The following is a 56,594-nucleotide window of genomic DNA, read 5'->3' as shown; positions in this document are numbered from 1 at the left end:
GCTCGCCGTTGGCGGTGGGCAGGTCGGCGCCGGGGCCGGGGCCGGCGTCGCGGATCACGACGGAGCCCGGTGCGACGGTCAGGGTGATGGTGGCGGGGGCCTCGCCGTCGCGGCCGTGCTGCACCGCGTTGTGGATCAGGTTGCGCAGGGCGATGCGGACCAGCGTGGGGTCGCCCAGCGCGACCGCGGGCCGGGTGTACGCCGTCGCGGTGTGCGGCGGCTGCACCGTGTCGGCCAGCACCTCCTCGGCGAGCTGGTCCAGCCGGAACCGCTGGCGCTCCAGGTGGCGCAGGCCGGCGACGAGCCGGGCCCGGGTCAGCAGCGCGGCGACCGCGTCGGTCAGCCGGTCGGTGGCCGCGATGACCCGGCGCAGCGCGTCCGGCTGCCCGGCGGGGGAGTCCAGCGCCGACTCCGACACCGCCCGGATCACCGTCAGCGGCGTACGCAGCTCGTGCGCCGCGTCGGCGACGAAGCGCTCCTGCTGGGTGAGCGCGTCCGCGATGGGCTGGGTGCCGCGGCGGGCCAGCAGGTAACCACCGACACAGGTCATCACCGTGAACGCGGTGCCGCCGACGATCAACGCGAGGGCCAGCCGCTGGTGAGCGGCCTGCCCCGGCCCCGGGTCGGCGACCGCGACGACGGTGCCCGCGATCGCCCCGGTTTCGGCGTGCCGGAACGGCACCGCGAGCAGGTGCACGACCTCCTGCCGCTCGTCCCGCACCGCCTCGCTCAGCTCGCCGCCCGCGGAGCGCACCTGCCGGGCGGGCCCGAGCAGCGTCGGCGGCGCGATGACTGCCAGCCGCGCCGGGTGCGCGAACACCAGGGTGACGTCGGTCCGGTCGGCCTCGTACACGTACACCGCCGTGGAGCCCTGCGCTATGGCGTTGTCGTAGAGCTTGTCCAGCAGCAGCGCACCCGAGTCGTAGTACAGCAGCGCCACCGCCGTCCCTGCGGTCCGGTGCAGGTCGGCCGCGACCGCCTCGGCCCGCTGCCGCTCATCGACGACGAGCGCCACCGCCCCCATCCCCGCCAACCCGATGATGTTCAGCGCGAGCAGCAGCGCCGTCAACCGCATCCGTAGCCCCGCCAGCCGCTCCGCCGTCTGCAGCTGCCGCGTCTCCCGCCTCATACCGCTGCCTTCATCAGCGGCCGGCCAGGTCGACGCGGTAGCCGGTGCCGCGGACGGTGGTGATGAGGGGTGGTTCGCCCAGTTTGCGGCGGAGTTGGCCTACGACGACGTCCACGACGTTCGAGGTGGGGTCGGCTTGTTCGTCCCAGCAGTGTTCGAAGAGGTCGGAACGGGTGACCACGGCGGGGCGGCGGACCAGGAGCATCTCCAGCACGGAGAACTCCTTGGGGGTGAGGGTGAGCAGGACGCCGTCGCGGCGGACCTCGCGGCGGGCGGTGTCGACCTCGACGTCGCCGGCTCTCATCACCGGGGGGAGCATGGTGCCGCGGCGGCGGCAGAGGGCGCGGACGCGGAGCACCAGTTCGGCGGCGATGAAGGGTTTGACGACGTAGTCGTCGGCGCCGGCTTCGAAGCCGGCGACGCGGTCGGTGACGTCGTCCAGGGCGGTCAGCATGAGGGCGGGCACGCCCAGGCCGGCCTCGCGGCGGCGGCGCAGCTGGCCGGCGGAGTCGCCTTCGGGCAGGATGCGGTCCAGGACCAGGCAGTCGTAGTCGTTGACGCTCATGTTCACGTCGGCCTGGCTCCAGTCGGCCGCCTGGTCGACGGCGAACCCGACCGCGCGCAGGGCCGTCACGACCACCCCGCGCACCTCAGGGTCATCCTCCACCACCAGCACCCGCACGGCGGCGAGGCTAGCAACCAGAGTGCTCGCCCGGCTAGCGCGGCCGCTGGGAGCGGGTGGCCGCGACCGGCGACGGTCACAGGGTGTCCCCGGCCACCCGCGCGCCCGGCCTGAGATCACGGGCCGGTAAAGTAGTCAGGTCTGTTCTTTGTCAAGTATCTGATCATGTACGGGAGCCTGGCTGTGGCTAGCACGAACGACCTCAAGAACGGCATGGTGCTCAACCTCGACAAGGAGCTCTGGGCCGTCGTCGAGTTCCAGCACGTGAAGCCCGGCAAGGGTCCGGCCTTCGTGCGGACGACCCTCAAGCACGTGCTCACGGGCAAGGTCGTCGACAAGACGTTCAACGCCGGCACCAAGGTCGAGACCGCGAACGTCGACAAGCGCACGATGCAGTACCTGTACGCCGACGGCGACGACTTCGTCTTCATGGACCTGGACACCTACGACCAGATCCACGTCAGCGGCGAGACCGTCGGCGACAACGTGAACTACCTGCTGCCCGAGGCTGAGGTCGTCGTGGCCACGCACGAGGGCGTGCCGCTGTACGTCGAACTGCCGACCTCGGTGATCGTCAAGGTCACCTACACCGAGCCGGGCCTGCAGGGCGACCGCTCCACCGGCGGCAACAAGCCGGCCACCATCGAGACCGGCGCGACCGTGCAGGTGCCGCTGTTCATCGTCACCGACGAGAAGATCAAGGTCGACACCCGCGACGGCCGTTACCTGGGCCGGGCCTGATGGGCTTCGTGCCCGTCGGGGGGACTGCTCGTGGCTGAGGGACCGAAGTCGCAGATGCCCGCGCGCCGCAAGGCACGCAAACGGGCACTCGACGTGCTTTACGAGGCGGATCTGCGCGACCTGCCGGTGCGCACCGTGCTGTCGGCATACCTGGAGCGGATGGAGTCGCCGCGCCCGGAACACCTGCCGTACGCGGTGTCGCTGGCCGAGGGCGTCAACGAGCACCTGGACGACATCGACGAGACGATCGCCACCTTCGCCGAGGGCTGGACGATCGAACGGATGCCGGTGGTCGACCGCAACCTCGCCCGCATCGCGGTGTACGAGCTGCTCTACGTGCCCGAGATCGACGACCCGGTGGCCATCACCGAGGCCGTCGAGCTGGCCAAGGAGCTCTCCACCGACGATTCGCCGCGCTTCCTCAACGGTCTGCTCGGCCGTATCGCGGACTACGCGCCGCGCCACTGAGCACCACACCATGCGAAAGCGGCCTTCCACCCCGCCGGGGGTGAAAGGCCGCTTTCGTCGTGCGGGAGAGTGTCAGCTCGCGAAGAACGCGCGCGGGTCGGCGACGAGCACGCCGTGGTCGGCCAGCCGCTCGATCAGCTCGGAGGGGGTGCAGTCGTAGAAGACGGCCAGCGCCTGCAGGTCGACGGCGCGGATCGAGAGCACCCGGCCGTTGTAGTCGCCACGCTGCTGCTGGATGGCGCGCGCGTAGCGGGCGACGGAGGCGAGGTCCTCCTTGGCGCCGTCGTAGAGGCGCTCCAGGTCGAGGACGATCTTGCTCGTCGCCTCCTGGCGCGGGGCGGGGCCGTCGGGCAGCAGCTCGCCCACGGGCACGCGGTAGAAGTCGGCCAGCTCGGCCAGTCGGGACACCGTGACAGCACGGTCACCACGCTCGTACGAGCCGACGACCACAGCCTTCCAACGCCCGTTCGACTTCTCCTCCACGCCCTGCAGGGACAGGCCCTGCTGCTGGCGGATGGAGCGCAGTCGCGCACCGAGGGACTTGGCGTAATCAGACGGCATTCCGACACTCCCAGCTATGTGCCGGGGCGGGTTCCCCGACGATCGCTACGCAGCGTGACGGTACGGCGCGGAAGACACGCGGTCAAGTGCTCGTTGACCACCAAGTTGAGACAACCTCATCCGACTAGCTTGATCAACTGAACTGATCCGCCAGTGTCAACGGTATGACCTGCGGATTGACTCACCCCCGCGCGTCGAGGTCGCCCGCCTCACTGCTAAGTTTACTGATCAGATGGTCGCCGGCCACGGTCGGCGATCATGACCCTGACATCCTTTAACGACCCGTCCGGTGAGGCGGGGAAGGAGGTCTGCCTTGGCGCGCCCAATGACAGACGAGTCGCACCAGCAGCAGCCGGCCGGGCCGGCTCCCACGAAGACCGTTCTCTCCGCCGCGGACGTCTCCCGCGTGCTGGACCGCATCGCGCACCAGATCCTGGAGAAGACCTCCGGGGCCTCCGACGTGGTGCTGATGGGCATCGCCACCCGCGGCGTCCCGATCGCCCGGCGCCTCGCCGAGCGCATCCACGCCTTCGAGGGCGTGCAGCTCCCGGTCGGCATCCTCGACATCACGCTCTACCGCGACGATCTGCGCAGCAGCTCCGTCCGCGCGGTCGGGCGCACCGAGGAGCCCGCGGGCGGCGTGGACGGCCGCAAGGTCATCCTGGTCGACGACGTGCTCTTCTCCGGCCGCACCATCCGCGCCGCCCTCGACGCCCTGTCCGACCTGGGCCGCCCCGCCGCCGTGCAGCTGGCCGTGCTGGTCGACCGGGGCCACCGGCAGCTGCCGATCCGGGCCGACTATGTCGGCAAGAACATCCCCACCGCCCTGTCCGAGCAGGTCAAAGTGAAGCTGGTGGAGATCGACGGGAACGACGAGGTGGTCCTGGCCACCGGCGCGAAGGGCGGCATCCGATGAAGCACCTGCTGTCGACGGCCGACCTGGACGCGGCCACGGCGACCGAGATCCTCGACATCGCCACCGAGATGGCCAGCGTCTCCGGCCGCGAGATCAAGAAGCTGCCCACCCTGCGCGGCCGCACCGTGGTGAACCTCTTCTACGAGGACTCCACCCGCACCCGGATCTCCTTCGAGGCCGCCGCCAAGCGCCTGTCCGCCGATGTGATCAACTTCTCGGCCAAGGGCTCCAGCGTGGAGAAGGGCGAGAGCCTCAAGGACACCGCCTGGACGCTGCAGGCCATGGGCGCCGACGCGGTCGTCATCCGGCACCCCGCCTCGGGCGCGCCGCACCGGCTGGCCAACTGGGTCACCGGCAGTGTGCTCAACGCCGGCGACGGCACCCACGAGCACCCGACCCAGGCGCTGCTGGACGCGTACACGATGCGCTCGCGGATGGGCCGCATCGACGGCCTGCACGTGGCGATCGTCGGTGACGTGCTGCACAGCCGGGTGGCCCGCTCCAACGTGCTGCTGCTCAACACCCTGGGTGCGAAGGTGACCCTGGTCGGGCCGCCGACGCTGGTGCCGACCGACCTCAACGCCTCGGTCCAGGTCGCCTACGACCTCGACGCGGTGCTGCCGCAGGCCGACGTGGTGATGATGCTGCGGGTGCAGCGCGAGCGTATGACCGACTCCTACTTCCCCTCAGCCCGGGAGTACTCCCGCCGCTACGGCCTCGACGGCGCCCGGCTGCGCCGGATGCCCGCGCATGCGATCGTCATGCACCCCGGTCCGATGAACCGCGGCATGGAGATCACCCCCGAGGTGGCCGACTCACCCCGCTCCACCATCGTCGAGCAGGTCACCAACGGCGTCTCCGTGCGGATGGCCTGCCTCTACCTCCTCCTCGGAGGAGCCCGATGACCGTCCGGAGGACGCCCGTGACCATCCTGATCCGCAACGCCCGCGTGCTGGGCGGCGAGCCGACCGACCTGCTGCTGCGCGACGGCGTGATCGCCGAGATCGGCCCGGACCTGGCCGCCGAGGGCGCCGAGGTCGTCGACGGCACCGGCCTGGTGGCCCTGCCCGGCCTGGTCGACCTGCACACCCACCTGCGCGAGCCGGGCCGCGAGGACGCCGAGACGGTGTACACCGGCTCGCGCGCCGCGGCGCTGGGCGGCTACACCGCCGTCTGCGCGATGGCGAACACCTCGCCGGTGGCCGACACCGCGGGCGTGGTCGAGCAGGTGTACCGGCTGGGTCAGGAGGCCGGACTGGTCGACGTGCAGCCGATCGGCGCGGTCACCGTCGGGCTGGCCGGCGAGCGGCTGGCCGAGCTCGGCGCGATGGCCGACTCCGCGGCGAAGGTGCGGGTCTTCTCCGACGACGGCTTCTGCGTGGCCGACCCGCGGCTGATGCGCCGGGCGCTGGAGTACGTCAAGGCGTTCGACGGGGTCATCGCCCAGCACGCCGAGGAGCCCCGGCTCACCCAGGGCGCGCAGATGCACGAGGGCGACGTCTCCGCCCGGCTGGGCCTGACGGGCTGGCCCGCGGTCGCCGAGGAGTCGATCATCGCGCGGGACGTGCTGCTGGCCGGGCACGTGGGCGCGCGCCTGCACGTCTGCCACGTGTCCACCGCGGGCAGCGTCGAGATCATCCGCATGGCCAAGGCCCGGGGCGTACGCGTCACCGCCGAGGTCACACCGCACCACCTGCTGCTCACCCACGAGAAGGCGGAGTCCTACGATCCCGTCTACAAGGTGAACCCGCCGCTGCGCACCGACGCCGACGTCGAGGCGCTGCGCGAGGGCCTGCGCGACGGCACGATCGACATCGTGGCCACCGACCACGCCCCGCACGCCGCGGAGGACAAGGAGTGCGAGTGGGCGTACGCCCGCCCCGGCATGCTCGGCCTGGAGACCGCGCTGCCGATCGTCCTCGACGTGCTGGGTGAGGACTGGCCCCTGATCGCCGAGCGCATGTCGTACGCCCCGGCCCGTATCGCGGGCCTGGACGGGCACGGCAACGCGATCGCCGCGGGCGCGCCCGCGAACCTGACCCTGGTCGACCCCACGGTGCGGTGGAGCGTCGACCCGACCGGGCTGGCCAGTCTCAGCCACAACACGCCGTACGCCGGGATGACCGTGCCCGGCCGGATCGTCGCCACCTTCCTGCGGGGTGTGCCGACGGTGCTCGACGGAAAGGTGCAGAAATGAGCGAGCTCAGCGAGCGAATCATGGAGCGCGGTCACAGCGCTCAGGCCGGAACTGCGCGAAGCGGAGTTGCGGCATGAGCGCAGAGGCGATTCTGGTCCTGGAGGACGGCCGCGTCTTCCGGGGCGAGTCCTACGGGGCCGTCGGCGAGACGTTCGGCGAGGCGGTCTTCACCACCGGCATGACCGGTTACCAGGAGACCCTCACCGACCCGTCGTACCACCGCCAGGTCGTGGTGCAGACCGCGCCGCACATCGGCAACACCGGCGTCAACGACGAGGACGACGAGTCCGACCGGATCTGGGTCGCCGGTTACGTGGTCCGCGACCCGGCCCGGACGCCGTCGAACTGGCGCTCGACCGAGGACCTCGGCACCCGGCTGGAGCGCTCCGGCGTGGTCGGCATCAGCGGTGTCGACACCCGGGCGCTGACCCGGCACCTGCGCGAGCGCGGCGCGATGCGCGTCGGCGTGTCCAGCGTCGAGCGCGATCCGCAGGCGCTGCTGGCCCGAGTGCTGGAGCAGCCGCAGATGACCGGGGCGGACCTGTCCGCCGAGGTCACCACGCCGGAGGCGTACACCGTCGACGCGATCGGCGAGCACCGCTTCACCGTCGCCGCGCTCGACCTCGGCATCAAGCGCAACGTGCCGCGGCGGCTGGCCGCCCGCGGCGTGACCACGCACGTGCTGCCCGCCACCTCCACGCTCGGCGACCTGCTGTCGGTCGGCGCGGACGCGGTGTTCTTCTCGCCCGGCCCCGGCGACCCGGCCACCGCCGACCACGCGGTGATGCTGGCGCAGGAGGTCATGAAGCGCAGCCTGCCGCTGTTCGGCATCTGCTTCGGCAGCCAGATCCTGGGCCGCGCGCTCGGCTTCGGCACGTACAAGCTGGGTTATGGACACCGCGGCATCAACCAGCCGGTGATGGACCGCAGCACCGGCAAGGTCGAGGTCACCTCGCACAACCACGGCTTCGCGGTCGACGCGCCGCTCGACGGCGTGGCCGACACCGGCTTCGGCCGGGTCGAGGTGTCCCACGTGTGCCTGAACGACAACGTGGTGGAGGGCCTGCGCGCGCTGGACGTGCCCGCCTTCACCGTGCAGTACCACCCGGAGGCGGCAGCGGGGCCGCACGACGCCGACTACCTGTTCGACCGGTTCGTGGAGCTCGTGGAACGCCCCGGCCAGGTCCGTAAGCAGCTCATCAACGGAGGCAAGTGAGATGCCGAAGCGGACTGATCTCAAGCACGTCATGGTCATCGGCTCCGGGCCGATCGTCATCGGCCAGGCCTGCGAGTTCGACTACTCGGGCACCCAGGCGTGCCAGGTGCTGCGCAGCGAGGGCCTGCGCGTCAGCCTGGTCAACTCGAACCCGGCGACCATCATGACCGACCCCGAGTTCGCCGACGCCACCTACATCGAGCCGATCACGCCCGAGTTCGTGGAGAAGGTCATCGCGGCCGAGCGCCCCGACGCGCTGCTGCCGACCCTGGGCGGCCAGACCGCGCTGAACACCGCGGTCGCCCTGCACGAGTCCGGGGTGCTGGAGAAGTACGGCGTCGAGCTGATCGGCGCCGACATCGAGGCGATCCGGCGCGGCGAGGACCGGCAGCTGTTCAAGGACATCGTCGCCAAGGCCGGCGCGCGGCTCGGGCTGACCGGTGACCTGGTGCCGCGCAGCCGGGTCTGCCACTCCATGGCCGAGGTCCGCGACACCGTCGCCGAGCTGGGCCTGCCGGTCGTCATCCGGCCGTCGTTCACCATGGGCGGCCTCGGCTCCGGCATGGCGCACACCCCGGAGCAGCTCGACCTGATCGCGGGCAGCGGCCTGGCCGCCTCCCCGGTCACCGAGGTGCTCATCGAGGAGAGCGTGCTCGGCTGGAAGGAGTACGAGCTGGAGCTGATGCGCGACAAGCACGACAACGTCGTGGTCATCTGCTCGATCGAGAACATCGACCCGATGGGCGTGCACACCGGCGACTCGGTCACCGTCGCCCCGGCGATGACCCTGACCGACCGCGAGTACCAGGACATGCGCGACCTCGGCATCGCCGTGCTGCGCGAGGTCGGCGTCGACACCGGCGGCTGCAACATCCAGTTCGCGATCAACCCGGAGAACGGGCGCATCGTCGTCATCGAGATGAACCCGCGGGTGTCGCGCTCCTCGGCGCTGGCGTCCAAGGCGACCGGCTTCCCGATCGCGAAGATCGCGGCGAAGCTGGCCATCGGGTACACCCTCGACGAGATCCCGAACGACATCACGCTCAAGACCCCGGCCGCGTTCGAGCCGACCCTCGACTACGTGGTGGTGAAGATCCCGCGCTTCGCGTTCGAGAAGTTCCCCGGGGCCGACCCGGAGCTGACCACCACGATGAAGTCGGTCGGCGAGGCGATGAGCCTGGGCCGCAACTTCCCCGAGGCGCTGAACAAGGCGATGCGCTCGATGGAGACCAAGGCCGGCGGCTTCTGGACCGCGCCGGACCGCTTCGGCTCCGTCGAGGAGGCGCTGGACGCGCTGCGCACCCCGCACGACGGCCGCCTGTACGCCGTCGAGGAGGCGCTGCGCCACGGCGCGACCGTCGCCCAGGTCACTGAAGCCTCGGGCGGCATCGACCCGTGGTTCGTGGACCAGATCCTCGGCCTGGTCGAGCTGCGCACCGAGATCCTCGACGCGCCCGTGGTCGACCTGGCGCTGCTGCGCAAGGCCAAGCGGGCCGGCCTGTCCGACCGCCAGCTCGCCGCGCTGCGCCCGGAGTTCGCCGGTGAGGACGGGGTGCGCACGCTGCGCCACCGCCTCGGCGTACGGCCGGTCTACAAGACCGTGGACACCTGCGCCGCCGAGTTCGCCGCCGCCACGCCGTACCACTACTCGTCCTACGACGAGGAGACCGAGGTCGCCCCGAGCGCCCGGCCCAAGGTGCTGATCCTGGGCAGCGGCCCGAACCGCATCGGCCAGGGCATCGAGTTCGACTACTCGTGCGTGCACGCGGTGATGGCGCTCAAAGGCCGCTACGAGACCGTCATGGTCAACTGCAACCCGGAGACGGTCTCCACCGACTACGACACCGCCGACCGCCTCTACTTCGAGCCGCTGACCTTCGAGGACGTGCTCGAAGTGGTGCACGCCGAGCACAGCTCCGGCGTGGCCGCGGGCGGCCCCGGTGTCATCGGCGTCATCGTGCAGCTCGGCGGGCAGACGCCGCTGGGTCTGGCGCAGCGGCTCAAGGACGCCGAGGTGCCGATCGTGGGCACCAGCCCCGAGTCGATCCACCTCGCCGAGGAGCGGGGCGCGTTCGGCCGGGTGCTGGCCGAGGCGGGGCTGCGCGCCCCGGCGCACGGCACCGCGACCAGCTTCGCCGACGCGAAGAAGATCGCCGACGAGGTCGGCTACCCGGTGCTGGTCCGGCCGTCGTACGTGCTCGGCGGGCGCGGCATGGAGATCGTCTACGACGATGCCACGCTGCGTGACTACATCGGCCGCGCCACCGACATCTCGCCGGAGCACCCGGTGCTGGTGGACCGGTTCCTCGACGACGCCATCGAGATCGACGTCGACGCGCTCTGCGACGCCGACGGCAACGTCTACATCGGCGGCGTGATGGAGCACATCGAGGAGGCCGGCATCCACTCCGGCGACTCGGCGTGCGCCCTGCCGCCGATCACCCTGGGCGGCCGCCACCTGGACGTGGTGCGCGAGTACACCGAGGCGATCGCCCGCGGCGTCGGCGTCAAGGGCCTGCTCAACGTGCAGTACGCCCTCAAGGACGACATGCTCTACGTGCTGGAGGCCAACCCGCGCGCCTCGCGTACCGTGCCGTTCGTCTCCAAGGCGACCGCGGTGCCGCTGGCCAAGGCGGCCGCCCGGATCATGCTCGGCGCGACGATCGCCGAGCTGCGGGCGGAGGGCATGCTGCTCGCCGAGGGAGACGGCGGCCTGCTGCCGGAGAACTCCCCGGTCGCCGTCAAGGAGGCGGTGCTGCCGTTCAAGCGCTTCCGCACCCCCGCCGGCAAGGGCGTCGACACCCTGCTGTCGCCGGAGATGAAGTCCACCGGCGAGGTCATGGGCATCGACATGGCGTTCGGCCACTCGTTCGCCAAGTCCCAGGCCGCGGCGTACGGCACCCTGCCGACCAGCGGCAAGATCTTCGTCTCGGTCGCCAACCGGGACAAGCGCGGCATGATCTTCCCGGTCAAGCGCCTGGCCGACCTGGGCTTCGAGATCGTCGCCACCGTCGGCACCGGCGAGGTGCTGCGCCGCCACGGCATCGTCTGCGAGGTCGTCGGCAAGCACAGCGACGACGCCGACCGCGACGCGGTCAGCCTCATCGCCTCCGGCGAGGTCAAGATGGTCATCAACACCCCGCAGGGTTCGGGTGCCAAGGCCCGCTCCGACGGCTACGAGATCCGCTCCGCCGCCGTGGCCGCCGACATCCCCTGCTGCACCACGGTCCCCGGCGCGGCGGCAGCGGTGATGGGCATCGAAGCCCTGATCCGCGGCGACATGACGGTCCGCCCTCTGCAACACCTGCATGCCGTCATCCGCCCGGAGCTGTCCGCGTGACCCTGTTCGAGAAGGCGGTCCGCCCCCGGTTGTTCCGGATCGGGGGCGGGGACGCCGAACACGCGCATGAGTGGACGCTGCGGAGGCTGGCCGGGATCTCCCGGCAGCCGGCGGTGCTGAGCCTGCTCCGGCGGCGTTATGCGGTGGAGCGGCCGGTGGACGTGTTCGGGGTGCGGTTTCCGAACGCGGTCGGGCTGGCGGCGGGGATGGACAAGAACGGGGTCGCGCTGAAGGCATGGCCCGCGCTCGGGTTCGGGTTCGTCGAGGTCGGCACCGTGACCTCGCTGGGTCAGCCGGGCAACGACCGGCCGCGGCTGTTCCGGTTGCCGGACAGCAGGGCGATCATCAACCGGATGGGGTTCAACAACGAGGGCGCCGCCGCGCTCGCGGGGCGGCTGGCCGCGCTGGGGCCGCTGGGTGTGCCGTTGGGGATCTCGCTGGGCAAGTCCAAGGTGACTCCGCTGGAGGAGGCCGTCGCGGACTACCGGGCATCGTATGACGCGCTGAAGTCCTATGGCGACTACTTCGCCGTCAACGTCTCCTCGCCGAACACGCCCGGTCTGCGCAGTCTCCAGGACCGCGACCAGCTCGACGCGATCCTGGCGGCGTTGACGGGGGAGCGGCCGATCCTGGTGAAGATCGCTCCTGATCTGACCGACCACGCCATCGCCGAGCTGCTCGAAGTGTGCCTGGCGCGGGGTGTGGCCGGTCTGATCGCGACGAACACCACGCTCAGCCGGGACGGGGTCGCCCCGGCCGACCAGGCCACGGCGGCGCAGGCGGGCGGGCTGTCCGGCGCTCCGCTGACCGAGCGGGCGCACAAGGTCGTGTCGTTCGTGCACGGTGAGACGAACGGCCGCCTGCCGATCATCGGCGTGGGCGGCCTGATGAGCGCCGACGACGCGGCCCGCATGTTCGACGCGGGCGCGAGCCTGGTGCAGCTCTACACCGGATTCATCTACCACGGCCCGGCGCTCGTACGCGCCGCCGCGCGACGGGCCCCGGAGGCCACCCGGTGACCGACGAGGTTGAGAAGGGCACCTTCCACAACGCGGAGCGTGGTGAAGGTGCCCTTCCTTTCACCCAGGACGAGCTGCTGGAGCTGGACCGGGCGCACGTGTGGCACCCGTACGGCCCCATGCCGGGCCGGCAGACGCCGTTCGTCGTGGCAGGCGCGCAGGGCACGAGGCTGACGCTGGCCGACGGGCGTGAGCTGATCGACGGCATGTCGAGCTGGTGGGCCGCGATCCACGGCTACCGGCACCCGGTGCTCGACGCCGCGGTCACCGACCAGCTCGGGCGGATGAGTCACGTCATGTTCGGCGGGCTCACCCACGAACCGGCGGTGCGGCTGGCCAGGAAGCTCGTCGACATCACCCCGTCGGGGTTGGAGCACGTGTTCCTGGCCGATTCGGGCTCGGTCAGCGTCGAGGTCGCGATCAAGATGTGCCTGCAGTACCAGGTGTCGCGGGGCCGCCCGGCCAAGCGGCGGCTGGCGACGTGGCGCGGCGGCTATCACGGTGACACGTGGCAGCCGATGAGCGTGTGCGATCCCGAGGGCGGCATGCACTCCCTCTGGGGCGGCGCGCTGCCCCGCCAGGTGTTCGTGGACGCGCCTCCGGCGCGGTACGACGAGTCCTATGTGACCGTGCTCAAGCAGGCGCTCGCCGCGCACGCGCACGAGCTGGCCGCGGTCATCGTCGAGCCGGTGGTGCAGGGTGCGGGCGGCATGCGCTTCCACGACCCGCGCTACCTGCGCGCACTGCGGGACCTGTGCGACGAGTTCGACGTGCTGCTGGTGTTCGACGAGATCGCCACCGGCTTCGGGCGCACCGGCGAGCTGTTCGCCGCCGACCACGCCGGGGTGACCCCCGATGTGATGTGCGTCGGCAAGGCGCTGACCGGCGGATATCTGACACTGGCCGCGGCGCTGTGCACCGCCGAGGTGGCCCGGGGCATCTCCGAGGGCGCGGTGCCGGTGCTCGCGCACGGGCCCACGTTCATGGGAAACCCGCTGGCCTGCGCGGTCGCCCACGCCAGCATCGAGCTGCTGCTGTCGGGTGACTGGCGGTCCGAGGTGCGCCGGATCGAGACGGGGCTGCGGGCCGGCCTGGCGCCGGTGCGCGAGCTGCCCGGTGTGGCCGACGTGCGGGTGCTGGGCGCGATCGGCGTGGTGCAGCTCGACCACGACGTGGACATGGCGGCCGCCACGGCCGCCGCGGTGGAGCAGGGCGTGTGGCTGCGCCCGTTCCGCGACCTGATCTACACGATGCCGCCGTTCGTCAGCTCCGATGAGGATGTGTCGGCGATCACCCAAGCGATGTACGCGGCCGCGGCGGCCTGTTCGTCATGACCGCCGCCCGCGCGGTCGCCGGGCGCGACCGTGCGGGTGCGACGGTCACATCCGAGAGTGAGTGAGGAGATTTCATGGAGCCGTTCGGTGCGCGCCTGGCGCGGGCGATGGATGAGCGCGGCCCGCTGTGCGTCGGGATCGACCCGCACAGCTCGCTGCTGAAGGCGTGGGGCCTGCCCGACGACGCCGACGGGGTGGCCGCGTTCTGCCGGATCACGGTCGACGCGCTGGCCGGTCGGGTCGCCGTCGTCAAGCCGCAGTCGGCCTTTTTCGAGCGATTCGGGTCCCGCGGAGTGGAGATTCTTGAGTCAACTATCCGACAGTTTAGGCAGGCCGGAACCCTTGTGCTCCTCGATGTGAAGCGGGGCGACATCGGCTCGACGGCCGCCGCATACGCCGACGCATATCTGAACCCATCGAAGCCCATGTATGTAGACGCGATCACCGCGAGCCCGTTTCTGGGTCTGCGATCGCTCGCGCCGATGTTCGACATGGCGGCTGAGCACGGCGGGGGCGTCTTCGTTCTGGCTCTCACGTCCAACCCGGAGGGTCCGGCCGTGCAGCACGCTCGGGGTATCGACGGCCGTACCGTCGCGCAGACGATCATCGACGAGATTTCCCAGCTCAACAAGGGTGTGGAGCCGCTCGGCAGCCTCGGACTCGTGGTCGGAGCGACCATCGGCGAAACCGGTCACGACCTCTCCCAGGTGAACGGCCCGTTCCTCGTTCCGGGCCTCGGTGCGCAGGGCGGAACGGCCGACGATCTTCGCCGGATCTTCGCCGGGAACCTCGGCGCCGTGCTGCCGTCGTCGTCGCGCGAAGTGCTCGGCGCGGGCCCCGACGTGCCCGCGCTGCGGGACGCGGCATCTCGGACTCTCGATGCCTGCCGGGACGCATTGGGACGTCCGGGCCGGTCGTGACCTTTCCGTGATCATGCGCGGTGACGTTGCCGAAAACGCCGTCGACCGCTAGGTTTCCCCGCGCTGGGCTGATCTGCTCGCGTGGCCCACCAGTCACGCGGGTTTTCACCAGCAACGGGTGCCGAAGGTCAACCACCGAGTGTGGTTGGGCCCGACGCACCACACGCCGGCGATCCCGTCGGCGTGACCAAGAGGACCTGAGGAGAACTGGTGCCGCTCCCGTCACTGACCCCAGAGCAGCGCGCTGCCGCGCTGGAGAAGGCCGCGGAGGTCCGCAAGGCTCGGGCTGAGCTCAAGGAGCAGCTCAAGCAGGGCAAGACCACCCTGGCCGCCGTGCTTGACCGCGCCGAGGGCGACGATGTCGTCGGCAAGCTCAAGGTTTCGGCCGTGCTGCAGGCGCTCCCCGGCATCGGCAAGATCCGGGCCACGCAGATCATGGAGAAGCTGAAGATCGCCGACTCCAGCCGCCTGCGCGGGCTGGGCGACCAGCAGCGTAAGGCGCTGCTGGCCGAGTTCGCGGCCTGAGCCGACGAACCTCGTCAGCGGAAAGACCCCGGAACAACGCGTGTCCCGGCGCGCCGCCGCTCCTAGCGGCGCGCCACGGTGTCGCCGCGTTCCGCGCCGCGGGCGGACGCCCCGTCCGCGGTGAACGGGCAGCGGTGTGCCGAGGCTCCACCGCCTGCCCGCCGCAACGACCTGCCACTTCGGTGTGAGTGACACTCACACCATCGGGTGAGCGGGGCGTTGCGCAGATCGTCGCCCGGCGGCGCTGTCGAAACGGCAGCGCCGCTGGTTCGTTTATGCGGGCAGGAAGGCCCCATCCGGGCCGGAACCCCCTGTTAAGACTTGGTGACGTACTGCTCAAACAGGGGCCCGGCTCCCACCTCCGCTCCGCGATTGGGTAGAACTTGAGAATGGAAGACGACGTACCGCTCGCCGCCAGAGCGGCCGCGCCCGCCCGCCTTACCGTGCTCTCCGGTCCCTCCGGTGTCGGCAAGGATGCCGTCATCGAGGTCATCCGCAAGCGTTCGCCCTGGGTATGGCTGTCCGTCTCGGTCACCACCCGCAAGAAGCGTGACTACGAGATCGACGGCAAGCACTACACGTTCGTCAACCGCACCGAGTTCGAGCGCCTGGCCGACACCGGCATGCTGCTGGAGTGGGCCGAGTTCGCCGGCAACCTCTACGGCACGCCACGCGCGGCGGTCGAGGGCCGGATCGCCGCCGGCATCCCCGCCCTGCTGAAGATCGACCTGCAGGGCGCCCGCCAGGTCCGGGAGACCTGGCCGGACGCCCAGCTCGTCTTCCTCGCCCCGCCCAGCCGGGAGGAGCTGCGCCGCCGGCTCATCGGCCGGGGCACCGAGAGCCCGGAGACCATCCGCCGCCGCCTGGCCCACGCCGACGAGGAACTGGCCGCGGAGTCCGAGTTCGACGTGACTGTCGTGAACGACTACCTCGAGCGCGCCGCGGACGAGTTGGTAGGATTGCTCGGTTCGCCGGCGCTCGCTGCCGCACGTCCGCGCGTTTAGCGCCCGGCACACTCTCTGAGACAAGGACTGGAACGTGGCTGGAACCGTCGCCCAACCCGAAGGCATCACCAACCCGCCCATCGACGAGCTGCTCGACAAGACCTCGTCGAAGTACTCGCTGGTGATCTTCGCGGCCAAGCGTGCCCGGCAGATCAACGCCTACTACAGCCAGCTCGGCGAGGGCCTGCTGGAGTACGTCGGCCCGCTGGTGGAGACCACTCCGCAGGAGAAGGCGCTGTCCATCTCCATGCGCGAGATCAACGCCGGGCTGCTCACCGCCGAACCGACCAACGAGGCCTGAGCCTCCCGACATGGCTCGCGTCGTCCTGGGTGTAGGCGGCGGCATCGCCGCCTACAAGGCCTGCGAGCTGCTGCGCCTGCTCACCGAGTCCGGCCACTCGGTGCGCGTCGTGCCCACCGCCGCAGCGCTGCGTTTCGTCGGCGCGCCGACCTGGGAGGCGCTGTCCGGCCAGCCGGCCGCCACCGAGGTCTGGTCGGACGTGCCGCAGGTGCCGCACGTCAAGCTCGGGCAGAGCGCCGACCTGGTGCTCGTCGTGCCCGCGACGGCCGACCTGCTGGCCAAGGCCGCCCACGGCATGGCCGACGACCTGCTCACCAACACGCTGCTCACCGCGCGCTGCCCGGTGGTGTTCGCTCCGGCCATGCACACCGAGATGTGGGAGCACCCGGCCACCGCCGACAACGTGGCCACCCTGCGCCGCCGCGGCGCGCTGGTCATCGAGCCCGCCGTCGGCCGGCTCACCGGCAAGGACACCGGCAAGGGCCGGCTGCCCGACCCGGAGCAGATCTTCGAGGTGGCGCTGCGGGTGCTGGCCCGCGGCGTCGAGCCGCGCGCCGACCTGGCCGGCCGCCACGTCGTGGTCACCGCCGGCGGGACCCGTGAGCCGCTGGACCCGGTGCGTTTCCTGGGCAACAGATCTTCCGGCAAGCAGGGGTACGCCTTCGCGCGCACCGCGATCGCCCGGGGCGCCCGGGTGACGCTCGTCGCCGCCAACGTGTCGCTGCCCACGCCCGCCGGAGCGGACCTGGTCCGCGTCGGCACCACCGCCGAGCTGCGCGACGCGGTGATCGGCGCGGCGAAGGAGGCCGACGCCGTGATCATGGCTGCCGCCCCGGCCGACTTCCGCCCGGCGGCGTACGCCGGCCAGAAGATCAAGAAGACCGACGACGGCGCGGCCCCGGTCATCGAGCTGGCTCTGAACCCGGACATCGCGGCCGAACTGGGTGCGAACAAGCGCCCTGGCCAGGTGCTGGTGGCCTTCGCCGCCGAGACCCACGACGCGCTGGAGCACGCCCGCGGCAAGCTGGTGCGCAAGCGCGCCGACCTGATCGTGGTCAACGAGGTCGGCCAGGGCTTGGTCTTCGGGGCCGACCACAACGAGGCGGTCGTGCTCGGCGCGGACGGCTCGCGCCGCGATCTGCCGTCGCGGAGCAAGGACGATCTCGCCGACGCGGTCTGGGATCAGGTCGTCGCCCTGCTGTGACCACCGTCCCGTCCTGCGGACTCTCGGCAGGGCTTGCGCCGTTGCGGCGTTGTAGGGAACTAGACTTTCGCCAGGACGCCGATGGCCTTACGGTCCATCCATCGTCATCAAGCGCTGTATTGGAGAAATCGAGTGGCACGTCGCCTGTTCACCTCGGAGTCGGTCACCGAGGGTCACCCGGACAAGATCGCTGACCAGATCAGCGACGGCATCCTGGACGCGCTGCTCGCCCGGGACCCGCGCAGCCGCGTCGCCGTGGAGACGCTGATCACCACCGGCCAGGTGCACGTCGCCGGCGAGGTGACCACCCAGGCGTACGCCGACATCCCGACCATCGTGCGCGACACGATCCTCGGCATCGGCTACGACTCCTCCAAGAAGGGCTTCGACGGCGCTTCCTGCGGCGTGAGCGTGTCGATCGGCTCGCAGTCGCCCGACATCGCGCAGGGCGTCGACAGCGCGCTGGAGCAGCGTTCCGGCGAGGGCGCCGACAGCCTCGACGCGCAGGGCGCGGGCGACCAGGGCATGATGTTCGGCTTCGCCTGCTCGGAGACCCCCGAGCTGATGCCGCTGCCGATCGCGCTCGCGCACCGGCTGGCCCGCCGCCTCACCGCGGCCCGCAAGGACGGCGCCATCCCGTACCTGCGCCCCGACGGCAAGACCCAGGTCACCATCGAGTACGACGGCTTCAAGCCGGTCCGGCTCAACACGGTCGTGGTCTCGTCGCAGCACGCGCCCGACATCTCGCTGGAGTCGCTGCTCACGCCGGACGTGCGCGAGCACGTCATCGCGCCCGAGCTCGACGGCCTGGGCCTGGACACCGAGGGCTACCGGCTGCTGGTCAACCCGACCGGCCGCTTCGAGATCGGCGGCCCGATGGGCGACGCCGGCCTGACCGGCCGCAAGATCATCGTCGACACGTACGGCGGCTACGCCCGCCACGGCGGTGGCGCGTTCTCCGGCAAGGACCCGTCGAAGGTCGACCGCTCGGCGGCGTACGCGATGCGCTGGGTCGCCAAGAACGTCGTCGCGGCCGGGCTGGCCGAGCGCTGCGAGGTCCAGGTGGCGTACGCCATCGGCAAGGCCAAGCCGGTGAGCCTGTTCGTGGAGACCTTCGGCACCGAGACGGTGTCGGTGGAGCGCATCGAGCGGGCGATCGGCGAGGTCTTCGACCTGCGTCCGGCCGCGATCATCCGGGACCTGGACCTGCTGCGCCCGATCTACCAGCAGACCGCCGCGTACGGCCACTTCGGCCGCGAGCTGCCGGACCTGACCTGGGAGCGCACCGACCGCGTCGCCGACCTCAAGTCCGCCGTCAGCTGACCCACCCGGCCCCACGCAAAGGAAGGGCACCTTCTTAACGCAATGCGTTGTGGAAGGTGCCCTTCCTAACTCTGGCGGGTGTGGCGGTTGGTGCCGCTGCCAGCCGGCCAGGACGACGTCCGCCGTCGGCGGGGCGAGCGCGGGTCCGGGCGTCGGACGGGTCTGCTAAGACTTTCTGGTGACTCCCCGCCCGAAACGTGATCGTGAGCCGGCCGAGCGCCTGCCCGTCGCGCGGGTGTGCGTGGATGTGCCCCTGCCGCATCTCGACCGCACGTTCGACTACCGCGTCCCCGCCGACCTCGACGTCACGGCGTGGCCCGGCACCCGGGTGAAGGTGCGCTTCAGCGGCCAGCTCGTCGACGGCTGGCTGCTCGACCGCGTCGAGGACACCTCCCACGAGGGCCGGCTGTCCTGGCTGGAGAAGGTCGTCTCGGCGGAGCCGGTGCTCGACCCGCAGGTGCTGCGCGCGGCGCGCGAGGTCGCCGACAGGTACGCGGGCAGCCTCGCCGACGTGCTGCGCCTGGCGGTGCCGCCCCGGCAGGCGAAGGTCGAGGCCGAACCGGTCCCGGACGCCCCGACGGGCCGGGTCCCGGAGCCGCCGCACGAGGGCTGGCAGCGCTATCCGGCCGGGGAGGCGTTCCTGCGGGCACTGGGCGCGGGGCGCGCACCACGGGCGGTGTGGTCGGCGCTGCCCGGCGAGCAGTGGCCGGACCGGATCGCCGAGGCCGTCGCCGCGACCCTGCACGCGGGCCGGGGCGCGGTGGTCGTGGTGGCCGACGCCCGCGACCTGGAACGCCTGGACACCGCGCTGACCGCCCTGCTGGGGCCGGACCGGCACGTGGCGCTGGCCGCGGCGCTGGGGCCCACCGAGCGCTACCGCCGCTTCCTGCGGGCGCGGCGCGGCCAGGTCGCGGCGGTCGTCGGCACCCGGGCGGCCGCGTTCGCCCCGGTGGCGGACCTGGGCCTGGTGGCGATCTGGGACGACGGCGACGACCTGCACGCCGAGCCGCGCTCGCCGTACCCCCACGCGCGGCAGGTGCTGCTCACCCGCGCCCAGCAGCAGGACGCGGCGGTGCTGGTGGGCGGGTTCGCCCGGACCGCCGAGGCGCAGCTGCTGCTGGCCACCGGCTGGGCGAAGGAGATCGCCGCCAACCGTGACCAGCTGCGGCGGTACGCGCCGGTGGTGCAGCCGGCCGACGACAACCAGCTGGCCCGTGATCCGGCCGCCGCTTCGGCCCGGCTGCCGAGCGCCGCCTGGCTGGCCGCCCGCGACGCCCTGGCGGCGGGTGCGCCGGTGCTGGTGCAGGTGCCGCGGCGCGGGTACGTGCCGGCGGTGTCCTGCCAGGAGTGCCGGGAGCGGGCCCGCTGCGCGCACTGCGCGGGTCCGCTGGCGCTGGGCAGCGCCAACGCCGTCGCCACGTGCCGCTGGTGTGCCCGGCCCGCCGCGGGCTGGACCTGCCCGGCGTGCGGCGGGCGGCGGTTGCGAGCCGCGGTGACCGGCGTGCGGCGTACCGCCGAGGAGCTGGGCCGGGCGCTGCCCGGCGTGCCGGTGCGCACCTCCGGCCGGGAGGCGGTGCTGGCCTCGGTGCCCGCCGAGGCGGCCCTGGTGCTGGCCACGCCGGGCGCGGAGCCGGTCGCCGAGGGCGGCTACGGCGCGGTGCTGCTGCTGGACGCATGGGCGCTGCTGACCCGGGCCGACCTGCGGGCCACCGAGGAGGCGGCGCGGCGCTGGTTCAACGCGGCGGCGCTGGCCCGCCCGGGTGGCCGGGGCGGCAAGGTGGTCGTGGTGGCCGACAGCGGCCTGGCCACGGTGCAGGCGCTGGTGCGCTGGGATCCGGCCTGGCTGGCCGAACGAGAGCTGGGGGAGCGGCGCGAGCTGGGCTTCCCGCCCGCCGCCCGGATGGCCACCCTGACCGGCCAGGCGGACGCGGTCAACGACCTGCTGGACCTGGCCAGGCTGCCCGACGGCGTGCAGGTGCTGGGCCCGCTGCCGGTCGGCGACGACGAGGAGCGGATGCTGCTGCGCACCGGCCGCGCGGGTGGCCTTGCCCTGGCCAAGGCCCTGCACGACGCCGCCGGCGTGCGCAGCCTCCGCAAGGCCCCCCACCCGGTCCGCATCCAGCTGGACCCGCACGAACTCTGACCCGCCCCACGGCTCCGGCATCCGTGCGATCCGCGTGAGGTGTGATGTGCGGCGTCGATAAGCGGACAAACACCCCGCCGCGCGACCGATCGTGCAGGCAGGCACGGGCCACTCCGTAGACTGATCAGCACTGCCCTTCGTACTCGAGGAGACGACCCCTGTGACCGTCCAGCCCATCCGACTCTTCGGGGATCCGGTGCTGCGCACCCCCGCCGACGAGGTGGTCACCTTCGACAAGGAATTGCGCGGGCTCGTGCGCGACCTGACCGAGACCATGCGCGACGCCGGAGGCGTGGGGCTGGCCGCGCCGCAGATCGGTGTCGGGCTGCGGGTGTTCAGCTTCGACGTGGACGACGTCGTCGGGCACCTGATCAACCCGGTGCTGCACTTCCCCGACGAGGAGGAGATGGACGGCGACGAGGGCTGCCTGTCCGTTCCGGGGCTGTACTACGACACCAAGCGCCGCAAGAACGTCATCGCCAAGGGCTTCAACGAGTCCGGCGACGCGCTGCAGATCGTGGGCACCGGTCTGATGTCGCGCTGCATCCAGCACGAGACCGACCACCTCGACGGTGTCATCTTCATCGAGCGGCTGGACGCGCAGGCGCGCAAGACCGCGCTGCGCGACATCCGCCGCGCCGACTGGTACGACCCCAGCCGGACGGTCGTGAAGGTCTCCCCGCACGCCGCGCCGAGCCCGTTCGGTCTGGGGAGGTAACCCGTGCGCCTGGTCTTCGCCGGCACGCCCGAGGTGGCGCTGCCCTCCCTGGACGCCATCGACAAGTCCGGCCACGAGCTGCTGGCCGTGGTCACCCGCCCCGACGCGCCCTCGGGCCGCGGGCGGCGCATGGTGCGCTCGCACGTGGCCGCCTGGGCCGACGAGCGCGGCATCGAGGTGCTCACCCCGGCCCGGCCCCGTGAGCCCGAGTTCCTGGACCGGCTGCGCGAGCTGGCCCCCGACTGCGTGCCCGTCGTCGCGTACGGCGCGCTGGTGCCCCCGGTGGCGCTGGAGATCCCCGCGCACGGCTGGGTGAACCTGCACTTCTCGCTGCTGCCCGCGTGGCGTGGCGCGGCCCCGGTGCAGCACTCGGTCTGGCACGGCGACGAGTTCACCGGCGCGTCGGTGTTCCAGCTGGAGGCGGGCCTGGACACCGGGCCGGTGTTCGGCACGCTGACCGAGACGATCCGTCCCCGCGACACGTCCGGCGACCTGCTGGAGCGCCTCGCCGTGGACGGCGCGGGGCTGCTGGTGACGGTGCTCGACGCGATCGGCGCGGGCGCGGCGCGGGCCGTGGCGCAGCCGGCCGACGGCATCACCCTGGCTCCGAAGATCACCGTCGAGGATGCCGAGGTGCGCTGGGACGAGCCCGCGTTCGCGGTGGACCGGCGGGTGCGCGCCACCACGCCGGGGCCCGGCGCGTGGACGACGTTCCGCGGTGAGCGGGTCAAGCTCGGCCCGGTGCTGCCGGTGGCCGACGGCCCCGCGCTCAAGCCCGGCGACCTGCTGGTGGAGAAGCGCCGGGTGCTGGTCGGCACCGCCACCGGTCCGGTGGAGCTGGGCGAGGTACGTGCCGCGGGCAAGAAGCCCATGTCGGCAGTGGACTGGGCCCGCGGGGTCCGTGTCGAGGGTGAGGACAGCTTCTCGTGACATCGTTCCGCGGGGGCAGCAGCTCCGGTGCGGCCAAGCCGCGCCAGCACGACCGCGACGCCCGGGGCGGGCGTGGGCCACGGGCGGGGCGGCCCGCCCACGACCCGTCCCGGATGACGGCGTACCAGGCGCTGCTGGCGGTGCACCGCGACGACGCGTACGCGAACCTGGTGCTGCCGGGGCTGCTGCGCGAGGCCGGCCTGTTCGGCCGGGACGCGGCGTTCGCCACCGAGCTGACCTACGGCACGCTGCGCGCCCGGGGCACCCTCGACAAGATCATCGCCGTGGCGGCGGACCGCGACATCTCGCGTATCGACCCGCCGGCCCGCGACGCGCTGCGCCTCGGGGCGTACCAGGTGCTGCACACCCGCGTGCCCTCGCACGCCGCCGTCGCCTCCACGGTCGACCTGGTGCACTCGGTCGCGCCCGGCGCGGCCGGCTTCGCCAACGCGGTCATGCGCCGCATCGCCGAGCGCGACCTGGACACCTGGCTGGCCCAGGTGGCGCCGTCCGAACAGGACGATCCGGTCGGCCACCTCGCGGTGGTCGAGAACCATCCGGAGTGGATCGTGCGGGCGTTCCGGGAGGCGCTCGGCGGCGATCTCGCCGAGACCGCCCAGTTGCTCAGCGCCGACAACGACCGGCCCGAGGTGCACCTGTGCGCGCGGCCCGGCCGTGCCGACGCGGTCGAGCTGGCCGACGCCGTCGGCGGCCAGCCCGGCGCGTTCTCCCCGTACGCGGTCTACCTCGGCGGCGGCTCGCCCGGCGAGCTGGTCGAGATCAAGACCGGCCGGGCGCACGTGCAGGACGAGGGCAGCCAGCTCGTCGCCAGCGCGCTGATCGAGGCCCCGCTGGAGGGCTCCGACGAGCGCTGGCTGGACCTGTGCGCGGGTCCCGGCGGCAAGGCTGGCCTGCTGGCGGCGCTGGCCGCCCAGCGCGGCGCGCACCTCACCGCGGTCGAGGTCACCGAGCACCGCGCGAACATGGTCGCCAACGCGGTGCGCGGCCTGCCCGCCACGGTGGTCTGCACCGACGGGCGCAGCGTCGGCTCCGACCGGGACCTGCCCGAGGGCGGTTTCGACCGGGTGCTCGTCGACGCGCCGTGCACCGGGCTGGGCTCGCTGCGGCGGCGGCCGGAGTCGCGCTGGCGGCGTCAGCCGTCAGACCTGCCGCCGCTGACCAAGCTGCAGCGCGAGCTGATCGCCGCAGCACTGCGCGCGGTGCGTCCCGGTGGCCTGGTCGCGTACGTGACCTGTTCCCCGCACCTGGTGGAGACGCAGGTCAGCGTGACCGAGGCGGTGCGCCGCTCCGGAATGGACGTCGAGTTCGTCGATGCGCGCCAGTCCCTGCCCGCCGGTATGCCTGGCCTGGGTGACGGCCCGACCGTGCAGCTGTGGCCGCACCGGCACGGCACCGACGCGATGTTCCTCGCCCTGCTGCGCCGCAAGTCCTGAGCCACGCGCCCCGGCCCTGCCGCGGCGAGACCCCGAGGGCCGCGGCCGGACCCGGTCGGCGGCAAGGGCGCAGTACCCGCCGCCGCAACGGCCGAACGCCCGAGAAGCCCCTCCCGTCGTGTGACGGCGGGAGGGGGACGCGGCGAGCGAATCCCGCTTCACGCTCCGTAAGCTGATCGTGTGACGCCCGACATCATCATCGCCCCCAGCATCCTCGCCGCGGACTTCGCGAACCTCGCCGCCGAGGCGGAAGCGGTCGAGGGCGCGGCGGACTGGTTGCACGTCGACGTGATGGACAACCACTTCGTGCCGAACCTGACCATCGGCCCGCCCGTGGTGGAGAGCCTGCGCCGGGCCACCGGCATCCCCTTCGACTGCCATCTGATGATCGAGGACCCGAAACGCTGGGCTCCGGCGTACGCGCAGCTCGGGGCGTGCAACGTGACGTTCCACGCGGAGGCGTGCGACGACCCGGTGGCGCTGGCCAAGGACCTGCGCGCGGCCGGCACGCTGGCCGGGCTGGCGGTGGACCGCGACACCCCGATCGAGCCGTACCTGGAACTGCTGCCGCACTTCGACACGATCCTCGTGATGACCATCAAGGCGGGCTTCGGCGGCCAGGCGTTCATGCCGGAGCTGCTGGCCAAGGTGCGGGCCGCGCGCCGCCACGCCAAGGCCGGCCACCTGGACATCCGCATCGAGGTCGACGGCGGCATCGCCGCGGACACCATCGAGGCGGCGGCGCTGGCGGGCGCGGACGCGTTCGTCGCCGGAACCGCGGTGTACGGAGCCCACGATCCCGCCGAAGCCTGTCGTAAACTGCGTGCTCTGGCGCAGGCGGCCGTCGCCCGTCAGACCACATCGGACAGTGGAGGCACGACAGTTTGACCACCGAGCCGCAGGCAGCCGGCCAGGCCGAGGTGATCCTCGTCGTCGACGACGACCCCGACATCGTGCGCGTGGTCGAGGTCAACCTGCGCCTGCACGGGTTCGACGTGATGAGCGCGCACAGCGGCCCGGAGGCGCTGGCGCTGCTGGAGCACCGCCGGCCCGATCTGGCCCTGGTCGACCTGATGATGCCGGAGATGGACGGCCTGGAGCTGACCCGGCGGCTGCGCGCCGACCCGATGGTCACCGCGCTGCCCATCATCGTGCTCACCGCCAAGGCGCTGACCTCCGACAAGGTGGCGGGCCTCGCCGCGGGCGCGGACGACTACATCGTCAAGCCGTTCGACACCTCGGAGCTGATCGCGCGGGTGCGCGCGACGCTGCGGCGCAACCAGGAGGCGCGCGAGGTCTCCCCGCTGACCGGGCTGGCCGGCAACACCCGCATCCTGCGGGAGATCGCCGACCGGCTCAAGGCGGGCGACGACTACGCGGTCTGCTACGTCGACATCGACCGGTTCAAGAGCGTCAACGACGTGTACGGCTTCGGCCGCGGTGACCAGTTCATCAGCGCGCTGGCCCGGTCCATGCGGCGGGCGACGGTGTCGGTGGGCCTGCCCCCGGCGTTCCTGGGCCACGTCGGCGGCGACGACTTCGTGGTGGTCTGCCACCCGTCCCAGGTGCAGGAGATCACCAGCTACGCCATCTACGCCTTCCAGCAGGCCGCCGACGCCCTGTACGACCCGATCGACTCGGCGCGCGGCTACCTGGAGGTCGTCGACCGGCGCGGCAAGGTGTTCGTGGTCAACCTGGTCACCCTCTCCATCGGGGTGGCCGTGTCGACGAGCCGCAACTTCGGCCACCCGAGCGAGGTGGTCGCGGTCGCCTCGGAGATGAAGGCGGCGGCGAAGAAGAAGTACGGCAACTACGTCGCGATCGACCAGCGCTCTGACCGCCCCGCCGAGCCCGGCGACGAGGCCGAACCGCTGCCCCAGCGGCGGCCCGCGGGGGAGATGCCGCTGCCCCAGCGGCGGCCCGCCGAGGATGCCGCGCCCGGGCTGCCCCAGCAGCGGGTCACAGAGAGCGACACCGCCGCCGAAACCGGCCCGCACGCGTGACACACTGGCGTGCCAGTCGGGGACACGTCGCCTGCTGGAGCAGCCGCTCGGCGCCGTCCGCAGCGACGCGGAGTGCGGGTCGCGGCTGTGCACGCAGGCGAGCATGACATCTGCAGGGAGGTACGAGCGGATGGGGCAGCTACCCACGGTGAGCCCGGCCGAGGACAAGGCCATGGCGCGGGCGATCGAGCTGGCGGCGCGCGGACTGGGCACGACCAGCCCGAACCCGGTCGTCGGCTGCGTGCTGCTGGACTCCGCCGGGCACGTCGTCGGCGAGGGCTTCCACGCGTACGCGGGCGGACCGCACGCCGAGATCGTGGCGCTCGCCCAGGCGGGGGAGAAGGCGCGCGGCGGCACCGCCGTGGTCACCCTGGAGCCCTGCAACCACACCGGCCGCACCGGCCCGTGCGTCCAGGCGCTGATCCGCGCGGGCGTGTCCCGCGTCGTGATCGCCGTGGACGACCCCAACCCGCTGGCCGCGGGCGGCGAGCAGACCCTGCGTGACGCCGGCGTCGAGGTGCTGACCGGGGTGCGCACCGCCGAGGCCGAGGAGGGCAACATCGCCTGGCTCACCTCGGTGCGCCGGGGGCGGCCCTACGTGATCTGGAAGACCGCCTCCACGCTCGACGGGCGCTCCGCGGCCGCCGACGGCACCAGCATGTGGATCACCTCCGAGGCGGCCCGCATGGACGTGCACCGGCTGCGCGGCACCGTGGACGCGATCATGGTCGGGGTCGGCACGGTGCTCGCCGACGATCCCCGCCTGACCACCCGTGACCTGCGCACCGGCAGCCTGGCCATCCGGCAGCCGCTGCGCGTGGTGATCGACTCGCAGGGGCGTACGCCCGCCGGCGCCCGGGTGCGCGACGGCGCCGCGCCGACCCTGATCGCCACCACCGCGCTGCTCGGCGGCGACGCCGAGGGCCGGGTGGACCTGCGCGCGGTGCTCAGTGAACTGCACCACCGCGGCATCCGCAGCGTGCTGCTCGAAGGCGGCCCCCGGCTGGCCGGAGCGTTCCTGGCCGCGGGCCTCGTCGACCTGATCATCTCGTACGTCGCGCCGAAGCTGCTCGGTGACGGCCCGGCCGCACTCGTCGGCGCGGGGGTGACAACCATCACGGACGCCATCGACCTCGAGGTGCTAGATGTTGACCGTGTCGGGCCAGATCTGCGCCTGACCGCCCGGCCGCGCGTGAGCGCGGACAGCGGCACTTTGTGACACGGCCGGACGCCAGTCGCCGGCACGCGAGGAGGAACGAGTGTTCACCGGCATCGTGGAAGAGCTCGGCGAGGTCGTGAGCCTGGCCTGGGAGGGCGACGGGGCCACGGTCACCGTACGCGGCCCGCTGGTCGTGTCCGACGCCAAGCACGGGGACTCGATCGCGGTCAACGGCGTCTGCCTGACCGTCATCTCCACCTCGGGCGACACCTTCGAGACCGAGGTCATGAAGGAGACGTTCGACCGCAGTTCGCTCGGTTCCATCGCCCCCGGCGAGCGGGTGAACCTGGAGCGCGCGGTCACCGCGGCGACCCGCCTGGGCGGGCACATCGTGCAGGGCCACGTGGACGGCGTGGGCACGATCGCCTCGAAGAACCCCGGCGGCGGCTGGGAAGATGTCCGGATCCTGCTCCCGGAGGGCATGTCCCGGTACATCGTGGAGAAGGGGTCGATCACCGTGGACGGCATCTCGCTGACCGTGGTCGCGGTCGACGACGAGTCCTTCACGGTGAGCCTGATCCCGACCACGCTGGAGCTCACCACGCTCGGCCGCAAGCAGCCCGGCGCGCTGGTGAACCTGGAAGTCGATGTCATCGCCAAGTACGTCGAGAAGCTGGTCGCAGCGCAGCGGGGAGCGAAGTGAACATGGGCCTGAATACGATCGAAGACGCCATCGCGGCGATCAAAGCGGGTAAGCCCGTCATCGTGGTCGACGACGAGGACCGCGAGAACGAGGGCGACCTGATCTTCGCCGCCGAGCTGGCGACGCCGGAGCTGGTCGCCTTCACCGTGCGCTACACCTCGGGCTACATCTGCGTGGCGATCACCGAGGAGGAGGCCGACCGCCTCGAACTGCCGCCGATGTACTACACGAACCAGGACCGCCGCGGCACCGCGTACTGCGTGACCGTCGACGCCCGCGAGGGCGTGACGACCGGCATCTCCGCCGCCGACCGCGCCCGCACCCTGCGCCTGCTCGGCGAGGCCGCCACCAAGCCCACCGACCTGGCCCGGCCCGGCCACGTGGTGCCGCTGCGCGCCAAGACCGGCGGCGTGCTGCGCCGCCCCGGGCACACCGAGTCCGGCGTCGACCTCGCCCAGCTCGCCGGCCTGCACCCGGCCGCCGCGATGTGCGAGATGGTCAACGACGACGGCACCATGATGCGCCTGCCCGACCTGCAGCGCTTCGCGGCCGAGCACGAGCTGGTGCTGGTCAGCATCGCCGACCTGATCGCCTACCGCCGCCGGACCGAGCAGCTGGTCAGCCGGGTCGTCGAGGCCCGCCTGCCCACCGAGTACGGCGACTTCACCGCCGTCGGCTACCACGCCACGCACGACAACGCCGAGCACGTGGCGCTGGTCTACGGCGAGATCGGCGAGGGCGAGGACGTGCTGGTCCGGGTGCACTCGGAGTGCCTGACCGGCGACGTGTTCGGCTCGGTGCGCTGCGACTGCGGCCCGCAGCTGCAGGCGGCGCTGCGCAAGGTGGCCGAGGAGGGCCGCGGCGTGGTGCTGTACGTGCGCGGGCACGAGGGCCGCGGCATCGGCCTGCTGCACAAGCTCCAGGCCTACCAGCTCCAGGACGCCGGCCGCGACACCGTCGACGCCAACCTCGACCTGGGCCTGCCCGCCGACGCCCGGGACTACGGCACCGGCGCGCAGATCCTCTACGACCTGGGCGTGCGCACCATGCGCCTGCTCACCAACAACCCGGCCAAGCGCGCCGGGCTGGACGGGTACGGGCTGAAGGTGACCGGCCGCGAGTCGCTGCCGATCCGCCCGCACCCGGAGAACCTGCGCTACCTGCGTACCAAGCGCGACCGGATGGGCCACGAGCTGGACCTGTCCGACCTGGACGACCTGGAAGGGCTGAGCTGATGGCCGGTCACGGCGCCCCCGAACTCTCGACCGTGGACGCGACCGGGCTCAGCCTCGGCATCGTCGCCACGCGCTGGCACGCCGAGCTGGTCGAGCAGATGCTCGACCGGGCGCAGGCCGCGGCCAAGGCGTGCGGCGTCGCCGACGTGCAGGTCGCCCACGTCGCGGGCTCGGTCGAGCTGCCCGTGGTGGCCCAGGCCCTGGCCCGCCGGCACGACGCGGTGGTGGCCCTCGGCGTGGTGATCCGCGGCGAGACCGCCCACTTCGAGTACGTCAGCTCCTCGGTCACCGAGGGCCTGACCCGCATCGCCCTCGACGAGTCCACCCCCGTCGCCCACGGCGTGCTCACGGTGGACACCGTCGAGCAGGCGCGCGACCGCGCCGGCCTGCCCGAATCCAGCGAGGACAAGGGCTGGGGGGCGGTCGTCGCCGCCCTCGACGCCGCCGTCACCCTCCGTACCCTCGCCCGCTGACCGAAGCGAAGGAAGGGCACCTTCTACACGGACGTCCGTCAAGAAGGTGCCCTTGCTTTGCTTTCGCCTTAACGGTGGGTGGTGGAGGTGGCGGGGGAGTCGTACACCTGAGGTATGTATCCGCTGAGGTTCCGCGTGCTGTCGTCGGTGGCGCTCGTCGCGCTCACGGCGGCGTGCACCCCCACCACACCCTCACCGGACCCCACGGGGTCAGCGGCGCCGTCGGCCTCGGCCGCGCCGGGCACCACCGCACCTTCCCCCAGCGCGCCGACCTCCACCGAGGAACCCGCCCCGCCCGCGGGCACCAGCGGGGCGCTGGCCGTGTACTACCTGGCCAACGATCGTGGTGAGCCGAAGCTGGTCCGCGAGTTCCACCGGCTGTCCACCGGCGACGGCTCGGCCGCCGCGAAGGTCAAGGCCGCGGTCGCCGAGATGCTCGACGGCCGCACCGCGTACGACCCGGACTACTCCAGCATGTGGCCCGCCAGCGCCCGGGTGCGGGGGGTGACCGTCAGCGGTGACACCGTCACCGTCGACCTGTCCGGGGCGCGCATCAACGGCGACGCCGGCTCGTTCGCCGCGCACCAGGCGGTGCAGCAGCTGGTGTGGACCGCCACGGCGGTCAGCGGCAAACCCAAGGTGCGCATCCACCTCGACGGCAAACCCGTCGACGAGCTGTGGGGCCACGTCGCCACCTTGGATCCGCTGCGCCGGGCTCCGGCCGCGACCACGCTGCTGCCGGTATGGCTGATCGACCCGCAGGAGGGCGCGACCGTGCCCCAGGACTTCACCCTGCACGTCGCGGGCATGGTCTTCGAGGCCACGATGAACTACGAGGTCCGCCGGGGGAGCACCGTGGTGCGCGAGGGCTTCATCACCCTCGACGCGGGCGGCCCGGCCCAGGGGGAGGCGAAACTGCGGCTGTCCCTGCCCACCGGCACGTACGTGATCGAGGTCTTCGACATCTCGGAGAACGACGGCGCGAAGATGTTCGTCGACAACCACACGATCACCGTGAAGTGAACCGGGTGGCGGGGCCGGGAAACGGCCCCGCCACCCGGTCAGTCGACGGTCAGCACGATCTTGCCGGTGGTCTGCCCGGTCTCGCCCAGCTCGTGCGCCTGCGCCGCCTCCGCGAGCGGGAACGTCGCCGCGATCAGCGGGCGCAGCCGGCCCGCCTCGATCAGCGCGGCGACCTCCTCCAGCCCGGTGTGGTCGGGTTCGACGAGCATGCCGGTGCCGCGTACGCCCAGCGCCTGCGCCTTGCGGGCGGTCTCGGCGGCGCTGCCCGCGTTCAGGATGCCGACGAGGATGCCGCCGGGGCGCAGCGTGTGCAGGGAGCGGTCCTCGTAGTCGCCGCCGATCGTGTCCAGCACCATGTCGACGTCCTTGGCGACCTGGACGAAGTCGTACGCCGTGTAGTCGATCGGCTCGTCCACGCCCAGCTCGCGCAGCAGTTCGTGTTTCGCGGCGCGGGCGGTGCCGAGCACGTACGCGCCCCGGGCCTTGGCGATCTGCACCGCGAGATGGCCGACTCCGCCCGCGGCGGCGTGCACCAGGACCCGCTGCCCCTCGGCCACCTGGGCCGTGTCGACCAGCGCCTGCCAGGCGGTGAGCGCGGCCAGCGGCAGCGCCGCGGCGTGCACGTGGTCGAGCCCGGCGGGTTTGCGGGCCAGGTGGCGCGAGGGCGAGGTGACGTACTGCGCGTAGGCGTTCGCGGCCTGCGGGAAGCGCGGCATGCCGAACACCTCGTCGCCCACCGCGAACCGGGTCACCCCCGCGCCGATCTCCGCGATCTCGCCGGAGACGTCCCAGCCCACCGTGAACGGCGGGGGGCCGAAGGTGCCGCCGCGGGTGCGCACCTTCCAGTCCACCGGGTTGACCCCGGCGGCGCGCACCCGCACCAGCACTTCGGTCGGACCCGGCGACGGGCGGTCCACCTCGGCCAGCCGGAGCACCTCCGGCCCGCCCAGGCTGTCCTGGCGTACGGCGAGCATGCGTTCGGTCATACCCCCATGATCCTCGTTCGGGGGTCGTCCCAGCATGTGCCGCGCGGGCCGGGCGCTGCGGGTGTCGGCGCCGGGATCGGGCAGAATGACCCGCGTGAAGACGTTCGAGGAGCTGTTCGAGGAGCTGCAGGCCAAGGTGGCCGCGGGTGACCCGGCCTCCGGCACCGTCAAGGCGGTCACCGCCGGGGTGCACGCGGTCGGCAAGAAGGTGGTCGAGGAAGCGGCGGAGTCCTGGATGGCCGCCGAGCATGAGGGCCCCGAGCGGGCCGCCGAAGAGATCTCCCAACTCCTCTACCAGACCCAGGTCCTGATGCTCGCCGCAAACCTCACCCTCAAGGACGTCTACCGACATCTGTGATCCCGCCCGTGTCTCCTCCGGGTTGATCATGAACTTATGGCACGGCTCGACGGTGTGTCGGTGCCACAACTTCATGATCAACTAGCCTTGATCGCAGAATCGAGTTCACAGAGATGCTTCGCATTGCCGTGCCCAACAAGGGCACCCTGTCCAAACCCGCCTCCGACATGCTCCGGGAAGCCGGCTACCGCCAGCGCGGCGACGATCGCGACCTGGTCTGCGTGGACGCCGACAACGGGGTCGAGTTCTTCTATCTGCGGCCCCGCGACATCGCGGTGTACGTCGGCTCCGGGGACCTCGACCTGGGGATCACCGGGCAGGATCTGCTGGTCGACTCCGGTGCGCCGGTCAGCGAGCTGCTGCCGCTGGGGTTCGCGCCGGCCACGTTCCGGTTCGCCGCGCCCCCGGAGACCGTCCGTGACCTGCCCGACCTTGCCGGCCGGCGGGTCGCCACCGCGTACCCGGGGGTGGTCGAGCGGTACCTGGCCGACCACGAGATCAAGGCCGATGTCGTCAAGCTCGACGGCGCGGTGGAGAACGCGGTGCGCCTGGGCGTCGCCGACGTGATCGCCGACGTCGTCGCCACCGGAGGCACGCTGCGCCAGGCCGGGCTGGTCCCGGTGGGCGAGCCGATCCTGGTCTCGGAGGCGGTGCTGGTCGGGCGGCCCGAGGGGGAGCGCAACGGGGCGGTCAGCCAGCTGCTGCGCCGGCTGCAGGGCGTGCTGGTCGCCCGGCGGTACGTGATGCTCGCCTACGACGTGCGCGCCGACCGGCTGGAGGGCGCGGTGGCGCTCACCCCGGGCATCGAGTCGCCGACGGTGTCGCCGCTGCACCGCGAGGGCTGGGTCGCCGTGCAGGCGATGGTCCAGCGCACCGAGGTGCACCGGATCATGGACGAGCTGTACGACCTGGGCGCCCGCGCCATTCTGGTCACCGACATCCACGCCTGCCGCCTCTGAGCCATGGTGGGCCGGGGCGCGCGAGCACACACGCGTCCCGGCCCACCGCAGCGGCCGACGGGGCGCGTGGCAGACTCGGCGGGGTGAGCAGCGAGGGACAGCGCGTCAGTTTCCGGCCCCAGCGCACCCGGAAGGTGTGCATCGCCGCCGCGGTCGCGGTGCTGGTGCTCTTCACCTTCATCGGCACCGCCCTGACCGAGGTCGGCGAGGGCGTGTTCCGCACGGGTGACCAGTACGCCATGATCGGTCTGGGTGTGGTCTTCGCGCTGGCCATCATGGCCGTGGCCCGGCCGCGGGTCGAGGCGGACGCCGACGGCGTGCGGGTCCGCAACATCATCGGCGGGTACGAGCTGCCGTGGGGCGCCGTGCGCGCGATCAACATCGAGCGCAACCAGCCCTGGATGAGCCTGGAGCTGGAGAACGACGACACCGTCTCGGTGCTCGCCGTGCAGGCCGTGGACCGGGCGTACGCGCTGCAGGCGGTGCAGTCCCTGCGCGCGCTGCGCGCCGCCGCCCGCGCGGAGCAGCCCGCACCGGCCGTGAGCTGAGCCATACCCTCCCCGGCCCGGGGGCGCAATCCCGGGTTGTGGTAATCTTTGCCAGTCGACCTTTCCGGTTGCCCGTGATCTTGCCCAGTGCAGGGTCCGGCACTCCGGAGGCAAGCGGAGCGCCTGCTCCCACCCGTTCGCCACCGAGCGATGCGGGTCCGGTCACCTGATGAGGGACTTATTCTGTCCTGATCTCAGGTCGTGCACTTGGCGTGCACCCAGACCGGTCGAGCGGGCCCAGGCTGTCGCCTGGGCCTTCTGCTTTCGGTCAGACGCCAAGCGCATCGCCGCGAATCCGGCGGTGCGGAACACGATTGAGGGAGGCCACATCAGCGTCGAGCCACGCATCAACGATCAGATCAGGGCACGTGAGGTCCGACTGGTCGGCCCCGAGGGCGAGCAGGTGGGCATCGTCCCGCTGGAGCGCGCCCTGCAGCTGGCCGCCGATGTCGATCTGGATCTGGTCGAGGTTGCGCCCATGGCACGCCCGCCGGTCTGCAAGCTCATGGACTTCGGCAAGTTCAAGTACGAGAGCGCGCTCAAGGCCAGGGAAGCCCGGCGTAACCAGCAGCAGACGGTCATCAAGGAGATGAAGCTCCGGCCGAAGATCGACTCGCACGACTACGAGACCAAGAAGGGTCACGTCGTGCGGTTCCTGAAGGCCGGGGACAAGGTCAAGGTGACCATCATGTTCCGCGGTCGCGAGCAGAGCCGCCCGGAACTCGGCTTCCGCCTCCTGCGCAAGCTGGAGGAAGAGGTCGCGGAGGTCGGTTTCGTCGAGTCGTCGGCGAAGCAGGACGGGCGAAACATGATCATGGTGCTCGCGCCGCACCGCAGCGCGAAGCTCGCCGCCCGCAAGGGCGACGAAGGCACCGGTGCGGAGGCCGAGGAGGCCGTGGCCGAGACCTCGGCGCAGGCCTGACGACGCTCGATGGGCACCTGCCGCACAGCCCCCGCTGTGCGGCGAGATTTGTGACAGGGAGAACTTCCTAATGCCGAAGATGAAGAAGCACAGCGGCATGGCCAAGCGGGTCAAGGTGACCGGCTCTGGCAAGATCATGCGCGAGCAGACCGGTCTGCGTCACCGCCTGGAGGTCAAGTCCTCCAAGGAGACCCGTAGCCTGAGCGGCACGGTCCCGGTGGCCAAGGCCGACGAGAAGCGCATCAAGAAGATGCTCGGCCGCTGACGCGCGCCTTTTAGCCAAGAACTTTTGAAGGAGAAGCTGATATGGCACGCGTCAAGCGGGCGGTCAACGCCCAGAAGAAGCGCCGTACCCTGCTCGAGGCCGCCAGCGGTTACCGCGGCCAGCGCTCCCGCCTGTACCGCAAGGCGAAGGAGCAGATCCTCCACTCGATGCAGTACGCCTACCGCGACCGCAAGGACCGCAAGGGCGACTTCCGGCAGCTGTGGATCACCCGCATCAACGCGGGCGCTCGTGCCAACGGCATGACGTACAACCGCCTCATCCAGGGCCTCAAGCTCGCGGGTGTCGAGGTGGACCGCAAGATCCTGGCCGACCTGGCCGTCAACGACGAGGCCGCGTTCGCCGGCATCGTCGCGGTGGCCAAGAAGGCCGTCGCCGAGGCTCAGGCCGCCTGAGCTCGTCGGTGACGCAGCACTTCCAGCGACCCGGGGACCCGCTGTTCACGCAGCGGACTCCCCGGGTCGTTGCCGCTACCAAGCTCCACCGCCGCCGCGACCGCGAGAAGGCCGGCCGCTTCCTGGCCGAGGGCCCGCAGGCGGTCCGCGAGGCCCTCGAAGCCGGCGCGGTCCGCGAGATCTTCGTGACCGAGGACGGCCGCGCCCGCCACCGCACGCTGCTGCGCGGCGCGACCTTCTCCGTGGTCAACGACGAGGCCATGCAGTCGCTGGCCGACACGGTCACCCCGCAGGGCGTCATCGCCGTCTGCGACCTGCTCGACGTGCCCCTCGAAGCCGCGCTGGCCCGCGCGCCGCGGCTGGTCGCGGTCGCCGTCGAGATCCGCGACCCGGGCAACGCCGGCACGGTGCTGCGCACCGCCGACGCCGCGGGCGCCACCGCCGTGATCTTCGCCGGCGACGCCGTGGACCCCTTCAACCCCAAGTGTGTACGCGCCTCCGCCGGCAGCCTGTTCCACCTCGACGTGGTACGCGCCCCCGACGCCGCCGCGACCCTGGCCGCCCTGCGCGAAGCCGGTCTGCGCACCCTGGCCACCTCCGGCTACGGCGCGACCGACCTCGACGACCTCGCCGACGACGGCTCGCTGGCCCGGCCCACCGCGTGGCTGTTCGGCTCCGAGGCGCACGGCCTGCCCGACGACCTGCGCGACGCCGCCGACGCCGCGGTCCGGGTGCCCATCCACGGCCGCGCCGAGAGCCTCAACCTGGCGGCGGCCGCCGCGGTCTGCCTCTACGCCTCCGCCCGCGCCCAGCGCCGGTAACGGGCGCGCGGCGCGAGCGCGCCGCGCGGTATGCTCCGGTGCGAGACGATGTCCGAGAGGGAGCCGAGAATGACGCGCCGTTCCTTTAGCCAGCCCGCCGGTGGCGGGCGGCGGAACTGACTGCGCTCAGCTCTTCCTCTCAGGTCGCACCGGTGGGCGGCGGCGAAGCCGCGCGTGCCCGTCCTGGCCCTACGCCTAGACTGATCCGGTTGCCGATCTGGAGTTCTGATGACATACCGTCACGATCCGTACGACCCCAAGCAGGCCGCGATGCTCGATCCGGCCGCCCTCGACGACGCCGTCGCCGCGGCGGACAAGGCCTTCGCGGACGCCACCGACCTCGACGCGCTGGCCGTGCAGAAGGCCGCGCACCTGGGTGACCGCTCCGCGGTGTCGCTGGCCCGCCGCGAGATCGGCGCGCTGCCGCCGGCCGCGAAGTCCGACGCGGGCAAGCGCGTCAACGAGGCCCGCACCGCGATCCAGGCCGCGTACGACGCGCGCCACGTGATCCTGGAGGCCGAGCAGGCGCAGCGCGTGCTGGAGACCGAGGCCGTCGACGTCACCCTGCCCTGGGACCGCCGCCCCCGCGGCGCCCGTCACCCGCTGACCACGCTGATGGAGCGGGTCGGCGACCTGTTCGTCGGCATGGGCTACGAGATCGCCGAGGGTCCCGAGGTCGAGCTGGAGTGGGCGAACTTCGACGCCCTGAACATCTCGCCCGACCACCCGGCCCGCGGCCTGATGGACACGTTCTGGGTGAAGGCCGCCGAGTCGGCGACCGGCGCGACCGAGTCGGGCCTGGTGCTGCGCACGCACACCTCGCCGGTGCAGGCGCGCACGATGCTCAGCCGCAAGCCCCCGATCTACGTCGTGGTGCCGGGCAAGGTGTACCGCACCGACGAGCTCGACGCCACCCACTCGCCGGTCTTCCACCAGGTCGAGGGCCTGGTCGTGGACAAGGGCATCACCATGGCGCACCTGAAGGGCACGCTGGACCACTTCGCCCGCGCGATGTTCGGCCCGGACGCGCGCACCCGCTGGCGGCCGCACTACTTCCCGTTCACCGAGCCGTCGGCCGAGTTCGACGTGTGGTTCGCCGAGCACCGCGACGGCCCGCGCTGGGTCGAGTGGGGCGGCTGCGGGATGGTCAACCCGAACGTGCTGCGGGCCTGCGGCATCGACCCGGAGGTGTACTCCGGCTTCGCGTTCGGCATGGGCATCGAGCGGACCCTGATGTTCCGCAACGGCCTGAGCGACATGCGGGAAATGATCGAAGGCGATGTGCGGTTCACCCGCGCGTTCGGCATGGAGGTGCACTGACCATGAAGGTCGGACTGTCATGGCTGCGTGAGCATGTCGAGCTGCCCGCGGACCTCACCGAGGCCGATCTCGACCTCGCGCTGAACAACCTCGGCATCGAGGTCGAACAGATCGCGGACCAGCGCCACTCGGTGCAGGGCTCGCTGGTGGTCGGCAGGGTGCTGACCATCGAGGAGCTGACCGAGTTCAAGAAGCCGATCCGCTTCTGCACCGTGGACGTGGGCCAGGCCAACGGCACCGGCGCGCCGCAGGAGATCGTCTGCGGGGCCCGCAACTTCGCCGAGGGCGACCGCGTCGTGGTGATCCTGCCCGGCGGTGTGCTGCCCGGCGGCTTCGCCATCGGCGCGCGCAAGACGTACGGCCGCAACTCGCACGGCATGATCTGCTCCGCGGCGGAGCTGGGCCTGTCCGGCGACCACGACGGCATCATCATCCTGCCCGAGTCGGTGCCGGCGCAGCCGGGCGACGACGCGCGCCCGGTGGTCGGCCTCGACGACATCGAGGTGCACGTCACGGTCACGCCCGACCGCGGATACCAGATGTCGGTGCGCGGCCTGGCCCGCGAGCTGGGGCACGCGTTCCAGGCCCGGTTCACCGACCCCGGTCTCGCGCCCGCCCCCGGCGGCACCGCGACTCCGGCCTGGCCGGTGACCATCCAGGACACCCAGGGCTGCGACCGCTTCGCGGCCCGGCTGGTGCGCGGGATCGACCCGTCCGCGCCGACCCCGGACTGGATGGCCAAGCGCCTGCTCACGGCCGGTGTCCGGACGCTGGGCCTGGCCATCGACATCACCAACTACGTGATGCTCGAACTCGGCCAGCCGATGCACGCCTTCGACGCCGACCGGATCACCGGCGGCCTCGTGGTGCGCCGGGCGACCGAGGGCGAGAAGCTCACCACCCTGGACGGCCAGGCCCGCGTGCTGTCCGCCGAGGACATGGTGATCTGCGATGACACGGGCCCGATCTCGCTGGCCGCCGTGATGGGCGGGCAGACGTCCGAGGTCGTCGACGGCACGGTCAATGTGCTGTTCGAAGCGGCGCACTGGGACCCGACGATGGTCGGGCGCACCGCGCGGCGGCACAAGCTGTTCAGCGAGGCCGCCAAGCGCTGGGAGCGCGGCGTCGACCGGCAGCTGTGCCTGGTCGCCATCGAGCGTGCCGTGCAGTTGCTGGTCGAGCACGGCGGTGGCACGGCGGGCGAGGAGATCCTCGACCTGAACCAACCCGGCGACCCGGTCATGATCTCGATGGCGGCGATCGAGCCCAGCCGGCTGATCGGCGTGGACTACTCCGTCGACCGCGTCGGCGACGTGCTCACCGAGGTGGGCTGCGACGTCGCGGTGTACGACGACCGCGTCGACGTGATCACGCCGTCCTGGCGGCCCGACCTGCGCCAGCCCGCTGACCTGGTCGAGGAGGTCGTCCGCCTGGACGGCTTCGAGAACGTGCCCAGCGTGCTGCCGATCGCCCCGCCCGGCAACGGCCTGACCCCGTCCCAGCGCCGCAAGCGCTCGGTCGGCCGGGCCCTGGCCGAGCAGGGTTACGTCGAGGTGCTGTCGTACCCGTTCGTGTCGGCGACCGCGCTGGCGACGCTCGGCCTGCCGACGGACGCGGTGCGGCTGGCCAACCCGCTGTCCGACGAGGAACCGCTGATGCGGACGAGCCTGCTGCCGCCGCTGCTGACCGCGCTCAAGCGCAACGTCGGCCGCGGGCAGCGCGATGTGGCGCTGTTCGAGCAGGGCCTGGTCTTCCTGCCCGACCTGTCCGCCGGTGTGCCGCCGGTGATGGGCGTGGCGGGCCGTCCCGACCCGGCGCTGTGGGAGAAGGCGAACGCCTCCGTCCCGGTGCAGCCGTGGCACGTGGCCGTGGTGCTGGCCGGGGAGTTCGAGCGCTCCGGCTGGTGGGGTCCCGGTCGGGCGGCGTCCTGGTCGGACGCCGTGCAGGCGGCGCGGGACGTGCTGGCGGCCTCGGCCGTGCCGGACGCGTCGATCGGCGTCGCCGCCGCCCAGCAGTCGCCGTGGCACCCGGGCCGGTGCGCCGCGATCTCGGTCGACGGCGTCGTCGTCGGGCACGCGGGCGAGCTGCACCCGGCCGTGTGCGCCGCGCTGGACCTGCCCAAGCGCACCTGCGCGATGGAGCTGAACCTGGACGCGGTGCCGCTGCCGGGGCCGACCCCGCCGCCGGTGTTCTCGACGTACCCGCCGGCGCTGATCGACGTGGCCCTCGTGCTGCCGTCGCAGGTGCCCGCGGCGCAGGTCGAGGCGGCGCTGGCCGAGGGCGCGGGTCCGCTGCTGGAGTCGGTGCGGCTGTTCGACGTGTACACGTCCGAGCAGCTCGGCGCCGGTCAGCGCTCGCTGGCGTACAAGCTGACGTTCCGTGCGCCGGACCGGACCCTGACCGTCGAGGAGGCGGTCGCGGCCCGGGACGCGGCGGTGGCCGTCACGGCGTCGCGCTTCGGCGCGGTCCTGCGCGGCGCCTGATGTTCGTCCCCGACATCGCCGCTGCCAAGCGGGTCATCGCCGGACGCGAGTTCGACTTCGACCGCCAGGTCGCGGTGATGGCGGTGGTGAACCGGACCCCCGACTCGTTCTACGACAAGGGGGCCACGTACGCGCTCGACGCGGCGGTCGCGGCAGTGGATGCCGCGGCCGCCGCCGGCGCGGACTGGGTCGACATCGGCGGGGTGAAGTTCTCCCCCGAGGGCGGCGAGGTCCACGCCGACGTCGAGCTGGAGCGGGTGCTGCCGGTGGTGCAGGCCACCGTCGAGCGGCACCCGCACCTGGTGATCAGCGTGGACACGTTCCGCGCCGACGTCGCCCAGGCCTGCCTGGACGCGGGCGCGCACGTGGTCAACGACACCACCGGCCTGCACGATCCGGCGCTGGCCGACCTGGTGGCGGCGCACCCGCACAGCCAGCTGATCGTGACGCACAGCCGGGCGAAGCCGCGTACGCACTTCCCGCGCCCGCAGTATGCCGACGTGGCGGGCGAGATCGCGGACTTCCTGCGCTCGCGGGTGGCGGTCGCGCTGGAGCGGGGGGTGCGCCCCGACCAGATCGTCATCGATCCGGGCCACGACCTGAACAAGAACACGTTCCACACGCTGGAGCTGACCCGGCGACTGCCGGAGATCGCCGCGGTCGGCTACCCGATGCTGGCCGCGGTCTCCAACAAGGACTTCGTCGGCGAGACGCTCGACCGCCCGCAGGGGGAGCGGCTGTCCGGCAGCCTCGCCGCCGCCGTCGCCTCGATCATGCTCGGGGCCCGGATCGTGCGGATGCACAACGTGCGCGAATCCGTCGACGCGGTGCGTATGACCGAGGCGATCCTGGGCTGGCGGCAGCCGGCCTACACCGTGCACAACATGTGAGGTCCGCGTATGCGCAGGTTGTCGCCCGAACCCGCCGGTGAGCTGTCCGAGTCCGAGCTGCTCGCGGCGTATCCGCGCGCGGACCGGCCGCTGCTGCGGGTCAACATGATCACCTCGCTGGACGGGGCGGCCACCGTGGAGGGCCGCTCCGGGGCGCTGGGCAGCCCCGCCGACCAGGACCTGATGAAGCGGCTGCGCATGCAGGCCGACGCGGTCGTGGTCGGCGCGGGCACGATCCGGGTCGAGGGCTACGGCGCGACCCTGCTCGACGCCGAAGCCCAGGCGTGGCGGGTCGCGCGGGGGCTCACCCCGCATCCGCGCTTCGCCGTGGTGACCCGCGGCGGCGACGTCCCGGACCGGTTCTTCGCCGACCCGCCCGCACGCCCGATCGTCATCACCCACGCCGTCGCGCCGCACGCATACCCCGCGTCCGCCGAAGTGATCGACTGCGGCGACTCCTCGGTTGACCCGGCCGTGCTGGTCGCCGAACTGGCCGCCCGCGGCCTGACCCAGATCCTCTGCGAGGGCGGACCGCACCTGCTCGGCAGCCTGGTCGCCGCCGACCTGGTCGACGAGCTCTGTCTAACGGTCAGCCCGACCCTGGCCGGCCCCGGCTCGGTCCGCATCGTCGCCGGCCCCCCGTCCGCCCCCCACCGCCTGACCCCCGCCCACGTCCTGACGGACGGCACCCACCTCTTCCTCCGCCACACCCGCCCGCGCTGACCCGCCCGCTCAAGATCGCCAGACTTGCCTGGCACCTGTGCGTATCTTGAAGGCGAATTCGCCCATGTGCCTGGCAAGTCGAACGACCTTGGTGCGACTCGCGCCCGCCGTACACGCCGCGCGGGCCCTGGTCGTGGCGCCCCGTCAGGCGGGTCGTGTCCGTGGGCACGGGCGCGGGGTCGGCGGGGTGTGTCGGCCCGTTGAGGGTCGCGGCGGCCGGGAGCGGAGCGGGGTCGGTCAGGCCGCAGTCGGGGCGGGTTGGCGGGCCGGGGCGGCCGGCGTGACGGGCGTGTCGGCGCGCAGGTGCCGTACGCCGCGGTTGGCGAGCATGCCGAGCACCCCGAGCACCATCACTCCCGCCGCGCACAGCAGGGCGTTGCGGGTGCCGATCCACGCGGCCAGCGGACCCGCGGCGACCTGCCCGACCGGGATGGCCAGGAACGAGCCGAGCATGTCGTACGAGTACACCCGGGCGAGCCGGTCGGCGGGCACGTGCCGCTGCAGGGCGGAGTCCCAGGCGATGGCGAACTGCTCGACGGCGAACCCGGCGATGAACCCGGCGACCATCAGCACCGGCAGGGTCGGCAGCTCGGCCAGGGCCAGCGTCGGCAGCGCGAAGCCGAGCGTGCTGACGCACCCGACCAGCAGCGGACGGCGCAGCCGCAGGCGCAGCGCCACCACGGCCCCGGCGACCATGCCGGTGGTGCTCGCGGCGAGCACGGTGCCCCAGCCGGAGCGGCCGATGGTGGCGTCGGCGACGGTGGGCCCGAGCACGTTCATGCCGCCGCTGTGCGCCGCGTTGATGAACATGAACGCCAGCACGATCGACCAGACCCAGCTGCGCGAGACGAACTCGGTCCAGCCGACGCGCAACTCGTGCAGGGTGCTCGCGCGCGGCGTGGCGCGGTCGCGCACGTCGGGCACGCGGACCAGGGCGAAGGCGAGCGCGCTCAGCGCGAAGGTGGCGGCGTCGGCGGCCAGGCCCCAGCCGGGGCCGACGGCGGCGACGAGCATGCCGCCCACCGCGGCTCCCGCGATCATGGCCGTGTTGCCGCCGAGGCGGTTGAGGGCGTTGGCGGAGACGAGCTGGTCGGCGGGCACGGTCTGCGGCAGCAGCGCGGCGGTCGCGGGCATCGCGATGGCGCTGACCATGCCGTTGACCACGCTCAGCCCGATCAGCAGCGGGATGGTCGCGGTCCCGGTGAGCACCAGCGCGGCGACCGCGGCCTGGGTGAGGGCGGCGAGCACGCTGGAGCCGACCATGACCAGGTGCCGGGGGAGCCGGTCGGCGAGCACGCCGCCGAAGAGCACGAACAGCACGTTGGCCAGCGAGCGTGCGCCGACGACCAGGCCGAGGTCGGTGGCCGAGCCGGTCAGGTCGATCACGGCGAAGGCCAGCGCGATGGGCGCGACGGCGTTGCCGAGCAGGCCGACCACCCGGCCGGTGACCAGGTGGCGGAACGGGGCGTGGCGCAGCGGCGCCAGCGACTCGCGGAAGGTGGTCATTCTTGCTCCTCGGCGGGGGTGGGGGAGGCGCTCGTGGCGCTGATGCTGTCGTCCTGCAGGCGGAACAGGGCGATGGTGGCGCTGACGGGCACGGTGCCCGGGGTGTGCGGGCGCCGGGCGATGCGGTGCATGTGCTCGCTGGCCTGGGCGATCCGGTCGCGGATCGCCTTCCACTCGTCGAGGTCGAGCCACAGTTCGGCGTCGGTGAGGGTGCCGACGGCGGCGGGGCCGGTGACGATGGAGCGGGCGCGGCGCTGGAGTTCGGCGGCGAGGGCGGCGTACACGATCTGGACGTCGTCGGGTCGCGGGTGCGCCTGGTCGCCACGCGGGGTGAAGGCCTTGGCGACGTCGTACCGGTAGCGCTTGGCCTGCCCGCCGCGGATCTTCTCCTCCCCGGCGACCTCGATCGAGCGCGCGTTGAGCAGCAGCCGCAGGTGGTAGCTCGCGTTGGCGTGGGTGATGCCCAGCTCGCGGGCGATCTCGGCGGCGGTCATCTCGGCACCGGTGAGCAGCGACAGGATGCGCAGCCGGATCGGGTGGGCCAGGGCGCGCAGGTCGCCGGTGACCGTACGCCCGGTCGGCTCCTCGTCTCCCAAAGACATGTTGGGGAGTCTAGACCACCAAACGTTTCTTGGGGAGTCGGTAGAGCAACCCCAGCGCCCTCCCGGCCGTTAGTGATCACGCCTATTGATTCACTAACGGGGGTTTTGTGAAAATCCGTCTCCTGGTCGCCGCGCTCGCCGCGGCGCTGCTCGTCCCGCTCGCACCGGCTGCCGACGCGTCCGCCGCACTCGGCTACGGCCGGGGCGAATGCCGTCCCGGCACGCCCGCGATCGCCCCGGCGACCGCGAAGTTCTTCGACCCCGCCCGGCCGGAACTGGGACCGAAGCCGCTGCCGCGCTCCGGCGTGGTCGGCCCGCTGCTGCACGGCTACCAGCGGTTCGGCACGCTGGCCGAGGCCGACTTCGTCGCGCGGTTCCGCGACGGCGCGAACTGGGTCTACCCGCCCAACGACGGCTTCATGACCCATGGCGACATGGTCGACCGCCATCCGGTCGAGCTGGCCGCGGGCGCGCGGCTCGATCGCTTCGGCTTCGCGGGCGGGTCCTTCCTGGCCCCGGTGCGCACGCCGTACGCCGACCGGGCGCTGCCGCCGCAGAACCTGAACACCCCGCAGGGCGCGCCGCAGGCGAACTACCACGTGTACTGCGTGGCCAAGCCGTTCACCGTGGACGGGGGCATGACCGCGCCCTGGTTCGGCCAGCCCGGCCTGGGCATGCAGTACAAGCTGATGGCGGCGTACCTGCCCGACGCCGGGACGGCGCTGAGCGTGACCTGGCTGCTGGACCACGGCTATCTGGTCGAGGAGCTGCCGGCGGTGCGCGGGTGATCCCGGATCGGCACGTGCTCGTCACCGCGCTGCTGGAGACCGGGCAGCCGCCGGAGTCGTTCCAGGTGCCGGGCGTGCACGAGCACGTGCCGATCCCGACCGACTTCTGGTTCCTGCGCCCGGCCGGCGAGCGCTGGGAGATCGGTTCCTACGAGCGCGGGGTGTACGACGTGCGCGAGGTCCTCGACACCGAGGCCGCGGCCTGCACCCGCTTCTACGAGGTGCTGACCGGTTTCCCTGACGAGTAGGCGATGAGTGACGCGGGCCTCATTTGCATGAACATGCACCGAGTCGTATGCTCATGGCGAATGTTTATGCGGAGGTAGGTATGGGAATCCGGATCGGCGTCGCCGGGGCGAGCGGTTATGCGGGCGGCGAGCTGCTGCGCCTCATCGCCGGGCACCCCGAGTTCGAACTCGTCGCGGCCACGGCGCACAGCCAGGCCGGCAAGCCCGTCGCCGCGGTGCACCCGCACCTCACCGGGCTCGACCTCATTCTGACCGAGACCACCCCCGAGGCCTTCACCGACACCGACCTCGTCTTCCTGGCCCTGCCGCACGGCGAGTCCGGCGCGGTCGCGGCCGCCCTGCCCGCCTCGGCGAAGGTCGTCGACCTGGGCGCGGACCACCGGCTGCACGACGCGGCCGCGTGGACCCGCCACTACGGCGGCGAGCACGCCGGGGCGTGGACCTACGGCCTGCCCGAGCTGCCCGGCCAGCGTGAGCTGATCGCCGGCTCGTCCCGGGTCGCCGCCACCGGCTGCTACGCCGTGGCCACCACGCTCGCGCTCGCGCCCCTGCTGCACAGCGGGCTGGCCGAGGCCGACGACGTGGTCGTGGTCGCCGCCTCCGGCACCTCCGGCGCGGGCAAGTCGGCCAAGCCGCACCTGCTCGGCAGCGAGGTGATGGGCGACCTCAGCCCGTACAAGGTGGGCGCGCACCAGCACGTTCCGGAGATCAAGCAGGCCACCGGCGCGACGAGCCTGTCGTTCACCCCGGTGCTCGCGCCGATGCCGCGGGGCATCCTGGCCACGGTCACCGCCAAGCCCACCAACTGCGACATCACCGCGGGCGTGGTCCGCGCGGTGCTCGCCGACGCGTACGCCGACGAGCCGCTGGTGCACCTGCTGCCCGAGGGCGCCTGGCCGCACACCGCCGCCACCCTGGGTTCGGCTTCGGCTCACCTGCAGGCCACCGTGGATGTCGACAGCGGCCGGATCATCGTGGTCAGCGCGATCGACAACCTCGGCCGCGGCGCCGCCGCCCAGGCCGTCCAGTGCGCCAACATCATGTTCGAGCTGCCGGAGACCTCCGGCCTGTCTGTCTTCGGAGTAGCGCCGTGAGCGAGCGTAGCGAGCGAACCATTGGCCTCAGGGTCCATGTCGACGGCACGCGAAGCGGGGTGTCGGCATGACGGTCACCTCCCCCAAGGGCTTCCGGGCCGCGGGTGTCGCCGCCGGGCTGAAGAGCACCGGTGCGCTGGACCTCGCGCTGGTCGTCAACGACGGCCCCGACGCCACCGCCGCGGGCGTGTTCACCGCCAACCGGGTCAAGGCCGCCCCGGTGCTCTGGTCGCAGCAGGTCGTCAGGGGCCGCGCGGTCAAGGTCGTCGTGCTCAACTCCGGCGGCGCGAACGCCTGCACCGGCCCCGGCGGCTTCCAGGACACCCACTCCACCGCCGAGTACGTCGCCTCCCGCCTCGGCGGCATGGGCGCGGGCCAGGTCGCGGTCTGCTCGACCGGGCTGATCGGCGAGCGGCTGCCCATGCCCAAGCTGCTGGCCGGCGTCGACGGCGCGGCCAAGGCGCTGGCCAAGGCGGGCGGCTTCGCCGCGGCCGAGGCCATCATGACCACCGACACCCGGCCCAAGGTCGTCGAGATCACCGGCGACGGCTGGACCGTCGGCGGCATGGCCAAGGGCGCGGGCATGCTCGCCCCGTCCCTGGCCACGATGCTGTGCGTGCTCACCACCGACGCGGTCGCCGGCGCGGACGCCCTCGACGAGGCGCTGCGCGAGGCCTGCCGGCTCACCTTCGACCGGCTCGACTCCGACGGCTGCATGTCGACCAACGACACGGTGCTGCTGCTGGCCTCCGGCGCGTCGGGCGTCGAGCCGACCCAGGAGGAGCTGACCGCCGCGGTCACCCAGGCCTGCCACTCGCTGGCCCAGCAGCTGCTCGCCGACGCCGAGGGGCACACCAAGCAGATCGCCATCGAGGTCGTCAACGCCGCCTCGGAGGAGGACGCGGTCGTCGTCGGGCACGAGATCGCCCGCAACAACCTGGTCAAGACCGCGCTGTTCGGCAAGGACCCGAACTGGGGCCGGATCCTGGCCGCGGTCGGCTGCACCGACGCCGTCTTCGAGTCCGACGAGCTGAATGTGGCCATCAACGACGTGTGGGTCTGCCGCGCGGGCGCCGCTGCCGAGGACCGCAGCAAGGTGGACCTGTCCGGGGTCGACGTGCGCATCACCGTGGACCTCAACGCCGGCGACGACAGCGCCACGGTCTGGACCAACGACCTGTCCCACGCGTACGTGCACGAGAACTCGGCGTACTCGTCATGACCGGACTGGATCCAGCCAACCTGGTGGCGACGCTGCCGTGGCTGACGGAGCTGCGCGGCGAGACGGTCGTGGTCAAGTACGGCGGCCACGCGATGACCACGCCCGAGCTGCGCGCCTCGTTCGCCGCCGACATGGCCTACCTGCGCGCCGTCGGGCTGCGCCCGGTCGTCGTGCACGGCGGCGGCCCGCAGATCTCGGCCATGCTCGACCGGATGGGCATCGCCTCGGAGTTCAAGGGCGGCCTGCGGGTCACCACCGCCGAGGCGATGAGCGTGGTGCGCATGGTGCTGCTGTCGGTCGGCAAGGACCTGGTCACCGAGATCAACGGCCACGGCCCGCACGCGGTCGGGCTGGCCGGCGACGACGCGGGGCTGTTCACCGCGGTACGCCGCCCGGCCGTCATCGACGGCGAGCCGGTCGACATCGGCCAGGTCGGCGACGTGCTCAGCGTCGACACCTCGCTGGTCGACGCCCTGCTCGCGACCGGCCACATCCCGGTGGTGTCCACGGTCGCCCCGGACGTGCACGGTGTGGCGCACAACCTCAACGCCGACACGGCCGCCGCCGCGCTCGCCATCGCGCTGGGCGCGCGCAAGCTGATCGTGCTCACCGACGTGCCCGGCGTGTACGCGAACTGGCCCGACACGGACAGCCTGATCTCGAAGATGACGGCCAAGGAGCTGGACGCGCTGCTGCCGACGCTGTCGGCGGGCATGGTGCCCAAGATGGAGGCCTGCCTGCGGGCCGTGCGGGGCGGGGTGCCGTCCGCGGTCGTCGTCGACGGCCGGGTCCCGCACTCCACCCTGCTGGAGATCTTCACCGACGAGGGGTTCGGCACCATGGTCGTCCCCGATGACCAGACCATGCGGCCCGGCGCCGACGACACGAGCGGGGAGAAGCCATGACGCTGACGCAGCGGTGGCAGCAGTCGCTGATGGACAACTACGGCACGCCGCCGCTGGCCCTGGTCAGCGGGGCCGGTTCGGTCGTGGTGGACGAGGCGGGCCGCTCCTACGTCGACCTGCTGTCCGGGATCGCGGTCAACGCGCTCGGCCACGGCCACCCGGCCGTCGTCGCCGCGGTCACCAAGCAGATCTCGCAGCTCGGGCACGTGTCCAACCTGTTCGTCGCCGAGCCGCCGGTCGCGCTGGCCGAGCTGCTGCTCGCGCTGACCGGCCGGCCCGGCCGGGTGTTCTTCGCCAACTCGGGCGCGGAGGCCAACGAGGCCGCGTTCAAGCTGGCCCGGCGCACCGGGCGCACCCACGTCGTCGCCTGCGAGCAGGCGTTCCACGGCCGCACCATGGGCGCGCTCGCGCTGACCGGCCAGCCCGCCAAGGCCGACCCGTTCCGGCCGCTGCCGGGCGACGTCACCCACATCCCGTACGGCGACACCGCGGCCCTGGCCGCCGCCGTCGGCGACCGGACCGCCATGGTCATCCTGGAGCCGATCATGGGGGAGGCGGGTGTCGTCCCGGCCCCGCCCGGCTTCCTCGCCGCGGCCCGGGAGATCACCGCCCGGCACGGCGCGCTGCTGGTGCTCGACGAGGTGCAGACCGGCGTCGGCCGCACCGGCCACTGGTTCGCCCACCAGGCCGAAGGCGTCACGCCTGACGTGATCACCCTGGCCAAGGGCCTCGGCGGCGGCCTGCCCATCGGCGCGACCATCGCGTTCGCCGACGGCGCGTTCGCCCAGTCCCACCCGGGCGGCGCGGCGGCGCTGTTCACCCCGGGCCAGCACGGCACCACCTTCGGCGGCAACCCGGTCGCGTGCGCCGCGGCCCTGGCGGTGCTGCGCACCATCGCCGCCGACGGCCTGCTCGACCACGTCAAGCGGATCGGCGAGCGGATCCGCCGCGGCGTCGAGGCGCTGGGCCACCCGCTGGTAGCCGGCGTACGCGGCGCCGGCCTGCTGCTCGGCGTCGTGCTCACCGCACCGGTGGCGCCGGCCGTGCAGAAGGCGCTGCTGGACGCCGGGTTCATCGTCAACGCCGCGCAGCCGGACGTGATCCGGCTCGCCCCGCCGCTGATCCTCACCAGCGCCCAGGCCGACGCGTTCCTGGCCGCGCTCGGCGCGGTCCTCGACCTCGTCGCGCCCCAGCCCGAGACACCGGCCCAGCCCGCGATCGTCGCGCAGGCCGGTTCCCCCACCGAGACCGGAGCCTCCGCATGACCGCCACGCCGAGCAGACGGCACTTCCTGCGCGACGACGACCTGACCTCGGCCGAGCAGGACCAGGTCCTCACGCTCGCCCAGGAGTACGCCGAGAACCGGCGCGGGCACCGCAAGGCCCTGGCGGGCAAGTCGATCGCCGTGCTGTTCGAGAAGCCGTCGCTGCGCACCCGGGTGTCGTTCGAGGTCGGCATCTCCGAGCTCGGCGCGCACGCGGTCCTCATCGACGCCACGAACACGCACTTCGGCCGGGGCGAGACCATGTCGGACGCGGCGAAGGTGCTGTCGCGCTACGTCGACGCGATCGTGATCCGGACCTTCGAGGACACCCGGATCGAGGAGCTGGCCGCCGCGGCGACCGTGCCCGTGGTCAACGCGCTGACCAACCACTTCCACCCCTGCCAGGTGCTCGCCGACCTGCAGACCGTGCGGCAGCGGCTCGGGCACACCGAGGGGCGCACGCTGACCTACGTCGGTGACGCGGCCAACAACATGGCGCACTCGTACCTGCTCGGCGGGGCGGTGGCGGGCATGCACGTGCGCATCGCCGGGCCGTTCGGGTTCACCCCCGACCGCGAGATCCTGGCCCAGGCGGCCGTGGTCGCGGCGCGCACGGGTGGTTCGGTCACCGAGTTCACCGAGGCCAAGGACGCCGTGTCCGGGGCGGACGTGATCGCCACGGACACCTGGACCTCGATGGGCCACGAGGGCGACGGGCTGGACCGGATCACCCCGTTCCTGCCGTACCAGATCAATGCCGCGCTGCTCGCCCACGCCGACCCGGACGCGATCGTGCTGCACTGCCTGCCCGCCCACCGCGGCGAGGAGATCACGGACGAGGTGATGGACGGCGCGGCGAGCGCGGTCTTCGACCAGGCGGAGAACAGGCTGCATGCGCAGAAGGCGCTGCTGACGTTCCTCATGGAGCACGCGTGAGGCGCACCGCCATGCCTTACGGTGCACATGAGACGCCCGAGCGGACGGAGGTTGAGGCATGACCGCGCCGATGACTCGTACCGCGCGCCACGCCCGGATCGAGGAGCTGATCCGCAGCGGCGCGGTGACATCGCAGACCCAGCTCGCCGAGCTGCTCGCGGCCGACGGCGTGCAGGTGACCCAGGCGACCCTGTCCCGTGACCTGGAGGAGCTGGGCGCGGTCAAGGTACGCGGCCGTGACGGCGCACCGGCGGTCTACCTGATCCCCGAGGACGGCCACCCGGCCCTGCGCCCGGCCACGATCGGCCCGGCCCGCCTGATCCGCCTGCTCCGCGAGGTCCTCAACGGCACCGACCACAGCGGCAACCTCGCCGTCCTGCGCACTCCGCCCGGCGCGGCCCACTACCTGGCCAGCGCCATCGACCGCAGCGGCCTGCCAGACCTCGTGGGAACCATCGCCGGCGACGACACCATCTTCGTCGTCGCCCGCGACCCCGCCGGCGGCGAAGCCCTGGCCGCCAAATTCGCCACCTGGGCCGGCCTGGACACCACCGACGACCTACCCCCCCTCGACGACGACCTCACCTGACCCACCACCCACCCCCGCTCCGACGCGTCGATCATGAACTTAAGGCAGGGTTCGACGGCGTGTCGCTGCCATAAGTTCATGATCAACTCTTGAGGACGAAGGACGGAACAGACATGACCCGGCTCTGGGGAGGGCGGTTCGCGGACGGACCCGCCGAGGCACTGGCACGGCTGTCGGTCAGCGTGCACTTCGACTGGCGGCTCGCGCCGTACGACCTCGCCGGGTCCCGCGCGCACGCCCGGGTCCTGGCCGCCGCCGGCCTGCTCGACCCCGACGAGCTCGGCAAGATGCTCGCGGCCATCGACGACCTCGACGCGGCCGTGGCCACCGGCACGTTCCGGCCCACCATCGAGGACGAGGACGTGCACACCGCTCTCGAACGCGGCCTGCTGGAGCGCCTCGGCACCCTCGGCGGCAAGCTGCGCGCGGGCCGGTCCCGCAACGACCAGGTCGCCACCGACCTGCGCCTCTACCTGCGCGACCACGCCCGCGACCTGGCCGGGCGCATCACCGAACTCGCCGATGCGCTCACCGAGCAGGCCGGCCGCCACGTCGACACCCCCGCCCCCGGCCTGACCCACGTGCAGCACGCCCAGCCGGTCACCTTCGGCCACTGGCTGCTCGCCCACGTGCAGCCGCTGCTGCGCGACCTGGACCGGCTGCGCGACTGGGACGAGCGCACCGCGGTCAGCCCGCTCGGCGCGGGCGCCCTGGCCGGCTCCGGCCTGCCGCTCGACCCCGGCGCGGTCGCCAAGGAGCTCGGCTTCCGCACCTCGTTCCCCAACTCGATGGACGCCGTCAGCGACCGCGACTTCGTCGCCGAGTTCCTGTTCATCACCGCGCTGCTCGGCGTGCACCTGTCCCGGCTCGGCGAGGAGGTGGTGCTGTGGACGTCGTACGAGTTCGGCTGGGTCGAGCTGGACGACGCCTTCGCCACCGGCTCGTCGATCATGCCGCAGAAGAAGAACGCCGACATCGCCGAGCTGGCCCGGGGCAAGGCCGGCCGCCTCATCGGCGGGCTGGTCAACGTGCTGACCATGCTCAAGGGCCTGCCCCTGACGTACGACCGGGACATGCAGGAGGACAAGGAGCCCGTGTTCGACGCCGTAGACACGCTCACCCTCGTGCTGCCCGCGCTCGCCGGGATGATCTCCACCATGACGGTACGGGTGGACCGGCTCGCCGCGTCCGCGCCCGTCGGCTTCTCCCTGGCCACCGAGGTGGCGGACTGGCTCGTCCGCAAGGGCGTGCCGTTCCGCGACGCGCACGAGATCACCGGCAAGCTGGTGGCCTTGTGCTCGGTGCGCGAATGCGAGCTGCACGAGGTCAGCGACAGCGACCTGGCCGCCGTCAGCGAGCACCTCGACCCGTCGGTCCGCGACGTGCTCACCGTCAAGTCGGCCCTGGCCGCCCGCACCACCCCCGGCTCCACCGGCCCCGGCCCCGTGGCCGACCAGCTCGCCTCGGTCACCGACCAGCTCAAGACCTGGCACACCTGGTCCGCCGAATCCGTCGTCCCCCACTGACCCGCGCGCCCACCCCGCCGCGCCTCCGACCGCGCCTTCGCGGCGCGCGTTCCCGCCGCGCGTTCCCGGCGCAACTCTTAACGACTTGCGGCCTCCTGGCCCCGGGAGCCCGCAAGTCGTTAAGAGTTCGGGCAGGCGGGCAGGCGGCGCGTGGGCCGGGGTTGGCCGGCGGCCGGTGGTGGGATCGGGTCAGATGCGGCCGTAGGCGCGTAGGGTCAGGAGGCGGTCGACGGCGAGAGTGCCCTTGGCGTCGCGTTCGGCCAGCCGCCACGCGTCGGCGTCGACCTCGGCCCAGCTCCACGTGAGCGGCCAGGAGCCGTCCGGCAGCTGCCGGTCCTGCAGATAGTCCAGGTTCGCCGCGATCGACGCCTGATCCACCGCCGACGACAGCGGCGAGTCCGGGGTGTGCGCCACGTCCAGCGGCTGCAGCAGGTACTCCGTCCACGCCTCCGGCCGGTTCTCCACCCGCTGGGCGGCGGCGCGGCGCAGCGCGGCGAGCGCCCGCCGCCGCGCCGCCTCGGGCAGGTTCCGGGCCTGGAGGAACAGCTCCGCCGCGGTCAGCTCGCCGCGGTCCAGCCCGCTCGTCCTGGCGACCCCGTCCTCCAAGCGGGTCAGCACCGTCTCGGTCAGCTCCGCGAGCAGCGCGGGCGGGACCAGCTCCCGGTACTCCCACAGCACCCCGGCCAGCCCCGCCGTCGGGTTGAGCACACAATCGTTGAAGGTGGCGCCGATGTCCGCGTACGTCCACCACGGCGCGCGGGGTGAGTCCTCCGTCTCCGGGGCCACGATCCACCAGCGCCGCTCGGCGGCGTCATAGGTGTCCACCAGGTAGCCGACGGCCCGGCGGACCAGCGGCTCGGCCGCGCCCGCGCCGATCTCGTGCAGCACCGTGCCCGCGCACCAGGTCGCCACCGCCGAAGACACGGGGGTACGCAGATCCGGCTCCAGCGCATGCCCGAAACCGCCGTCGTCGTTCTGGTACGACACCAGCTCGTCGAGCACCGTCCGGGCCGGGCCGGACTCGAAGTGGAACCGCAGCCGCGCCCGGTCCAGCGGCCGCCCCTGCTCGAACACGAACTCCCTGGCCCGCGTGAAGACAGTCGACATCCGCCGATGTTCGCGCACGGGTACGACAGCACGGATTTTGCATTCGGCCACGCGCCGGAGTTCCCTGGTGGCGTGGACTACTCGCTGCTCGACGCGCCCGCCGCCCAGATCACCGACACCGCCCGCGGCCTGCTGGGCTGGCAGCTCGAAGCCAACGGGGTGCGGATCAGGATCACCGAGGTCGAGGCGTACGCCGGCGTCGGCGAGGACCCCGCCTCGCACAGCCACCGCGGCCCCACCCCGCGCAGCTCGGTGATGTTCGGCCCGGCCGGCGTGCTCTACGTGTACTTCGTCTTCGGCATGCACTGGTGCATGAACGTCACCGCCGGCCACGAGGGCGAAGCGGCCGCGGTGCTGCTGCGCGCGGGCGCGGTGGTCGGGGGAGTGGACCTGGCCCGCGAGCGGCGCGGCCAGGTCGCCGACCGCGAGCTGGCCCGGGGTCCGGCCCGGCTGGCCATGGCGCTGGGCATCGACGGGTCCGCGAACCGCACGTCACTGCTCGACGGCACCGGGCCCGCGCGCCTGCTCCCCGCCCCGGCCGTGTCGCCGGAGCTGGTCAGGTCGGGTCCGCGGGTCGGCGTCGCCGCCGCGCACGACCGGCCGTGGCGCTTCTGGCTGCACGGCGAACCCTCCGTGAGCCCGTACCGCCGCCACACCCCTCGCCGCCGCACCGCGCCCACACCGCGGCCGTCGTAGTCCTCGGTGGTGGTCAGGCGGGGTCGGGGCGGAGGACGGCGCCGACGCCTTCGTCGAGCCGGACCTCGGCGGCGTTGACGATGATCAGCTCAGCGTCGTTGAGCACCGCGGCGCGGACCAGCGCGTCCTCGGCGCGTACCGGATGGGCGCGGGACGCCCCCAGCTGCCGCAGCCGTTCCTCGCTCGCGGACAGGTCGGCCGGCGAGTCGCCGATCCACACCCGGGCCTTGGCCAGCGCGGCCGGGTCCAGCAGCAGCGCCTCGACCTGCCGGTTCTCGAACGCGGCCAGGGTGTCGGTGACACCCGACGCGGCCGGTTCGGCAGTGCTGCCGGGCAGCGGCTCGCCGTCGCGCATGGCCAGCAGCGGCGTCACATGCGGCAGCGGGGCCATCTCGGCGCTGTCGGTGCACAACGGCTGCGGCATCGCCTCGGCGTAGTGCACCCGGCCCTGTGCGGCGAACACGGCCAGACCGTGGCGCTCGCGCGGACGCCGGTACTGGGCCAGCGCACCCTCCAGCGCCAGCAGCGTCGGCTCGTCGATGCCCTCGTCGAGCAGCGTCTCCCGGGCGGCCCGCCAGCGCAGCTTCAGCGCCGCGGCGGTCGCCTCGGTGTGATCGGTCCCGTCGATGTACAGCGACGCCCACGGGCCGGGGATCTCATACATGGCGCGAAGAAACGACAGTTCCATGCCCGCGCTATGCCCGCGTCCCGATCGCCGCAACCGCGCGATCATGCCAGGTTCACGAACGCGCGGACTCCGACGCGGCAGGGCGGCCCGGAATCGGCGGTCGTGTGGTCTGTCGGGCTGCCATGGGACGAGCCAGGGCGGCGAGCCGACGTGGTGGCGGCCCACGGCCTCCCCGTCGCGAGTGCTGACCAGCGGCGACGACGGTAGCCGGGCCGGGTGGCCCGGCTCGGCGGTGGGGAAACCGGTTGTCGGCCGGTCCGCGCGATGCGCGACAATCGACGGCGTGACGGACATCCTCGATGATCTGCAGTGGCGTGGCCTGCTGCAGGACTCCACCGACCTGGACGAGCTGCGCAAGCACCTGGCCGAGGGGCCGGTGACGTTCTATGTCGGCTTCGACCCGACCGCGCCCAGCCTCCAGGTCGGCAACCTGGTGCAGGTGCTGACCGCGCGCCGGCTCCAGCAGGCGGGGAACATTCCGGTGCTGCTGGTCGGCGGTGCGACCGGCCTGATCGGCGACCCGAAGGCCGAGGGCGAGCGCTCGCTGAACTCGGAGGAGACCGTCGCCGGCTGGGTGGACAAGATCCGCCGGCAGGTGGAGCCGTTCTTCGAGTTCGAGGGCGCCAACGCGGCGCGGATGGTCAACAACCTGGACTGGACCTCGCCGCTGTCGGCGATCGAGTTCCTGCGCGACGTCGGCAAGCACTTCCCGGTGAACCAGATGCTGGCCCGTGAGGTGGTCAAGGCGCGGCTGGAGAGCGGCATCAGCTTCACCGAGTTCGCGTACCAGATCCTGCAGTCGCACGACTTCTACCAGCTGCACCAGCGCTACGGCGTGACGTTGCAGCACGGCGGCTCCGACCAGTGGGGCAACATCATCGCCGGCGTCGACTTCAACCGGCGCAAGGGCGTGCGCGGCGTGCACGCGTTCACCACTCCGCTGATCACGCGCGCCGACGGCACCAAGTTCGGCAAGAGCGCCGAAGGCATGTCGGTCTGGATGGACGCGACCATGACCAGCCCGTACGCCTTCTACCAGTTCTGGTTCAACGCGGCCGACGCCGACATCGTGAACTACCTGAAGGTGTTCAGCTTCCGCTCCCGCGCGGAGATCGAGGAGCTGGCGAAGGAGACCGCGGAGCGGCCGTTCGCGCGGGCCGGGCAGAAGGCGCTGGCCGAGGAGCTGACCACGCTGCTGCACGGCAAGGACGAGTGCGAGCAGGTCATCACGGCGTCGCAGGCGCTGTTCGGCCGCGGCGCGCTGACCGACCTCGCCCCGTCGACGCTCCGCTCGGCGCTGGCCGAAGCCGGCCTGGTCGAGGTCGACGAGCTGCCCAGCGTCGCGGTGCTGTTCAAGGAGTCGGGCCTGGCGGCGAGCATGGGCGAGGCACGGCGCGCGGTCGCCGAGGGCGGCGCGTACATCAACAACGAGCGCATGTCCGATGCCGACGCCCCGGTGTCCGCGGACCTGCTGCTGCACGGCAAGTACCTGGTGCTGCGCCGCGGCAAGAAGACCATCGCCGGTGCTGAGCTGCGGAAATAGGCAGTTGACCATGATGTGACGCGGGACGCGTCCCCCCGATTTGCGGGCGGCGGCGCGTCCCGCGTAATGTTCTCTCTGCCAGCGCGGAACGGACAAAACAGCCGAGACCGGAAGGTCGGAGCGAAGAGGCCGGAGCGCACCGGGTGGGGCCGATTTGATCGGCCGAAACCAACCGGGTATGGTTACCGAGCCGGTGACGAGCCGGGCGGATGAGTTCGCCGAGAATCTTCTCGGAGGGGACCGTCGGCCGGGTCACTGGTTCTCCTCGAACCTCGTACGGACCTAGCGGTTCTGCGTGTTCGGGGTGTCCAAACGGACGAGCCGGACAGATCCGAAAATTCGGATTTGACACGGAACGGCCGGATGGGTAAGCTGGATGAGTTGCCCCGGAGGCGGCCAGGGAGACCTGGACGACGCGGTGTGTGCTTGTTCTTTGAGAACTCAACAGGGTGCTATTTAAGCCAAGTGCCA

The 56,594-nt window shown here is 72.2% G+C and carries 56 protein-coding genes (1 of these 56 running past the window's edge); 48 read left to right on the top strand and 8 right to left on the bottom strand.

Translation table 11 applies throughout. The annotated features are described in order from the left end of the window. Nucleotides 1–1,129 carry the 5' portion of a sensor histidine kinase gene (locus tag ACFQO7_RS28915; RefSeq protein ID WP_376809320.1) on the bottom strand. 143 nt of this gene lie to the left of the window's left edge, so 1,129 of the gene's 1,272 nt are visible here — the first part of the coding sequence; its start codon is at nt 1,127–1,129; its stop codon lies off the left edge, out of view. A 13-nt stretch (nt 1,130–1,142) separates the two neighbouring features. Beyond that, nucleotides 1,143–1,811: a response regulator transcription factor gene (locus tag ACFQO7_RS28910; RefSeq protein WP_376809319.1), complete on the bottom strand. Its 669-nt coding sequence runs from the start codon at nt 1,809–1,811 to the stop codon at nt 1,143–1,145. Between the two features lie 183 nt (nt 1,812–1,994). Here ACFQO7_RS28910 and efp point away from each other — a divergent pair, with 183 nt between their 5' ends. Together efp and nusB are read left to right on the top strand one after the other, a co-directional pair. Continuing rightward, a complete protein-coding gene (efp, locus tag ACFQO7_RS28905) occupies nt 1,995–2,552 on the top strand; it encodes an elongation factor P (protein ID WP_360538589.1) in 558 nt (185 codons plus the stop codon). Between the two features lie 54 nt (nt 2,553–2,606). Beyond that, the gene (gene nusB, locus ACFQO7_RS28900; RefSeq protein WP_376809337.1) at nt 2,607–3,020 is read left to right on the top strand and encodes a transcription antitermination factor NusB; all 414 of its coding nucleotides are present in this window, start codon (nt 2,607–2,609) and stop codon (nt 3,018–3,020) included. 72 nt (nt 3,021–3,092) lie between these two features. On the opposite strand, the gene bldD is transcribed toward nusB, so the two are convergent. Further along, nucleotides 3,093–3,581, bottom strand: a complete 489-nt coding sequence (bldD, locus tag ACFQO7_RS28895; RefSeq protein ID WP_203689965.1) for a transcriptional regulator BldD — start codon at nt 3,579–3,581, stop codon at nt 3,093–3,095. Between the two features lie 325 nt (nt 3,582–3,906). On the opposite strand from bldD, the gene pyrR reads away from it, so the two are divergent. From pyrR to ACFQO7_RS28775, 24 genes are all read left to right on the top strand, one after another. After that, complete coding sequence (pyrR, locus tag ACFQO7_RS28890; RefSeq protein ID WP_360538594.1) at nt 3,907–4,497, top strand: bifunctional pyr operon transcriptional regulator/uracil phosphoribosyltransferase PyrR; 591 nt, start codon at nt 3,907–3,909, stop codon at nt 4,495–4,497. Further along, entirely contained in the window at nt 4,494–5,402 is a 909-nt protein-coding gene (locus ACFQO7_RS28885; protein ID WP_361053118.1) for an aspartate carbamoyltransferase catalytic subunit, read from the top strand. Before pyrR ends, ACFQO7_RS28885 begins: the two co-directional genes overlap by 4 nt. Beyond that, nucleotides 5,399–6,694: a dihydroorotase gene (locus ACFQO7_RS28880; RefSeq protein WP_376809318.1), complete on the top strand. Its 1,296-nt coding sequence runs from the start codon at nt 5,399–5,401 to the stop codon at nt 6,692–6,694. Before ACFQO7_RS28885 ends, ACFQO7_RS28880 begins: the two co-directional genes overlap by 4 nt. Before the next feature lie 73 nt (nt 6,695–6,767). Then, nucleotides 6,768–7,910, top strand: a complete 1,143-nt coding sequence (gene carA, locus ACFQO7_RS28875; RefSeq protein ID WP_376809317.1) for a glutamine-hydrolyzing carbamoyl-phosphate synthase small subunit — start codon at nt 6,768–6,770, stop codon at nt 7,908–7,910. 1 nt (nt 7,911) lies between these two features. Next, nucleotides 7,912–11,250 (top strand): carbamoyl-phosphate synthase large subunit, encoded by a 3,339-nt coding sequence (gene carB / locus ACFQO7_RS28870; protein WP_376809316.1) that lies wholly within the window; start codon nt 7,912–7,914, stop codon nt 11,248–11,250. Continuing rightward, nucleotides 11,247–12,269, top strand: a complete 1,023-nt coding sequence (locus tag ACFQO7_RS28865) for a quinone-dependent dihydroorotate dehydrogenase (protein ID WP_376809315.1) — start codon at nt 11,247–11,249, stop codon at nt 12,267–12,269. The genes carB and ACFQO7_RS28865 overlap by 4 nt, the downstream gene beginning before the upstream one ends. A gap of 74 nt (nt 12,270–12,343) precedes the next feature. Beyond that, nucleotides 12,344–13,603, top strand: a complete 1,260-nt coding sequence (locus ACFQO7_RS28860; protein WP_376809336.1) for an adenosylmethionine--8-amino-7-oxononanoate transaminase — start codon at nt 12,344–12,346, stop codon at nt 13,601–13,603. 74 nt (nt 13,604–13,677) lie between these two features. After that, the gene (gene pyrF / locus ACFQO7_RS28855) at nt 13,678–14,523 is read left to right on the top strand and encodes an orotidine-5'-phosphate decarboxylase (RefSeq protein ID WP_376809314.1); all 846 of its coding nucleotides are present in this window, start codon (nt 13,678–13,680) and stop codon (nt 14,521–14,523) included. A gap of 210 nt (nt 14,524–14,733) precedes the next feature. Then, on the top strand, nt 14,734–15,048 hold the full coding sequence (gene mihF, locus ACFQO7_RS28850) for an integration host factor, actinobacterial type (RefSeq protein WP_376809313.1): 315 nt from the start codon (nt 14,734–14,736) through the stop codon (nt 15,046–15,048). A gap of 389 nt (nt 15,049–15,437) precedes the next feature. Next, entirely contained in the window at nt 15,438–16,052 is a 615-nt protein-coding gene (gene gmk / locus ACFQO7_RS28845; protein ID WP_203689988.1) for a guanylate kinase, read from the top strand. Between the two features lie 34 nt (nt 16,053–16,086). Then, nucleotides 16,087–16,353 (top strand): DNA-directed RNA polymerase subunit omega, encoded by a 267-nt coding sequence (gene rpoZ, locus ACFQO7_RS28840; protein WP_203689990.1) that lies wholly within the window; start codon nt 16,087–16,089, stop codon nt 16,351–16,353. Nucleotides 16,354–16,363: 10 nt separating this feature from the next. Next, nucleotides 16,364–17,557: a bifunctional phosphopantothenoylcysteine decarboxylase/phosphopantothenate--cysteine ligase CoaBC gene (gene coaBC, locus ACFQO7_RS28835; RefSeq protein ID WP_376809312.1), complete on the top strand. Its 1,194-nt coding sequence runs from the start codon at nt 16,364–16,366 to the stop codon at nt 17,555–17,557. Between the two features lie 132 nt (nt 17,558–17,689). Further along, nucleotides 17,690–18,880 (top strand): methionine adenosyltransferase, encoded by a 1,191-nt coding sequence (gene metK, locus ACFQO7_RS28830; protein ID WP_155370367.1) that lies wholly within the window; start codon nt 17,690–17,692, stop codon nt 18,878–18,880. Between the two features lie 241 nt (nt 18,881–19,121). Then, nucleotides 19,122–21,023 (top strand): primosomal protein N', encoded by a 1,902-nt coding sequence (locus tag ACFQO7_RS28825; protein ID WP_376809335.1) that lies wholly within the window; start codon nt 19,122–19,124, stop codon nt 21,021–21,023. A gap of 160 nt (nt 21,024–21,183) precedes the next feature. Continuing rightward, nucleotides 21,184–21,741 carry a peptide deformylase gene (gene def / locus ACFQO7_RS28820; protein ID WP_360538621.1) on the top strand — a complete coding sequence of 186 codons (558 nt, stop codon included), beginning with the start codon at nt 21,184–21,186 and terminating at the stop codon, nt 21,739–21,741. A 3-nt stretch (nt 21,742–21,744) separates the two neighbouring features. Continuing rightward, entirely contained in the window at nt 21,745–22,671 is a 927-nt protein-coding gene (gene fmt / locus ACFQO7_RS28815) for a methionyl-tRNA formyltransferase (RefSeq protein ID WP_376809311.1), read from the top strand. After that, entirely contained in the window at nt 22,668–24,125 is a 1,458-nt protein-coding gene (locus ACFQO7_RS28810) for an RsmB/NOP family class I SAM-dependent RNA methyltransferase (protein WP_360538627.1), read from the top strand. The genes fmt and ACFQO7_RS28810 overlap by 4 nt, the downstream gene beginning before the upstream one ends. A 180-nt stretch (nt 24,126–24,305) precedes the next feature. Continuing rightward, nucleotides 24,306–25,013 (top strand): ribulose-phosphate 3-epimerase, encoded by a 708-nt coding sequence (rpe, locus tag ACFQO7_RS28805; RefSeq protein WP_376809310.1) that lies wholly within the window; start codon nt 24,306–24,308, stop codon nt 25,011–25,013. Continuing rightward, nucleotides 25,010–26,128 carry a GGDEF domain-containing response regulator gene (locus ACFQO7_RS28800; protein ID WP_376809309.1) on the top strand — a complete coding sequence of 373 codons (1,119 nt, stop codon included), beginning with the start codon at nt 25,010–25,012 and terminating at the stop codon, nt 26,126–26,128. The genes rpe and ACFQO7_RS28800 overlap by 4 nt, the downstream gene beginning before the upstream one ends. A gap of 130 nt (nt 26,129–26,258) precedes the next feature. Next, complete coding sequence (gene ribD / locus ACFQO7_RS28795; protein ID WP_376809308.1) at nt 26,259–27,347, top strand: bifunctional diaminohydroxyphosphoribosylaminopyrimidine deaminase/5-amino-6-(5-phosphoribosylamino)uracil reductase RibD; 1,089 nt, start codon at nt 26,259–26,261, stop codon at nt 27,345–27,347. A 40-nt stretch (nt 27,348–27,387) separates the two neighbouring features. Beyond that, nucleotides 27,388–27,990: a riboflavin synthase gene (locus tag ACFQO7_RS28790; protein WP_203690010.1), complete on the top strand. Its 603-nt coding sequence runs from the start codon at nt 27,388–27,390 to the stop codon at nt 27,988–27,990. A 2-nt stretch (nt 27,991–27,992) separates the two neighbouring features. Further along, a complete protein-coding gene (locus tag ACFQO7_RS28785; protein WP_360538639.1) occupies nt 27,993–29,225 on the top strand; it encodes a bifunctional 3,4-dihydroxy-2-butanone-4-phosphate synthase/GTP cyclohydrolase II in 1,233 nt (410 codons plus the stop codon). Continuing rightward, nucleotides 29,225–29,698 (top strand): 6,7-dimethyl-8-ribityllumazine synthase, encoded by a 474-nt coding sequence (ribH, locus tag ACFQO7_RS28780; protein WP_376809307.1) that lies wholly within the window; start codon nt 29,225–29,227, stop codon nt 29,696–29,698. The genes ACFQO7_RS28785 and ribH overlap by 1 nt, the downstream gene beginning before the upstream one ends. Nucleotides 29,699–29,812: 114 nt before the next feature. Beyond that, nucleotides 29,813–30,721 (top strand): GerMN domain-containing protein, encoded by a 909-nt coding sequence (locus ACFQO7_RS28775; protein ID WP_376809306.1) that lies wholly within the window; start codon nt 29,813–29,815, stop codon nt 30,719–30,721. Nucleotides 30,722–30,759: 38 nt separating this feature from the next. On the opposite strand, the gene ACFQO7_RS28770 is transcribed toward ACFQO7_RS28775, so the two are convergent. Next, the gene (locus ACFQO7_RS28770; RefSeq protein ID WP_376809305.1) at nt 30,760–31,707 is read right to left on the bottom strand and encodes an NADP-dependent oxidoreductase; all 948 of its coding nucleotides are present in this window, start codon (nt 31,705–31,707) and stop codon (nt 30,760–30,762) included. Between the two features lie 94 nt (nt 31,708–31,801). Here ACFQO7_RS28770 and ACFQO7_RS28765 point away from each other — a divergent pair, with 94 nt between their 5' ends. The 11 genes from ACFQO7_RS28765 to ACFQO7_RS28715 all read left to right on the top strand — a co-directional run bounded on the left by ACFQO7_RS28765 (nt 31,802) and on the right by ACFQO7_RS28715 (nt 41,409). Further along, complete coding sequence (locus ACFQO7_RS28765) at nt 31,802–32,065, top strand: phosphoribosyl-ATP diphosphatase (protein ID WP_120321946.1); 264 nt, start codon at nt 31,802–31,804, stop codon at nt 32,063–32,065. A gap of 113 nt (nt 32,066–32,178) precedes the next feature. Beyond that, complete coding sequence (hisG, locus tag ACFQO7_RS28760) at nt 32,179–33,024, top strand: ATP phosphoribosyltransferase (protein WP_360538650.1); 846 nt, start codon at nt 32,179–32,181, stop codon at nt 33,022–33,024. 83 nt (nt 33,025–33,107) lie between these two features. Further along, entirely contained in the window at nt 33,108–33,572 is a 465-nt protein-coding gene (locus ACFQO7_RS28755) for a PH domain-containing protein (RefSeq protein WP_376809304.1), read from the top strand. Nucleotides 33,573–33,918: 346 nt separating this feature from the next. Then, the gene (gene infC, locus ACFQO7_RS28750) at nt 33,919–34,494 is read left to right on the top strand and encodes a translation initiation factor IF-3 (protein ID WP_376809334.1); all 576 of its coding nucleotides are present in this window, start codon (nt 33,919–33,921) and stop codon (nt 34,492–34,494) included. 70 nt (nt 34,495–34,564) lie between these two features. Continuing rightward, nucleotides 34,565–34,759 (top strand): 50S ribosomal protein L35, encoded by a 195-nt coding sequence (gene rpmI, locus ACFQO7_RS28745; RefSeq protein WP_120320124.1) that lies wholly within the window; start codon nt 34,565–34,567, stop codon nt 34,757–34,759. Nucleotides 34,760–34,800: 41 nt separating this feature from the next. Beyond that, complete coding sequence (gene rplT, locus ACFQO7_RS28740) at nt 34,801–35,172, top strand: 50S ribosomal protein L20 (RefSeq protein ID WP_120320125.1); 372 nt, start codon at nt 34,801–34,803, stop codon at nt 35,170–35,172. Nucleotides 35,173–35,180: 8 nt separating this feature from the next. Continuing rightward, nucleotides 35,181–35,993: a TrmH family RNA methyltransferase gene (locus ACFQO7_RS28735; protein ID WP_376809303.1), complete on the top strand. Its 813-nt coding sequence runs from the start codon at nt 35,181–35,183 to the stop codon at nt 35,991–35,993. Nucleotides 35,994–36,221: 228 nt separating this feature from the next. Continuing rightward, a complete protein-coding gene (gene pheS / locus ACFQO7_RS28730) occupies nt 36,222–37,313 on the top strand; it encodes a phenylalanine--tRNA ligase subunit alpha (RefSeq protein WP_360538659.1) in 1,092 nt (363 codons plus the stop codon). Between the two features lie 2 nt (nt 37,314–37,315). Further along, nucleotides 37,316–39,796 (top strand): phenylalanine--tRNA ligase subunit beta, encoded by a 2,481-nt coding sequence (gene pheT / locus ACFQO7_RS28725; protein WP_376809302.1) that lies wholly within the window; start codon nt 37,316–37,318, stop codon nt 39,794–39,796. After that, nucleotides 39,796–40,686 (top strand): dihydropteroate synthase, encoded by an 891-nt coding sequence (gene folP, locus ACFQO7_RS28720; RefSeq protein ID WP_376809301.1) that lies wholly within the window; start codon nt 39,796–39,798, stop codon nt 40,684–40,686. Before pheT ends, folP begins: the two co-directional genes overlap by 1 nt. 9 nt (nt 40,687–40,695) lie before the next feature. Then, nucleotides 40,696–41,409 carry a pyrimidine reductase family protein gene (locus tag ACFQO7_RS28715; RefSeq protein WP_376809300.1) on the top strand — a complete coding sequence of 238 codons (714 nt, stop codon included), beginning with the start codon at nt 40,696–40,698 and terminating at the stop codon, nt 41,407–41,409. Between the two features lie 237 nt (nt 41,410–41,646). Here ACFQO7_RS28715 and ACFQO7_RS28710 read toward each other — a convergent pair whose 3' ends face one another. Beyond that, nucleotides 41,647–42,915, bottom strand: coding sequence for an MFS transporter (locus ACFQO7_RS28710; protein WP_376809299.1), 1,269 nt, complete (start codon nt 42,913–42,915; stop codon nt 41,647–41,649). Next, a complete protein-coding gene (locus ACFQO7_RS28705) occupies nt 42,912–43,517 on the bottom strand; it encodes an ArsR/SmtB family transcription factor (protein ID WP_376809298.1) in 606 nt (201 codons plus the stop codon). Before ACFQO7_RS28705 ends, ACFQO7_RS28710 begins: the two co-directional genes overlap by 4 nt. A 107-nt stretch (nt 43,518–43,624) precedes the next feature. On the opposite strand from ACFQO7_RS28705, the gene ACFQO7_RS28700 reads away from it, so the two are divergent. The 9 genes from ACFQO7_RS28700 to argH all read left to right on the top strand — a co-directional run bounded on the left by ACFQO7_RS28700 (nt 43,625) and on the right by argH (nt 52,089). Then, nucleotides 43,625–44,305 carry a TNT domain-containing protein gene (locus ACFQO7_RS28700; protein ID WP_376809297.1) on the top strand — a complete coding sequence of 227 codons (681 nt, stop codon included), beginning with the start codon at nt 43,625–43,627 and terminating at the stop codon, nt 44,303–44,305. After that, complete coding sequence (locus tag ACFQO7_RS28695; RefSeq protein ID WP_360538680.1) at nt 44,302–44,553, top strand: hypothetical protein; 252 nt, start codon at nt 44,302–44,304, stop codon at nt 44,551–44,553. Before ACFQO7_RS28700 ends, ACFQO7_RS28695 begins: the two co-directional genes overlap by 4 nt. A gap of 80 nt (nt 44,554–44,633) precedes the next feature. Continuing rightward, a complete protein-coding gene (gene argC, locus ACFQO7_RS28690) occupies nt 44,634–45,647 on the top strand; it encodes an N-acetyl-gamma-glutamyl-phosphate reductase (protein WP_376809296.1) in 1,014 nt (337 codons plus the stop codon). 67 nt (nt 45,648–45,714) lie between these two features. Then, nucleotides 45,715–46,869 carry a bifunctional glutamate N-acetyltransferase/amino-acid acetyltransferase ArgJ gene (gene argJ / locus ACFQO7_RS28685; RefSeq protein ID WP_376809295.1) on the top strand — a complete coding sequence of 385 codons (1,155 nt, stop codon included), beginning with the start codon at nt 45,715–45,717 and terminating at the stop codon, nt 46,867–46,869. Next, on the top strand, nt 46,866–47,774 hold the full coding sequence (gene argB / locus ACFQO7_RS28680) for an acetylglutamate kinase (RefSeq protein WP_376809294.1): 909 nt from the start codon (nt 46,866–46,868) through the stop codon (nt 47,772–47,774). The genes argJ and argB overlap by 4 nt, the downstream gene beginning before the upstream one ends. After that, nucleotides 47,771–49,039, top strand: a complete 1,269-nt coding sequence (locus tag ACFQO7_RS28675; RefSeq protein ID WP_376809293.1) for an acetylornithine transaminase — start codon at nt 47,771–47,773, stop codon at nt 49,037–49,039. Before argB ends, ACFQO7_RS28675 begins: the two co-directional genes overlap by 4 nt. Further along, a complete protein-coding gene (gene argF, locus ACFQO7_RS28670) occupies nt 49,036–49,974 on the top strand; it encodes an ornithine carbamoyltransferase (RefSeq protein ID WP_376809292.1) in 939 nt (312 codons plus the stop codon). The genes ACFQO7_RS28675 and argF overlap by 4 nt, the downstream gene beginning before the upstream one ends. 58 nt (nt 49,975–50,032) lie before the next feature. Then, on the top strand, nt 50,033–50,563 hold the full coding sequence (locus ACFQO7_RS28665; protein ID WP_376809291.1) for an arginine repressor: 531 nt from the start codon (nt 50,033–50,035) through the stop codon (nt 50,561–50,563). 113 nt (nt 50,564–50,676) lie between these two features. After that, nucleotides 50,677–52,089, top strand: a complete 1,413-nt coding sequence (argH, locus tag ACFQO7_RS28660) for an argininosuccinate lyase (RefSeq protein WP_376809290.1) — start codon at nt 50,677–50,679, stop codon at nt 52,087–52,089. Nucleotides 52,090–52,278: 189 nt separating this feature from the next. Here the strand turns inward: argH and ACFQO7_RS28655 are convergent, their stop codons facing one another. Then, a complete protein-coding gene (locus ACFQO7_RS28655) occupies nt 52,279–53,196 on the bottom strand; it encodes a hypothetical protein (RefSeq protein WP_376809289.1) in 918 nt (305 codons plus the stop codon). A 6-nt stretch (nt 53,197–53,202) separates the two neighbouring features. On the opposite strand from ACFQO7_RS28655, the gene ACFQO7_RS28650 reads away from it, so the two are divergent. Next, nucleotides 53,203–53,892: a DNA-3-methyladenine glycosylase gene (locus ACFQO7_RS28650; RefSeq protein ID WP_376809288.1), complete on the top strand. Its 690-nt coding sequence runs from the start codon at nt 53,203–53,205 to the stop codon at nt 53,890–53,892. A gap of 13 nt (nt 53,893–53,905) precedes the next feature. Here the strand turns inward: ACFQO7_RS28650 and ACFQO7_RS28645 are convergent, their stop codons facing one another. Further along, nucleotides 53,906–54,556 (bottom strand): hypothetical protein, encoded by a 651-nt coding sequence (locus tag ACFQO7_RS28645; RefSeq protein WP_376809287.1) that lies wholly within the window; start codon nt 54,554–54,556, stop codon nt 53,906–53,908. A 298-nt stretch (nt 54,557–54,854) separates the two neighbouring features. Here ACFQO7_RS28645 and tyrS point away from each other — a divergent pair, with 298 nt between their 5' ends. After that, nucleotides 54,855–56,123, top strand: coding sequence for a tyrosine--tRNA ligase (tyrS, locus tag ACFQO7_RS28640; protein WP_376809333.1), 1,269 nt, complete (start codon nt 54,855–54,857; stop codon nt 56,121–56,123). Nucleotides 56,124–56,594: the final 471 nt, after the last annotated feature.

The sequence above is a fragment of the Catellatospora aurea genome (genome assembly GCF_042663325.1).
Taxonomy (GTDB): domain Bacteria; phylum Actinomycetota; class Actinomycetes; order Mycobacteriales; family Micromonosporaceae; genus Catellatospora; species Catellatospora aurea.
Note: the sequence above shows the minus strand (reverse complement) of the source record. Positions and strands in the feature narration are given on the sequence as shown.

Coding starts and splice junctions, on each gene's coding strand:
- argC (WP_376809296.1), top strand. CDS start 44,634: ATGGGAATCCGGATCGGCGTCGCCGGGGCGAGCGGTTATGCGGGCGGC.
- argJ (WP_376809295.1), top strand. CDS start 45,715: ATGACGGTCACCTCCCCCAAGGGCTTCCGGGCCGCGGGTGTCGCCGCC.
- rpmI (WP_120320124.1), top strand. CDS start 34,565: ATGCCGAAGATGAAGAAGCACAGCGGCATGGCCAAGCGGGTCAAGGTG.
- hisG (WP_360538650.1), top strand. CDS start 32,179: ATGCTTCGCATTGCCGTGCCCAACAAGGGCACCCTGTCCAAACCCGCC.
- ribH (WP_376809307.1), top strand. CDS start 29,225: ATGGCCGGTCACGGCGCCCCCGAACTCTCGACCGTGGACGCGACCGGG.
- ACFQO7_RS28675 (WP_376809293.1), top strand. CDS start 47,771: ATGACGCTGACGCAGCGGTGGCAGCAGTCGCTGATGGACAACTACGGC.
- ACFQO7_RS28715 (WP_376809300.1), top strand. CDS start 40,696: ATGCGCAGGTTGTCGCCCGAACCCGCCGGTGAGCTGTCCGAGTCCGAG.
- coaBC (WP_376809312.1), top strand. CDS start 16,364: ATGGCTCGCGTCGTCCTGGGTGTAGGCGGCGGCATCGCCGCCTACAAG.
- nusB (WP_376809337.1), top strand. CDS start 2,607: ATGCCCGCGCGCCGCAAGGCACGCAAACGGGCACTCGACGTGCTTTAC.
- folP (WP_376809301.1), top strand. CDS start 39,796: ATGTTCGTCCCCGACATCGCCGCTGCCAAGCGGGTCATCGCCGGACGC.
- carA (WP_376809317.1), top strand. CDS start 6,768: ATGAGCGCAGAGGCGATTCTGGTCCTGGAGGACGGCCGCGTCTTCCGG.
- ACFQO7_RS28880 (WP_376809318.1), top strand. CDS start 5,399: ATGACCGTCCGGAGGACGCCCGTGACCATCCTGATCCGCAACGCCCGC.
- ACFQO7_RS28770 (WP_376809305.1), bottom strand. CDS start 31,707: ATGACCGAACGCATGCTCGCCGTACGCCAGGACAGCCTGGGCGGGCCG.
- ACFQO7_RS28655 (WP_376809289.1), bottom strand. CDS start 53,196: ATGTCGACTGTCTTCACGCGGGCCAGGGAGTTCGTGTTCGAGCAGGGG.
- argB (WP_376809294.1), top strand. CDS start 46,866: ATGACCGGACTGGATCCAGCCAACCTGGTGGCGACGCTGCCGTGGCTG.
- ACFQO7_RS28705 (WP_376809298.1), bottom strand. CDS start 43,517: ATGTCTTTGGGAGACGAGGAGCCGACCGGGCGTACGGTCACCGGCGAC.
- gmk (WP_203689988.1), top strand. CDS start 15,438: ATGGAAGACGACGTACCGCTCGCCGCCAGAGCGGCCGCGCCCGCCCGC.
- ribD (WP_376809308.1), top strand. CDS start 26,259: ATGGGGCAGCTACCCACGGTGAGCCCGGCCGAGGACAAGGCCATGGCG.
- ACFQO7_RS28645 (WP_376809287.1), bottom strand. CDS start 54,556: ATGTATGAGATCCCCGGCCCGTGGGCGTCGCTGTACATCGACGGGACC.
- carB (WP_376809316.1), top strand. CDS start 7,912: ATGCCGAAGCGGACTGATCTCAAGCACGTCATGGTCATCGGCTCCGGG.
- pheT (WP_376809302.1), top strand. CDS start 37,316: ATGAAGGTCGGACTGTCATGGCTGCGTGAGCATGTCGAGCTGCCCGCG.
- ACFQO7_RS28785 (WP_360538639.1), top strand. CDS start 27,993: ATGGGCCTGAATACGATCGAAGACGCCATCGCGGCGATCAAAGCGGGT.
- pyrR (WP_360538594.1), top strand. CDS start 3,907: ATGACAGACGAGTCGCACCAGCAGCAGCCGGCCGGGCCGGCTCCCACG.
- bldD (WP_203689965.1), bottom strand. CDS start 3,581: ATGCCGTCTGATTACGCCAAGTCCCTCGGTGCGCGACTGCGCTCCATC.
- pyrF (WP_376809314.1), top strand. CDS start 13,678: ATGGAGCCGTTCGGTGCGCGCCTGGCGCGGGCGATGGATGAGCGCGGC.
- ACFQO7_RS28650 (WP_376809288.1), top strand. CDS start 53,203: ATGTTCGCGCACGGGTACGACAGCACGGATTTTGCATTCGGCCACGCG.
- argH (WP_376809290.1), top strand. CDS start 50,677: ATGACCCGGCTCTGGGGAGGGCGGTTCGCGGACGGACCCGCCGAGGCA.
- ACFQO7_RS28665 (WP_376809291.1), top strand. CDS start 50,033: ATGACCGCGCCGATGACTCGTACCGCGCGCCACGCCCGGATCGAGGAG.
- ACFQO7_RS28775 (WP_376809306.1), top strand. CDS start 29,813: ATGTATCCGCTGAGGTTCCGCGTGCTGTCGTCGGTGGCGCTCGTCGCG.
- ACFQO7_RS28710 (WP_376809299.1), bottom strand. CDS start 42,915: ATGACCACCTTCCGCGAGTCGCTGGCGCCGCTGCGCCACGCCCCGTTC.
- rplT (WP_120320125.1), top strand. CDS start 34,801: ATGGCACGCGTCAAGCGGGCGGTCAACGCCCAGAAGAAGCGCCGTACC.
- pheS (WP_360538659.1), top strand. CDS start 36,222: ATGACATACCGTCACGATCCGTACGACCCCAAGCAGGCCGCGATGCTC.
- argF (WP_376809292.1), top strand. CDS start 49,036: ATGACCGCCACGCCGAGCAGACGGCACTTCCTGCGCGACGACGACCTG.
- ACFQO7_RS28885 (WP_361053118.1), top strand. CDS start 4,494: ATGAAGCACCTGCTGTCGACGGCCGACCTGGACGCGGCCACGGCGACC.